The following is a 55219-nucleotide window of genomic DNA, read 5'->3' on the forward strand; positions in this document are numbered from 1 at the left end:
GCGTTTTTTATTAAATGTGCAGAAAAGGTTCCTTGTCCCTGTTGTAATCATCAGGACTTCAAGGTCATTGGTTCAAGGGAGAGAAAGTTAAAAGATGAGAGAGGCATGGCCAGAACGTTTATCATCAGGAGGCTGCGTTGCCAGCAGTGCAACAAGATTCACCACGAGCTTCCTGACTTAATGATCCCATATAAACGATACGCTGCAGATGTCATCGAGGAAACCATTTTCCAAACAGCCCACCTGACGGTGGCAGCAGATGAATCTACGATTTACAGGTGGAGGAAATGGTTTTCTACTTTGATTGATTACTGGTTGTTTATTCTTCAATCCTTACTAATTCAAATTGATCAGAATGAGACCCCAACGGTCGACCTGTCCAGTCGCCTTTTGCCTGTACATAAACGAATTGGACAATGGTTTGGCACAGCAAGTGGATGGCTGGGGRAAATTGTCCATCCAGTTGCAAATCATCATTTTTGGATACATACCCGTTCTGCGTTTTTGTCCGCTTATCCATGATTTACACTTCAATTATCAAGAAAAAAGGAGTGTTAACAATGGATAGAACTAAAGCAGATGAAAAGGCGACGAATCGCTTTCAAATGATTGCGCCGTTATTAGATGAAGAATTGGATAAGCAGGAGCGAGGAAGACTCATCAAGCAAATCTGTCTGAGGCACGGACTTTCAGAACGCACCATTCGACGCTATATCTCGCAGTTTAAAGAAAAAGGCTTTGAGGGTCTAAAACAAAAACCTTATCGTTCAGTTCCAGAAGAATTACAGGATCAAGTGCTTGAACAGGCTATTTTACTGAGACGTGAAGTGCCAAGTAGGAGTATTGCCTCCATTATTCAAATCCTCGAGTGGGATGGCCTTGTAGAAAAAGGTGTACTGAAACGATCAACACTGCAGGAGCGTCTCGCAAAACGTGGTTATAGTTCACGGCAAATGAAGATGTATCATGAAACATCTGGAGCAGTCCGACGTTTTCAGAAGCGTTGTCGTAATGCCTTATGGCACTCTGATATTAAATATGGACCTTATTTACCGATTGGACCGAACGGTACGAAAAAACAGGTATATATGGTAGYTTTTTTAGACGACGCGACTCGATTTCCTCTTCACGTGGCATTCTATCCTATGCTTGATGCTCGTTGTGTTGAAGATGCTTTTCGTGAAGCTGTCAGAAAGCATGGGGTTCCTGAAAGTGTTTACTTTGATAACGGTAAGCAGTACCGGACGAAATGGATGGCCAGAACCTGTTCCAAGTTAGGTACACGGCTTCTATATGCCCGTCCTTACTCGCCTGAATCGACTGGTAAAGTAGAACGTTTTAATCGAACATTCGAAGAGTTTTTAAACGAGGTGAAACTAGAAAACCCTCAAACAATTGAAGCGTTAAATCAATGGTTAGGTGTATGGCTTGATGAGCGTTATCTTCATAAGCCGCACTCAGCTTTAGAGAAAAACATCACACCATTAGAAGCTTATCGCAGTGAAGGTACGCCCATTCGCCACGTTTCTGCAGAAGAGCTCGCTCACGCATTCCTGCATTCAGAAACAAGGAAAGTCGATAAAGCCGGCTGCATCAGTTTTCAGGATGAAAAATATGAAGTGGGTATCAATTTCGTTGGATGTAAAGTTGAAATTACCTATGACCCTAAAGACACTACTGAATTAACCGTAGATTATCCGGGTTTTGATAGTTGGAAAGCAAAAAGAATGGTGATTTCAGAGAGAACAGGAAAAAGACCATCTCTTCCGGAGAAGATGATAAAGGAACCTGCCGGTTCTTCAAGACTTCTTCAGGGAGCTAAAAAACCTAACCAGGCAAGAAAGGCTGCCGCCATTACACCTTCTGTCCCAGCCGTGAGTTTCCGTCATATCAACAAAGGGGGAACGAGTCATGTTTGAGTCCTTCTTTGAGATGCGCCATACGCCATTTTCTCGCAGCATTCCAACGACTGAACTATATGAATCTACTCAGCTCGAAGAGATTATTGGACGACTGAACTATGCCGCAGAACGTCAGCTTTTCGCTATCATGACTGGTGAGTGTGGGCTTGGAAAAACGACAGCTATTCGCAGATTTACAGATCAACTAGATCCATCTCATTTCAAGCTGATCTATTTATCAGATTCTAAGTTGACACCACGTCACTTCTATAAAGGAATGTTAGAACAGTTGGGCCTCGAAGCAAAGTTCTACAGAGGTGATGCCAAGCGCCAATTACATCGTGAAATCGAATTGATGAAAGGCATTCACAAGATAACGCCTGTGGTTGTGGTCGATGAAGCCCATCTGCTTGATCGTGAAATGTTAGAGGAAGTACGTTTCCTTTTAAATTTCCGTATGGATGCGCAAAGTCCCATGGCATTGATTATGGTGGGACAGACTGAGCTTTGGGATCGCCTTCAGCTTCAGTCCTTCGCAGCAATCCGTCAGCGCATTGATATCCAGTTTAARCTTGATCATCTTGACAGAGCAGAAACAGAGCAATATATGAATAAGCATTTAAGCTATGCAGGTGTTGAACGAGATATTTTTAGTGATCTAGCCCTGGATGAGATTTTCAGCTATTCAAGTGGTGCATCACGACTGATCAATAAACTGGCGACACATTGTCTTCTGTTCGCAGCACAAAACGGCTCAAGAATCATTGATGACCGTATGGTCAAGAAGGTGATTGAAGGAGAACTTGCATGAAGAAAAGCCGTTGGAAGAGTATGTACTTTGATGAGACACTTGATTGTTGGATTGTTAATTGGGGAGATCAAAAAGGTTACAAACTGAGGTGTGGCGAATGGTTCGAGCTGAACCTTGGTTATGGAAAGGTGTTGTCATGCAGGCTTGAGCTCGGCAGAGATTGGTACATTATCACCGGCAGTCACGAAGTCCGTTTTTATTTGAAGCAAAATGAAACCTATGAGGTAGATTTATAGATGTTTTGGGGAGGCCTCACAAGCCTCCCTTCTGTATCTTTAATAGGCAATAAATCCGTCAAGTTCAGGACAAAATGAGCCGTCAGTTTAAGGACATTATGGAGCGTCATTAACATCTTCAATTAAAGGGGGCGCGCGACAAGTTCTGCTATAAGCGCTATCAAGCGTGAAAAGCAGGGAATTTTCAATTGAAATTCTAACTTTACAACCGAGGATGGGAATGACGGTTCCATGTTACCCGAAACCATCCCGTCAATACTCCTGCATGCGTTATAACTGGCAGGTTATAGGGTTTGGAGCACAGGTAGATTCGGCAGAACGAAGGCTGAAGCCAAAAAGGTATGCCAACGGATATGCCGCACGGCTGAAAAACTAGAAATGGTGAGAATAGTTCTATTAGCTAAAGAACTGACGAACTTCCGAAGGTAAGGGTCTAGAGTTAAGAACATAGGGAAACTTATGTCCCATCTTCCGATGGGGTGAGTGGTGTGGAGTAAAATTGCCCCCTCTGAAAGACGCTATACCGGACTACGGCGGTATCAAGCTCACAGGCTTAAAGGAAGCACCTAACTCTAGAATGAAAAGCTACGTTGTAAGGTACTTGGAAAGCAAGGAACGTTGAACCAAGAGCTGTCACTCGAAGCGTTTGCTATAAGGTTTACGAAAGGCATTTATCCTTGTGAGGGTAGGGGGACGACTGAAGAAGCTTTTGTAATGAAAGTGGAGGAACAGCCCCAAGTCTACTGAATGAAACGATTATTTTCCTATACGTGAATGGTGCCGGTCGGGTAAGAATGTGGGGACATCACTTCTACAAGGAGGGATGCCACAGTGCCAACACTGCGATACTGGGATTACTACAATATGACGGAGACATTCACGGAACTATATGAGAAAGCCCAGGAAGGAAACAGCTTTTCCTTTCTTTATAATGTCATCACTTCAAGAGAAAACATCTTACTCGCTTATCGTACCATCAAATCCAATAAGGGTTCAAACACACCTGGGACCGATGGAAAAACGATATCGGATATCAAGGAATTATCCGAAGATGAACTGGTCTTGAAGGTGCGTACAATACTGAAAAGCTATCAACCTAAGAAAGTCAGAAGAAAATGGATTGAAAAGGACAATGGGAAAAGAAGACCGCTAGGTATTCCCTGTATTCTGGACAGAATTATCCAACAAAGTTTTAAGCAGGTTCTCGAACCCATTGCGGAGGCTCATTTTTATAAGCACAGTTATGGTTTTAGACCTCTACGGTCTGCCCATCATGCGATGGCAAGGATTCAATCCCTAATTAATCAAGCCTCTCTTCATTTTGTTGTTGATATTGATATCAAGAGTTTCTTTGATAATGTAAACCACACACGGTTAATGAAACAGCTTTGGAATTTAGGAATACAGGATAGGAAAGTATTAGCTTGTATTTCTAAAATGATAAAAGCAGAAATTGATGGAGAAGGAATTCCCGACAAAGGGACACCTCAAGGTGGAATTTTATCTCCCCTTCTCTCTAATATCGTGTTGAATGATTTAGATCAGTGGATTGCTGATCAATGGGAGTTCTTTCCCCTGCATAAATCATACAAATCAAAAGTTGGTGAACGATACGCAAAGAAACGGACTAATCTGAAGGAAGGATACCTCGTCCGCTATGCGGACGACTTCAAAATTCTTTGCCGGGATGGAAAGACTGCTCAAAAGTGGTATCATGCAGTCCGTCGATATTTGAAGGAACGGCTCAATCTTGATATCTCCCCAGAGAAATCAAAAATCCTTAACCTGCGCAAAAGGGAGTCTGAATTTCTAGGATTTACGATACGAGCGAACAAAAAAGGGAAGAAACGAGTAGCGCATACCGGCGTTATTCAAAAGAAGAAGAAACAAATCAAACAGGAAGCTAAAAGGCTAATCCGTCGGATTAAAACTTCACCAACTTCCCAAAACGTTCTGCGATTTAACAGTTTTGTATTGGGCATCCATAATTATTTTAAGCGAGCGACACATGTGAATCCGGTGTTCACACGTCTTGCCTACGATTTAAAGCCGTTCATATACAATCGACTTAAACCGGTTGGGAAGCATCAACATCCAAGTAACCCACCGCCTCTGTTTAAAAGATTTTACAGTGTGACCATGAAAACCTTTAAAGTCGCTGAAGTCTACCTTTTCCAACTAGGAATTGTTAAAACGGTTAACTCGTTAAACTTTAGTCCAAAGGTAACACCCTATACAGAGGAAGGTCGAGACATGCTATACAAAAAGCTTCGTCCTGATATCCAAAAGGAAATCAGTAATTTGATGAACTCCAACCTTCCTAATCGGTCAGTTGAATATGCGGATAATAGAATAAGCCGATACAGTATGAAAATGGGGAAATGTGAAATTACAGGCTGGGACTTACAGGCATTTGAAGTGCATTGTCATCACTATCTCCCAAGGTCACAAGGAGGAACCGATAAGTTTCATAACCTGCGAATTCTTCACCAGGATATTCACCGGTTAATCCACCTAACAGACATGGAGAAGATAGAGTCAATTCTCAAAAAGCTCAACATCTCAGAACCCATTTTGAATAAAATTAATCAATACCGGAAGGTATGCGAACAGGCAAATATCGTATTATCCTAATCGTCAATGTAACGAGGAACTTATAATCTATTACATATCAGTAGATGGAGCGCCGGATGCTGGGAAACTAGCACGTCCAGGTGTGGAGCAGGGGAAAAGCCGGAGATAACTTCAAACGCTTACCTATTGCTAACTTATCCAGAACAGGGTAGGCTTCTTTTTCATTGAAACTTTTCCTTGAGTAAGCAGCTGGTTTTAAAAAATCAATAATCACTCTAATTTAAAAGAAGTTTCTGTAATGATTTATAAAGAATTTGTAGTAAGAACAGGAAGTGGTATGGAATATGAAGATGTTGTTAGACACTTTTCAAATACCAGGGACTCTACATTTCCGATAACACTTGTGGCTATAGAGAACGGAGAATGCTTAGGAACAGTATCTATAATTGAAAATGATTTAAAGGTAAGAGATATGTACAAACCTTGGCTTGCATCTCTATATATGAAGCCAGATTCTCGCAGTAGAGGTATAGGGCAAAAGTTAGTAGCGATAACAATAGGTGTAGTCAAAGAATTAGGATTTAATGAACTTTATTTAAGAACAGAAGATACATCAGAATATTATAGAAATAGAGGTTGGATTTATGTTGAAACTGTTTCAGATGATAAATACGAAAAAATTGATGTATTTAAAATAAAGTGTATTTGATTTTGTTAAAGGAAACTTCTTTATCCTTTAACAAACTATATTGGGAAGTATTGTACTTAAACGGGGGCTTATCGGGAATAGGATAAACTCCTTTTTGATATAAGTTTTTCTTGAGTAAACTACTAGATTTTGAAATAAATGTTATTATATTAAAGGGAGAATAGTTGAACAAGGAACGTATAGAGAGGAAATGACAAAGTTGTGAGCAGAGGAGGCAGAGAAGTGAAGTTTGACGACTATACACTAAAATTGGTAGGCGTTCTTGCATTGGTTGGTATAGCAATAAGTACTGGTTATTCGGCACTCTGGTTAGCCGATTTTGCAGATTTATTAGTTGTAATAGCTAACAAATAAACTATGTCATTATTGGACTAATCTGCAGCCATTAGACCAGATTTATTTCACCGTTTACAACCTTATTTAATAGAACAAACCGATTTCGAGTATTTTGATAAAGAAGGGAACGAATTACCTTATTGAAGTAACGGAGTGCCTTTACATAAAAAGAGTTTTAATGTAGAAAAGCAATGGAGGAGTATTAAAAAAGATGGATTATGTCAAAGATTTACGAAAATTAGTAGGCAATAGACCTCTCATACTTACAGGTTCTGTTGTGTTGGTTTTAAATGAGAAGGATGAGTTATTATTACAACATCGAACAGACGGCGGCTGGGGGTTACCAGGAGGTCTTATGGAATTAGGAGAAAGTTTAGAAGATGCTGCAAGAAGAGAAGTAAAAGAAGAAACAGGTCTAGATATAGGGAAATTGAAGTTATTAGATGTTTTTTCTGGTCCCGAATATTATTTTAAAGTATCTAATGGTGATGAACTCTATTCAGTAACTGCTGTATATGTGTCAAATGAAGTAAATGGGAATATTGAAATTGATGAAAAAGAATCTTATGATGTCCAGTATTTTTAACTTACTGAATTGCCAGAGGGTTTAACAAATGAATATCGAAATTATATTAACCCGTACATAAAAAAAATTATCTGATTAATCTTTTTCTTCAACAAATAGGGGCAAATAACTAAAGATCAGTTAATTGATCTGAGGATATTGCCCTCCTTATATTATTGGATAACAATGAAAATATTTTAAAGAACGTTAATTTCGGTGGAGGCTTTTATGACCAGTGCAGTAATAAGTGTTTTTCTTTATTTAATAATTCTTTTTGGTCTTTCAATATTATTGTTTTAGCGTTAGTTTCAATTTGGAATACAAATGAACCTGTCATTGCTTACCTATTGTCGTTAATTAGTTCTCATTTGATATTAAATTCATTTGGAGAAATAGGTAAAAAGGAGAGGTAATATCATTACTATAATACAGAGTGGTATACGACCTCTAAATTTCCCTTATTCCGTTATTGGGCAGGTTAGTTTAATAAGATATTAAAAATGGGGAGGATTGATAAGAAATGAAAAGACGGGGAGTTGGTGTTTCATTTATAGCTATATCTGCTTTTTTAATTTCAACTAAATACATGAGTGCAGCTATTTTTGGTTCTGGTGTTGTTAGTTGGAATGAGCAGTTATTTAATGGAATGTTAGATTATGTTGGAGGTCTACTTAGTACCTTCAGTCTATTTTCTTTGATAATCGGAATAGGATATATCATTTGGGGAGAGTACGACGAATTTTTAGAAAAAAAGAAAAAATCCAAAGGATAATTCTATTAAAATAAACCAGCTACTAGAAAATTATTTCTCATTGCATTAACGGGGGCGATAAATGAAGATCATCCTATCCAAGCCATTTTAGTCTACCCCGAGTAATAGACTCTTAGAGATAACATGGATATTTATGGTATAATAACATCATTAAAATATAGATAAGGGGGATTATGATGAATAATAAGTTAACGGGACTTACCTTGGTTTTAACAGGTTTAGTACTTTTAATGTTATCTATTACTTTGCAGTCTCAAACTTCTATTTGGGTAGTTTTACTGGGAGCAAGCATTGTTTTAAATATTTCAGGCGCATCACTTCTATTCAAATTTTTAAAGGAATCTGTTAAGACAACTAACTAAGTACAAAGTGACCAACAAAAAGGTCACTTTATTTTTTTCAGCTTGAGGGATTTAGGCACCACTTATCCTCCAAGGGGCAGTTTTGCTGCTGGCCTAAAGTAAAAAATACATTGTCCCTAAATGGCGGTAGCAGAGTTTAAGATTGTACTCTGGTTTTTTACTTTATTCAGTTATAGGGGCAGGTTAACAGAAGAGTACGTCGTAACTAATAATTTTTGTAATACATTTGTTCTGAGGAGAAAACCATTGAAAAAAATATTTATACATATATTCATATTCCAATTATCTTTAATCCTATTTGCTTGTTCTTATTCCAGTGCAGAAAAAGTAAGAGAATTACAGGATGAAGAGCTACTTGTAAAGCATTGGCAGGAGTTGCCTGACGAGAGAAAATATACGTTAATTCAAGAGGTTCAAAGTGAGGGGGCGTACCGCGTGAAAGAATCTCGTGAGGTTCAGGAACATTTGATTATGCTATTCGATGCAGGCATGAGAAATACGCCTTACCATGATAATAACCTGATGAAAGCTATAGAAGAATTTAATGAAGACAGAGAAATCACAGAAAATAGTAAATGATAAAAAGGTTATAGTTAATAACTGAAGATCAGCTCATTGATCCGGCTATTGCCCTTCTTCAATTATTGGGGCAGGTTTATTTAATAAGGTTGAAACTTTATTATGTCTGGACCGTTAAAACTACAAAGGAGGGAATATAATGAAAAACGATTTAATTTCACTGTCCATATTTTCATTAGCCATTGCTATCGTGATAGGTAGTTGGTTCATTTCAAATGGGTTAAGTAATAGCGGAGTACATACAGACGCAGAAGAAGTGCAACAAGAACAGTTATTAACTCAATCTGAATTAGGAGAATACTTAGGTCTAACAGAAGAGGAAATTAAAATGTTCATCAGTGAAGATATTTCAAAAAGTATGATTCCGTATATAAAAGTTGGAAATGAGTTCTATTTCTCTGTTAAAGCCATTGATAAATGGTTAGTTGAAACGGGTTCATTAAAGGTTGGACAATGACAAGAGTATTCAACAAACGGGGGCATTAACTGAAGATCAGCTAATTGATCCGGCTATTGCCCTTCTTCAATTATTGGATCAGAGTTTGAGATATTAAAAATGATTGAGAGGGGGAGAAGAAGAAATGAAAAAGGGGTATATTATTGGTACCATAATTCTGGTAACTTTGTTGATTCTGGTTCAAGTTTTCCGTGTATTTGTAAACCCGGCTAATGTCATTATTAGTATAGTTGAATGGACTACTAAATTTATTCTTCCTTGGTTCTTCCTATATTGGTTAATAAGACTCACGAAAATTTTAGGGAAATGTGAATAAGTTTTTAATAAAGCTAAAGAGCGCATAACTGAAGGTTAGCAAATTGCTCATCTTCAATTATTGGAGCAGGTTAATGGAATAAGAAGGAAATCAGGCTATATCATCCGAATAAAATAAATTAGGAATTTTTAGGGGGAGATTTTTTGTCTATTAAAGCATTTTTTTTAGACTTTTATGGAACTGTTGTACACGAAGATGGGGAGATAATTTCAAAAATCTGTAATCAAATAAAAGATAATTCAAAGACGGAAGCCACTCTAACAGAAATAGGAGGATTTTGGTGGAAGGAATTTTCTAATTTATTTCAAGAGAGTTATGGTGAAACTTTTAGAACACAAAGAGTATTAGAAACTATCTCATTAAAAAATACACTTTCTAATTTTGGTTCAACGTTAGATGAAAATATATTAAGCGAATTAATGTATAATCATTGGATGCAACCTTCTATTTTTGATGATTCTTTGGAATTCTTCAAACAAAATAATGTTCCAGTATATATACTCTCGAATATTGACAATTTTGATGTAAATACTGCAATTGCATATCACAAATTAAAGGTTAAAGAGGTAATTACAAGCGAAGATGTGCAATCATATAAACCACGTCCAGAAATGTTTGAAAAAGCACTAAAATTGTGTAATCTATCCAAGGATGAAGTTCTGCATGTTGGTGATTCTCTTTCAAGTGATGTGAGTGGAGCAATGAATGTAGGTATAAAAAGTGTCTGGATAAATCGTAATAACAAAGAGTTTAAAGGTAAGGATGAACCAAATTATACTATAAATAAGTTAGATGAATTACTTAAATTTGAGATGCTTGTAAAAAATTAAAGAGAAGTTTCTAATTCAAGTAAAGGGGGCGTTTGCTGAACAGGCAGCCGTCCTTTGTTCAAGGGTAGGTTAATGGAAGATTAAAAAAACTTAAAGCGTTAGTATTCGTTTTTGGTAATATAGATATAAGGTTACAAAAGAAAGGGATGATAAGATGGCAGCAATTTTTTCTATTATTGGTGATATTTTTAGTGCTATCGCAACTTCACTATTGGTCAAAAAGGATAAGAAGTAAATAAAGTTTTAGATAAGTATTACACTCAGTCGTTAACTAGGTATCTTCAATTATAGGGGGCGTTTATGCAATAACTGAAGACGCTTATTCTTCTATAAGGGTTGAGATAATAAAAATATGTTACGATTTCAAATGTTAAGTTAAGTAAGATTAAAGGACTGTTCTAAATGAAAAATCATATAAAGGTAAATGGAAAACTCCTTCAAACAAACAAACGATTTTCACAATTGAAAAATAGTCAAAAAGATTGGATTGCAACGGAACTTTATAAGCTATACCACGAAAAGATGATAGAAAGACATACAACTAGGAAGCTCCCTCCTTATCACCGTGATGCTGTAATATCGTCTCTATATGATCAAGTTCAAAGTAGAGATATATGGATTCCTTATGATGAAATAAGAAAATATACATTTAGCAAAACCACTAAGATAGTAAAATCATTTAAGAAACATTTTCCTGAGTTAAGTGAGAAAATCGAAGCAGCCAAGTACTCAAATAAATAATCAATGCATGGTCTATTAAGTTATCTGGGGCGCTATATAAGATTGATGGTCATTTAGCTGTGATTGTAGAAGCAGAAAAATTTTTTTATAGCTTAGAATAAACCATCTTCCGAATGGGCATACTAGAACCAAAGTTTACTTGGTTGGCAGCCTTGTAGGAGATGATAACGTGATGAGACTGTCTAAAGCCTGGGAAAAGTATCAGTTAGATAAGAAGATTGAAGGGTATTCTCCATTAACGTTGAAAGCTTATTGTTTTCAATATACTCTTCTGTTAAAACACTTTGCTGATATCAGCATAAAGGACTTCACAACAGACGAACTGAAGAGTTATCTGATCCATTCCGGAGACCATTTAAAACCGGCGAGCCTGGGGCACCGAGTCCGATGTATAAGATCCCTTTTTAAGTGGATACATGATGAGGGACATCTTCCCTACAATCCCGCTGCTAAGTTAAAGGAACCGAAGATAGGAAAAAGAATCCCAAAGTTCCTCACCGATCTTGAAATCGAACACTTAAGGGAAGCTTGCGAGAGCTCCTTGGAAAACGCCTTGTTTGAATTCTTTTATTCAACAGGTTGCCGGATAGGGGAAATAGTAAAGCTAAACCAGGAAGACATCAACTTCTCAGCGAACTCTGTTATAGTTCATGGGAATGGTGACAAAGAGAGGGGAGTGTATTTTAATACTCGCTGTTCCCTTTGGTTGAAACGGTACTTGGATGAACGGGATGATCAAGAGGATTGTCTATTCATAACAGAGAGAAAACCCAAACACCGGATGAGCATTGATATGATTCGATACATTATAAAACGGGTTTCTAAGCGAGCAGGTATAAAGAAGAGCATTCACCCCCATCAATTAAGACATTGTTATGCCACTCATCTAATTAATAACGGTGCGCCCCTTGAAGTGATTCAAAGCCTTTTGGGACATGAGAAAAGTGAGACGACAAAGATCTATGCTCAACTTAGTGGGAAGCTGCGTCAGGACTTCTATTGTAAATATTTTTAATATTTCAGAGCTTCAACCCTTAGTGGGTATGAGGCTCTTTCTTCTTGTTTCGGGCCATTTAATGGAAGAAGAAAAGTAGCTTCCTTCTTAAACAATTGCTCTAACTTAAGGAAGTAAGCAAATTTCCGAATTAGTATTAACAGGGCGAAGATAGACTATGGTTGATTGACGGTGAGAGCAGCTCCTCTAATAATTGAAGGCCTCAGCATAATGATTGTTATTGCAACCAGGAAAAAAGCTGAAGGAATCATGGACCATCCTATACCGATCCATTCGAAAGACAGCCCAAAAATAATCATTCCAAGCGGTGACATGGCTTGGGAGATTGTTTCCAAAATCCCGAACACTCTCCCCTTAAACTCCTCTTTAATTCCTTTTTGAAACATTACTCCTATTGGTGTGTTAATACAAGTCAGCGTAACCCCATAAAGAAAGGCAAGCGTTATATAATAAAGAAGATTTACATTATAAGTAAAGGTTAACAAGACAGGTATTGTAGCTGTTGCCAATAATAGAGCAATGAGGATAATCCCTTTTTTTACAACAATCAGCGGATTGTTTAATTCTTTTCTTATTGAAAAATACAGGGAGGCAGCCAACATACCTCCTGCAAAGAATCCTTCAATAACTCCAAAATGAAATGAATCAATTCCCAGCTCTTCAACCGTGATGTAGGGCATGCCCACTACCATAGAAACTGAAAAAAGGTTAATAAGGATGGCCATTCTCATTATTGTCCAAAGAATACCTTGGGTTTTTATATAACCAAACCCACTAGCAATGCTTTTGAAAAGCTTTTCTCTCTTGGTATTCGGATCGGCGATAGTGGAGTATAACTTAAATTTCATTGTCGATTCGAGCAATACAGCGACTGCATAGGAAACCATATGGGTAAGCAAAAAGGCATTCAAAGAAACAAAGCCGTACATCAATCCACCTAAAACTGGTCCGGCGATAGCAGACGAGGAGACAGAAGCCTGATTAATGGCCATTGCCCGTTGAATACAATCTTCATCAACGAGAGATGAGATTGAGGAAGTAAAGGTAATCCCCGTAAACATAGATGAAATAGATAGAAGAAAAGTAGTCATATAAATTACAACTATTTTTATAGAAAAAAGCAAATTGAAAACCAAGAGCCCTCCCACGACAAATGCAGCAAAAGATTGAGATAATAGGATGATGAATTTCTTAGAATAGCGATCCGCCAAGTATCCAAATACAGGAGCTAGAAGAATTCGTGGCAGTACGCTGCATATTAGGTTAATCGCAAATCCGAGTGCAGAACCAGTGAGTTCTATTACATACACACTTATTCCAAAGCTGTAAATACTGTTTCCAAAAGTAGAAATGAATTTACTGATTGAAAACACCCTTAAATGGTACGTTGCCTGCTTAATTTTATACTCTTCAGTCACTAGGATATCCTCCTCGTAAAAAAAAGTTTAATTTAATTAAACAAAATATAACATGGCAAAGGGTTTTCTTTCAAGTATAAGTTTAATATAATTAAACAAATAACAAGTACTTGGGGGTGTGCAGGTGGAGAAACTAGGTGGAAGAATTAAAACATTAAGAAAAAGAAAAAAGTTAACACTTGAAGGGCTGGCAGGTAAAGGGATGACAAAAGGAATGCTAAGCCTTATAGAAAACAATAAGGCAAAACCTTCTATGGAGAGCTTAATTTATATAGCGGGAAAGCTAGGAGTGTCTGTGAATGAGCTCCTCGAAAATATTAGTATTACTGAAATTCGTGGGCTACTACAGGAAACGGAAGATCCTTTTAACAAAAAGGAATATGAAAAGGTTGTGGAACTTTTATCATCATTACCCCTGGATTCGCTTCCTTTATCTTATGAGGCTGCGGCAATTCTAGAGAGATATAGCAGGGCATCCTACCATGCAGGAAGAGGAGAATGGGAGGAGATATATAAGCAGGCGGAAGAAATGTACATAGCTCTTAATCTTCATAATGAAGCAGCAAAATTCCTTTCTTTTCTTGTAAAGGCATATATGGAAAAGCGAAATTATTACACAGCTTTTGGAATGTTAATCGAGCGAAAGGAAAGGTGGGAGAATGAAAATGCGAATTTAAACATTCTTGGTAAGTTGGAGTTGGATTACAATGAAATCCTGCTTTTGTTCGCTATTGGAAAATATAATGATGCTAAAAAGAAATTAGAAAGTTCCATCTCCCTCTCATATAAAAGTGGTACTTTTTATCAAATAGAGGGTTTGTACCGTCTAGCCTGTTTTTATGCAATGATGAATGCAGAAGAACAAGACGTGGAGATTTACTTGAAAAAATTAACCTTGTTTGGAGAGTTTATAGACAGTGATGAGTCTAGGTCAGCTGTTTTGATTTTAAAAGCTCACTATCATAATAAGTATACAAGAAACTTTACAAAGGCCGAGCAGTTTATAGAAGAGTATTATTATATAAATGGTTTGGACCCATACTATGCAATGGAAAAAGGGAAGTCATTGTTTAGAGCAAAACAGTATGAGCAAGCATTAAAGAGTTTTCTGGAATTTAAAGAAATACCGGAATGGATCCACCCCTTTGACCTGTCGCTTATGTATGAGGTATACGCGTACATTGCACGATGTTATGATCAACTTGATGAAAAGCAAAAGGCTGTGCATTATTCAAAATATGCTCTAGATGGTATTGGAACGTTACCGGAAACACCGTATAAAGAATTTGTTAAAAATACAGCATTGCTTATAAATCGATGATCAAGTGATGTTGCTTAATTGAGTTAAAGAGGATTAGGAGGCTTATTCTGAACAGGATAAGCTTTTTGGGTTAAAGTTTTTCTTGAGTAAGCTGCTTGGTTTTGAAATAATTGGTATTAAGTTAAAGGGCAGTATAGTGAAACAATTCTTATCTGTTTAGACCACGTACTTATTTTAAATTTAGAGAGGGTGGAAAAATGAATAAAAGCTTAGCCCTTGTATTTGTGGCACTTGTGTTTTTACTTGTAGGATGTAATGAAAGTAGTCAAGAACCAGCTAAATCACCAGAAGACGCTTTAAGGATGATAGAGGTAGAAAACGAAGAAAGACAAATAAATATATATGGCACTCATAAGGTAAATGAAGATTTAGTCTTAATAGTTTTTAGAGGAGTAATGAATGGGGAGGATATTTGGCTTGCCGATGTTCATAAAGAAGACGGTCGATGGAAAGCTAAAGAAAGTGTCCAAATGAACGGACCATTTGAAGGAAATGGTGAAATTCAAACAATCAGTATTAACGAGGAATTTGGATATGAAGTTGGTTATATTAAAAGTAATGTTCCAACTCCTGAGAACTTAAATATTATTGAAATTGATAAAATTGAAGATTGGAAAATATGGTTTAAACAAACTAAATCAAACTGAAAAAGGTGTTTGTTGAACAAGTAGCCGCCCTTTGTTCAAGTAAAGGGGTTAATGGAAAAGGAGATAAGAGGAAGGAGAGGGAACTCATTAAAAATCTAAGAAGGGAATATAAAGAACTGAACCGATATTATGAAGAAAAAAACAGGAATGGCGACCATTTGCTGTTAGTTCTCGAAAAGAGCGGTCTTATGGCATTTATGTTATATCTTCCATTTTGGATAATTGCAGAAGTAGTGACATTATTTTTTAAACTTTCTAAAAACCTTTTTGTTCTATTAAAAGGCAAATGAACAAAGGAGTATTTATCCTTATTCTATAAACCGGGGCGTTTGCAGAACAAGCAGCCGCCTCGTTCGTTTACGTCAACAAATATAACTATCTTCGGCTAACGGGGCAGGATAATTAAATAAGAAAAAGATTTTGGAGGAAGTAAATGTATACAGCGTAAGATGTTGTTGTTATTGGATCTCTACTTTTATTGTTATATATCTCGGTGGATTTTTTTAAAAATAAATCCACGGATATAGCAAGACGATTGGTCTTTTATAGTTTTGTTTACTATCTACTAAATGTAATGCAACTTACTACTGGAGGTATCGTACTGCCACCATAAAAGGACTTTCTACCAACTACTCAATTAATTCCATTTTATTTTATTGGTGACCTTTTTAGTATGTATCGCACTAATGGTTTGGATTGGTTTTTTTGGAATTCTTTTAAGTTAACATTTCTCAACATGATTTTGTTAATGCCCCTTGGTATTTATTTATCTTTATTGTTTAAAGTGAAACGAACATCTAGAACATTTTTAATTATTTTTCTTGTAAGTCTTACTATTGAAACTATTCAATTCACTTTTGGACATATAGGCATTGTAATGGGGCGGGGATTTAATGTGGACGATTTAATTGTTAATACTCTAGGGGGCGTAATTGGGTTCGCACTTTTTGGGCTAATAAAGAAAGGCTTTTTTTCAATTATACCAAGCCTTAATACCGAAAAGGAGAAAAGTTATTAAGCAGCCAGGAGCATTTGGGTAACATGCAGTCGCCTATTTGATTGCTCAATTAAAGGAGCAGGTTAACTGAACATTAAATGAAAAATGGTAGGTCAAACTGACTTAATAGAAGGCTCTTTTCGTAAAGATTGTTGTTGCTTTTAATAAATCATAAGGAAAGATTTACTTTTTATGGTATTATATTAACAACTATTTCAGCTTAGTTGAATTTAGGCAATAAAAAGGGGAAGCTTCTAATGGGAAAATTGGACACAGAAAGATTGTTACTTAGACCATTAACTATTGATGATTCAGGAAGAATTGAAGAAATGGCTGGTGATATTGAAGTAGCCAAATCTACTTTAAATATTCCTCATCCCTACACTGAAGGTTCGGCAGTAGGTTTTATTGAAAGTGTTCTGAGTGCAGAAAAGAATAATAAAATTGTAGCCTTTGGAATTAAAGAGAAAGAATCAAATCTTCTAATTGGTCTTATAAATATTAATCTATCAGAACCGTTTAGTCGTGGAGAATTAGCATATTGGATCGGGAGAGAGTACTGGGGCAAAGGATACGGAACAGAAGCTACTAAAGCATTATTGGAATATGGATTCAATCAACTACACCTAAACAAAATTTTCGCAGCATCATTTACTTCTAATCCTGGTTCTTGGAGGATTATGGAGAGTGTAGGGCTGAAATACGAAGGAACGTTAAAACAGCACGTAGCTCGTTTTGGTCAATTCTACGATTTAGCTTATTATGGATTGTTAAAAGAAGAGTTTTTCGCAGAATCTCAGAAAGATAGTATAAAACAGAGCATAAAATAATTTAATCACAGCCTTCCTAAATGGAATGGTTGTTTTTTTATCCCTCACGTATGAAATTGACTGTAATGCTATTCGAATTTTGGCAAGCATTGAGGAGCATTTGGTTTATCTGCTCCTTTTCAGCAAACTTCTTACTTTGCTGAAGGAAGCTGAACCAGTAAAGTTTATTTTCCCAATACTTTGTAGCCACTCCTTGAAACCTATCCATTCAGTTGGGATAGGGACTAGTGAATAATAATGGAATGGAATGCTTTACGTTTAATCTTAAAGATCTTATTTTTTATTCGCATAATTAACGTTATATGTATTGATAGGTAAACTATAGAATGAAAAAAGTGCATTAATCCGAGATGGGATTATGCACTTTTTTGTATTGTTTTGAATGTATCTGCGCTAATATTCGCTAAAATTCACTAAACTAAATGAAATCAGTGAGTGGTTATCAAGCCTTTACCTTTTGACCATATTTATCCCTCGTGCGCTTAATATCTTCTATTGGCGGTAAACCAAACATCCTCGAATATTCACGGCTGAATTGGGAAGGACTTTCGTAGCCAACACGGAAGCCAACTTCCGCTGCATCTGCTGATTGAGATAATAACAGGCTTCTGGCTTCTTGAAGTCTCAGTTGTTTTTGGAATTGAATGGGGCTCATTGCTGTTACCTCTTTAAAGTGCCGATGTAGGGAAGAGACACTCATATTTGCTATTTCCGCAAGTTCCTCAATCTTGAAAGATTTAGCATAGTTGTTCATGATATGTTGGATTACATCACTGATTTGATATGTTGAACTTCCTTCTAGTGCTATTTGTTTCAGCAGGCCCCCATTTTCTCCTTGCAGAACCCTGTAGATAATTTCTTTTCTGATCAGAGGAGCTAGTACCTTGATGTCTTTCGGAGTGTCCAGCAAACGAGCTAATCTCGCTACCGCGTCTAACAAAGACGTCTCTAGATTGCTGACATACATACCTCTTTTAGCACTTTCCTTCTTTTCAACTCCCATTTGGTATTCACGTAATACCTCCAATATTTCACTCGGTGTGAATTCCAGTTTGAGGGCAAGATAAGGAACTTCGGGAGAGGCTTCTGTAACTTGTCCGACAATTGGCAAGTTAACGGATGCAACAAGGTAATTGGCAGGACCGTATAAATAGCTCTCCTGTGCCAGCAATACCTCTTTTCTGCCTTGAACGATAATACATAATGATGGTTTGTAAACCCCGTAAACTGGACCTGTTACCTCTGAAAAACGAATAAAAGATAAAGAAGGAATAGCAGTCGCAACAGCTCCATCCCTACCTGTGTAACTTTCAATATATTGGGTAATTTCAGCACGTTGTTTATCAATCTGTTCGGACATAAATACCTCCTTGATTCAATATTTCTAAGTCAATTTTAATACATATTATCACATAATGTAACTATCGTGAGAGGATTAGGCAATATTTTAGCAGGATTAATCTAAAGGTTTTAGATTTTTTATTGCATAATAAAGGAGTCAGTCGCAGTTTTTTATCCTTCTATCATATTAGGTTAAGGAGTTGAATCATACATGAAAAAACGCAAATTAGGAAACAGTGACATTGAGGTTTCCTCCATCGGACTTGGATGCATGGGAATGAGCTATGGTTACGGGCCTGCTGCGGACAAGAAAGAGATGATTTCGCTTATTCATGAGGCGATTGACCGTGGTGTTACTTTTTTCGATACTGCAGAGGTATATGGTCCATATATCAATGAAGAATTGGTAGGGGAAGCCCTTGCTCCATTCAAAGGTAAAGTTGCGATCGCTACAAAATTTGGAATTCAATTGGAAAATGGTAAGCAGGTTCTTGACAGTAAGCCGGAGCGTATCAGGCAATCCATTGAAGGATCGCTAAAACGGCTGAAGGTAGACACCATTGATCTTTACTATCAGCATCGGGTTGATCCAGGTGTTCCGATTGAAGAGGTAGCCGGAGTAATACATGACCTGATTAAGGAAGGTAAAATTAAGCATTGGGGACTTTCTGAAGCAGGGGTAGAAACGATTCGCCGTGCACACTCGGTTCATCCACTTACTGCCATTCAAAGTGAATATTCAATGATGTGGAGAAATCCTGAGGATGAGCTTTTACCTGCCCTTGAAGAGTTAGGAATTGGCTTTGTTCCTTTTAGTCCATTGGGCAAGGGATTCCTTACTGGAACAATTAAAAAAGATGCAATGTTCGTCAGCTCGGATTTTCGTAGTATAGTACCTCGTTTCAAACCTGAGAATATTGAAGCAAACCAGGTATTGGTCGACATAGTAAAAAAGATTGCTGTAGGTAAAGATGCAACGCCCGCTCAAATTGCACTTGCATGGGTACTTGCTCAGAGGCCTTGGATTGTTCCGATTCCAGGCACTAGGAAGTTGAACCGCCTCGAAGAAAATCTTGGGGCAAATGATATTGAACTGAGCTCTGAGGAACTTAATGAGTTGAATGATTCCTTAACAAAAATTGAAGTAGCGGGAGATCGCTATCCGGCAGAATACGCAAAAAGGGCAGGAAAATAATTTACAAGTGAAAACAGGAGGATTTTATATGCAAAAGGTAACTTTAAATAATGGTGTAGAAATGCCTATTCTAGGTTTTGGGGTTTTTCAGATACAAGATGAAAATGAATGTGAACAAGCTGTTTATGATGCGATTATGGCAGGATACCGTCTCATCGATACTGCTGCATCCTATCTAAATGAAGAAGCAGTGGGACGAGCAATCAAGCGGAGTGGTGTTCCTAGAGAAGAATTGTTTATTACCACGAAGCTATGGGTTCAGGATGCTGGTTACGAAGGCACAATGAAGGCAGTTGCAAATTCAATGGAAAGACTGCAATTAGATTACTTGGATTTGTATTTGATTCATCAGCCTTATGGAGATGTACACGGATCTTGGCGAGCAATGGAAGAACTATATCGTGAAGGAAAAATCAAAGCTATTGGAGTGAGTAACTTCCATCCAGACCGTCTGATTGATTTAATGCTTCATAATGAAGTTGTTCCTGCGGTTAACCAGGTTGAAACACATGTTTTCAACCAACAAATAGAAAGTGCACAATTCATGTTAGAGAACAATGTTCAGATTGAGTCTTGGGGACCATTTGCTGAAGGGAAAAATAACATGTTCCATAACGAAATTTTCGTGTCGATAGCGGAAAAGTATAATAAATCTGTCGCTCAGGTGGTGTTGCGTTGGCTGACACAAAGAGGAGTTATTGCGATTCCAAAGTCTGTTCATAAGGAAAGAATTATCGAAAACATTAATATCTTTGACTTTAAATTAAGACAAGAGGATATGGATCAAATCGCCACGTTAGATACTAAGGAGAGTTTATTCTTTTCACATAGGGATCCTGAAATGGTGAAGTGGATCGGTACACGTAAGCTTGATATTTAATACTCGTTTTCATATAAAAAGAAAAAGTCGATTTCCTTCTTGGAACATCGACTTTTTCTTGAAATTAAAGATACCTAGAGTTTCAACTCTTATCTCTCGTATATGCATGTTGAAAATGCGCCTAATCAACCAGTTTACTTTTCGGTAAGATATTTTGAGAAGATTAGGCAATTATTTAATACGATTATGATACCAGGCGTGATTTCTCCTGTTACATAATGAGTATAGGATTTAATAACAATGATCATCTAAAGCTTTTACCCAATCATTATATAGAAACTTGGAGGAGGAACAGTGTGAAAAAAATATTATATAAGCTCTTTATATTACTTGGGATGTCCATTACTCTTATAGCTTGCAGTAACAATAACGATACCCAACAAGAATCGATGGATGATGTTCCAAAAAATGATAGAGCCCAACAAGAGACAACGGAGGATGTTTCGCAAGGGGATCCTACGGAAGACGGGTCTAGTCTTATTCAATTCCCTGAAGATTATAAAGAGGGAGTTCTTTACACAACAGTTACACGAGGAAACGCTTATGAGGAACTTTTCACAAGTAGGGAAGCAATTGAAGCGGTTCAGAATGGGGAGCCGATTCCAAGTGGTACTGTAATTACCCTTGATATTTATGAGGATGGTGAACTTGACCGTATTTTTGTGATGGAAAAGCGCTCAGATCTTGACCCGGAACTGTTAGATGAACAACATAATGGAGAATGGGCTTTTCAGTCATTCGCTCCCAATGGAACTGTAAATGAAGAGGAAGATCTTGGTCGCTGTATGTCTTGCCATGCTAATCAAGAGAGAGACAATTTTCTTTATAAGCTGGAAGAAATGGAGAATTACGACCTTGAAGAGCTCGCTGGATTAACTGAAAAAACTACAGAGTCTCCAATTTCAGGTGTTTCTACAGATGAATGGGAGATAAGAGAGGTAGCAGCTCACTTAGATAAATCAACTTCCAATGTTGAAAGAAGTAATGAGAATATTGAATTAGAAGGTCAGGAAAAAGTTGAAATAATACAAAATACTCTTTTGACAATTTTTCTTAAGCAGTTGGAAAACTGATTCGATTAGAAGAATTAATTAATAATAAGCAGAGGATGAAATATTTGAACCGGAATATAGCAATTAGATTGGTAATTGATTTAACCATGACCATTCTGATGTTAGTGGCAATGGCTTATCATATTACTGGGAATACAATTCATGAAGTAGTCGGGGTTTGCCTATTTCTTTTATTTATTGTCCATAATATTTTGAATAGAAAATGGTATAAGGCCATAGCTAAAGGGAAATATAATATCCGGCGTATATTAAGCATAACAGTCAATTTGCTTTTTCTTATGTCTATAGTAACCATAGTGATAAGCTCTTTACCAATTTCCAGTGATTTACTCCCTTTTGTTTCTGTTAATAACGACATGATATGGAGAGAAATACATGTATTGACTTCCTATTGGGCATTTATCTTGATGGCAGTACATATAGGAATGTCGTGGAGGACAATTATTAATGCAGTAGGAAAGATGAGTGGGATTACACAGACTAGTCGCATACGCACCATTATTTTGCGTTTTATAGCAGTAATGATTGTTGTTTACGGCGTGCAGACTTCTTTTGATAGAGAGATGAGTTCCAAGTTAACCATATATAATCCGTTTGGCTGGGGTACTGATGATTCCTTTTTAAGATTTTTAATAGATCATCTAGCCATTATGGGAATTTATATAAGCGGTACTCATTATGTGCTTAAATTTGTACAAAGGAAGAAAGTGGAGAAGACTGGCAAGAAGTAATCTAAAGGTAAGATAATCAGGTTTAACAAAAAAGGAAGTGAGTATGATAAAGCGGGCAATATTAACAGTGGGTGTAGTTTTTAGTTTCATTCTAGTTGGCTGCCAAAATAGTGAACCTAAAGAAACACCCAGTTTACCGAATAACAATTCGGAAACTGGGTTACCCTCAGGAACACAAAATTCTACATTGCCAATTATAGAAACTGAGTATGGTCGTGGAGCACAATCAGATGGAGAGGACACGAATGCACAGGAAGAGCCTACACGCATTATTTCAGATGAAGCTGATAGCATAATAATCTATTTTCAAGATCAGGTAACACCCAAAATCTTGCGAGAATGATCTACAATGAATCCGGTGCAGATATGTTGGAATTAACGGTTACAGATCCATATCCTTCAGATTATAGTGAAGCAGTAGAACGAGCTAACGAAGAAAGAGATAATCAAGAATATCCTGACATTAATACAGACATTCCTGATTTATCCCAATACGATACAGTCTATTTAGGGTATCAAACCTGGACAATGACTCTATCTAATCCTATGATTTCTTTCCTACTGGATCATGGTTCTGATTTGTCAGGAAAAACAATTTATCCCTTCTCAACCAATGCCGGGTATGGTGAGGGTAATACGATAGAACGTATTGAGGAACTCGCACCGGATGCGAGTGTGGTCAAAAGTTTCAGTATTCAAGATGAAGATTTATTAGATAACCAGGAACAAGTATCTAAATGGTTAAATGAGAATTAATCATAAAAGGCAGAATAAGTTTTTTGGAAGAAGCCTCATAAGCAACAAGTATAATCTTGATTGCTGTTAGAAAATGATTTGAACAAATCTATCATATGTTTCCCTCGTTAGGAGTGTTGAATAATGTAGTACTTATTTGACCAACGAGACAGGTAGTTTGCAAAATAGGAGCAATGCTAACATGAATAAAACAAAACAAAGAATACTAGAGCCATTATATATGGAAAAATTCGCATGTATTGGCTCAGAATGTGAAGATACTTGCTGTGTAGGATGGAAGATTTCAATTGACCAATCCACATATAAAGAGTATGAAAAAGTTAATAATCAAGAACTAAGAAAATCACTTGATGAAAATATAACCAAAAATCAATCGGACCCAACCGAACAAAATTATGCAGAATTAAAAATGAACAAATCAGGCGCTTGTTCTTTTTTAACAAATGATAAACTATGCGGCATTCAACTTCAATTAGGTGAGGACTTTTTATCTAATACTTGTGCGAATTATCCAAGAGTATTTAATTTGGTTAATGATACTATTGAACGTTCAGCAACCATATCATGTCCAGAGGCTGCACGAATAGCATTATTAAATCCAGAAAAGCTAGAATTTGTTGAAAAAGAAGAGGTAGTTGTTAAGAAAAGGATTATTGGTCAAAAGCTGACTCCAGACACGCAGACAGATATAAATATAGAAATGTATTTCTGGGAGTTGCGTATTTTTATCATAGAAGTTTTACAAAATCGAAATTACTTTTTGACGGATCGATTAATTATGATAGGTATGTTTTTTGAAAAGATTCAAAAAGTTATTGATAATGGTGATATTGAAGATGTTCCTTTATTAATAAATGAATACAGGAAGTTAATAGAAATAGGAACCTATAAAAACGAGATAAAACAAATACCCACTAACTATTCAATGCAAATGGAATTAGCGAAAGAACTTGTTGACAAGTGTTTTACTCTGGGGATAGGGAGTGAGCGTTGCGCTCAATGTATTGTAGAGTTTATGGATGGAATAAAATTTTCAAAATTGGAATGTCAGGGCACCATAAAGGATTGAATAAAGAACTAGCCATAAAGCTTATCCAATCCTTCGGAAAAACAATAGAACATAATAATATTTTTCTAAACTCAATTAGTAAGTCACTTAATAAACAAGGTTTTACAACTTCAGCCAATATCTCAATCTTAATTAATATCTAAACTACTCTTTATAAGTGATCGAGAAAATTCCTACCTTAGATACAAAAGAAAGTTTGTTCTTTCTTACAGAAATCCTGAAATGGTGAAATGGATTGGGACACATAAACTTGATAATTAATATTTTTTCCGCCTAAATACTGTAGTTTATTAAGGTGTTGAATCCATAGAAAAGCGTGTGAATTAATAACACACGCTTTTTCTATATACAGTCATGAGGAAACAATTATGGGATTGGCTTTAGGAGAACATTGAAAGAGGTGGTAGTGTGCAAAATCAAAATAGTAAGTACAAAATGGTATTAGCCCTCTTTTTGATATTCATTGTACTTCTTACTGGATGCGATAAAAACACGACAGATGAGCAGATTTCTTCATCGAGAGAAGAAACAACCAGTGAAACTATCAACGAAAAACAGGATACGGTGAAAGAATCCGGTACAGAAGCAATAGAGGATACCGAGGGATCCACAAAGGACAATATAGAGATAAGCTACACAGTGGACACAAAAATATGGGATGTCATTGATGAACCTGCCTTTGAAGAATACGGGAGACTGATTTTTCCCGCCGATAGGAGGATTGACACAAGTATGACTCTGGGTGAGGTCGGTAGCATCCTTACCTGGTACAACTATGTCAATCCAGATCGGACAGTCGAAATAGTAAATTATATGAAAACCAAAGCAGAGGCAGGAGAACAGATTTTTTATGACATCTACACGGATGAAGAAAAAGAAGCTGATCCTGAAAAGGAAAATACCGGACTTTTCTTTTTTCGAGGGAATTCGGACGAGAAATTTGCCATTGTGAATGCCGGTGGCGGCTTTGTATATGTAGGAGGCATGCATGACAGCTTTCCGCATGCATTGGAATTATCGAAAAAGGGATATAATGCATTCGCATTGATTTACCGTCCGGGAGCGGAGACAGCCCGAGAGGATCTTGCACGAGCGATTGCTCTTATTCATGAACATGAGGATGAACTAGAGGTGGACACGGTGGACTATTCCCTGTGGGGAGGCTCTGCTGGAGCGCGGATGGCCGCTTGGCTTGGATCATACGGAACAGCAGCCTTTGGAGAAGCAGAATACCCGAGACCTGGAGCGGTCATCATGCAATATACGGGACTTTCCGAGGTGAATGGAAATGAGCCGCCGACGTATGCAAATGTGGGGACAAGCGACGGCATTGCAAGCTATCACACAATGGAGAGTCGTATTAATCAAATCAGTGCAAATGGAACTGACACAGAGATTGAAATATTTGATGGACTTCCGCACGGGTTCGGACTTGGCGATGGGACAATTGCAGAAGGGTGGATAGATCATGCCGTCAAATTCTGGGAGAACCAGATGGACTGAGGAGGAATGGAGAATGAGAGGGAAAAGATTACTCGGAATTATGTTAGTACCGCTGTTTCTTATCGGGGTACTTGCCGCATGTAACAACCGGCAAGCTTCGGATGGTACCTCTGTCTCTGAAGTAAAGGATAATACAGCGATTGAAATAGTACAGCAGGCAGATGTTGACATGAACAAAGGAAGCGGTGAGCATCCAGTTCCGCAGGAACTGGATGCTATTCCGGGAGAGTATTACCAAGCGGCAAATCAGAAGGGAAACTTGTTGGAGCTTACCTACAGTACCTATGAATCGAAAACATATGAACAGAAAAGTAAGGAGTTAACAAAAAGGGCAATCGTATATCTGCCATATGGGTACTCTGAAGAAAATAAGTACAATATTCTTTATCTTATGCATGGCGGCTGGAGTAATGAAACAACGACCCTTGGCACTCCGGATAATCCGAATTCCTTTAAGAATGTCATTGATCATGCCATAGAAAATGGAGAGGTAGAACCGCTTATCATTGTATGCCCTACATACAATAATGAAAGTCCTGAGGACAGTGCAGACTACACGTTGGCGTTTTATACTCTGACGGTCAATTATCATAATGAACTGATAATTGACCTGATTCCTGCTGTGGAAGGAACTTACTCGACTTATGCGGAAAGCACATCCCCTGAGGATATTAAGAATTCCAGAGACCACCGTGCATTTGGTGGATTTTCGATGGGATCTGTTACCACATGGTACACCTTAGTGAATGGTCTGGACGAATTTAGATATTTCCTGCCTATGAGCGGTGCGATGGATTATGAGGACAATGATGTAGATGCGGCAGTGACTGCCTCCGGTCACAGCCCGGATGATTACTTCATCTACGCGATTACTGGTACAGAGGACTTTGAATACGGAAATTTCACAAGTCAGATTGAAGGCATGCTTGGTATGTCGAGTGGGAATTTCATATTGGCCGATAATGAAGAATACGGAAATATTGCACTTCGTATTAAGGATGGATACTCACACGACGGACTTGCAGCAAAGGAATATACCTATAATGGCTTAATGTGGTTTTGGAACTAAGGAGAAGATGCGCAAAGTGAAATATCAGCTTTAGAAAGTGATTTGAAGGTCAGTGCAGTAGGTCGTATGATTCTCTATGATTTTTAGAAAATTAGAATCTTTGATTGTTTAAGTATGGAGGTGCCTTTTCTATTATTTTTATCAAAGTAAATAGACCTCTTTATAATCTTCAGGGAATTGTTTAAGACTAGAAACGTCTCCAGGAACAAGTAACTACATAGTTAATGAGAATGTCATCACACAGTAGTTTCTGTAGCGTTCGAAGTTCAACCTTATCTTTATTGATATAGTTTACATTCCCTTGCTCATCGACTGTCTCAGCTTTTCCTTGTTGCAGTAGCAAAGATGCAATTGTGTGGCGCAAATGGTGCAACTTAAAGCGGTTTGGAGGTAGGCCAGCTTTTACAAGAACCTCTTTAAATATGACATTCATTCCTCGAGGGTTGATGGCTTGTCCGCGTGAATTAAGGAATACGGCTCGAGCGGATGATTCTGATGCTCCAGTAAAGAAGCTTTATACTTCTTTTATAGTGGAATCATCATGGAGTGAAGGGGAAGGAGGTGTTCCTTTTCCCAATCAGTTCCTGCCGTCTCATTCCCGTGGTCCCCAGCAGTATTAACATCGCTTAATTTCGAAGCGAGAGGGGGCGCTCATCTTGTTCCAGGGAGCGTAAGAGCTTTTGAACTTCTTCCAGGTTCCTGTAAACCGGAAGCTTGCTATCCATCTTAGGTGATTGAATGCTGACATGAAGTCAGATGACATTATTTTTTCTTTTAAGCAGAACTTCGAGAACGATTTCAAACTCGAGATCGGCGGATAGACCGACCGATGTTTACCATGATGTTGAAGGGTCTGCTGCTGGATAAAGCGGCGCAGAAGGGAGGGATTCGAATCCTACAATAGCGTTGACCGCTTATGATCCTTCAGGAAGCTGTGAAAAAAGGTTAAATTGCTTTCATAACTGGAAAGGGTATTACTGGAGTAATTTTGTTCAACCTAGAGGTAGAGCAAAAATTCATGCAACTCATGCTGAATTCTATGAATTAAACGTCCAAATAATAATTATCTGGATGTACCAACAAATTCTATCTCATGAGAATTATCGGAACAACACCAGAATGTTATCCGGAAAAATTATTGGGAACATGCTCGAAAATTTCTTCTTAATAACGTATATTATAGGAAGTTTGATCTCTGCCAAAATATTTATTTCGTCTCAATATTAATAGTATTCTTTGGTTATGAGACAAAATAACTTCATTTTACCTTGCTTCCTATAATATATGTTATGTAAACTAAGAAGAAATTCAGAGAGACCATAAATGATTACCCCTGGTTGCCATAACCTCTTCACTCTTTTTAAATTTCTCTATCACAGATCCGGCTCTGCCATATAAATTCATTGGTGCCTGCCAGATAAAAGTGTGTCTCATTATCTTTTAATACTTCTAGCTATAATTTCCTTAATAAATTCACGATATTTACTTTTTAACTATTAGGTTTAATTTCATAAAGCCATATAGAAATATTTCATTTTATCGGCTCCTATTAATTAGAAAAAATGAACACTAAGTTTGCAGATCTGCTTTTCAACAAAAGAATTATTTACGAACAAGTGTTCTATGGTACGAAAAAAGGCACTTTAATGTATCAGAAAGCCTTGCTGTAAGATATTATTTCTATCTTGCTTTTCGGTTTAGTAATTCAGTAGAACCTGTCTCTACCGTCTCTTTGAGACCAATTCAGCTCTGAATTTAGGGCGAACTGGTCTCTACAGCGCTCCTTGAAACCGACTAAGATCTGATAAAAAGTTTAACTGGTTGAGTAATTTCATAGTCCATTCCATATTCATTTCATGCCAGTTGGAATAATATTGTGTATTCAAAGCTGCCAAAACAGGTCCTTAGAAGCAGCTTAATAGTTATTTGATAATAAATGCTGATATTTCTGTACTGTCATCCACTGCATATCCTTTGAAGCCATAGGCACAAACCCACCGTCGGAAGCTGTGATCAATTTGTTATACATCTTTTGAAAATGAATGTCCTGGTAAGACATTTGAAGATGAATGTTTTTTACATTTTCATCTTTCATCATAGCTGCCGAATTAAAGTTGTTGGTTCCCATTGATTTTGCTGTAAAACTTCCTTCCAATGCGATGTTTTTTTCCCAAGGCTGTAATTCGCCTAGTGTTTCAGTAAAAAGGATTTCACTTATTTCAGGCAGCTGCACTTTATGGATTCGATTGGGATCTATCAGGGAAATCATGACAGCAACATGGACTTGTAAAGTGTCTATATGGCTTTTCAGCACTCTTTTCAATAATGGGTTTTGAACATTTTGATAATAAGTCTGCAGTTTGAAAATGACTCCCTCATGGGCAGTCAGATGTTCAGCCATCAGGCCGAGATCGATAGCAGGCAGTTTCATTTCTGCACCCCCTCATTATATAAAGGTATGCAGTAAATACGAGAAAGAAGCTTTTCTTCTAGTTTTTCAAAAGCTTTTTATTCTGAATCTGTCTCAAAGCCCAAGGTATCTTACCGAATAACGGCCGGTTTCTGAATACAGCAACTCCCTGTTTATTTCCTAATTCTAAAAGAATTGGTATATGCAGCTCCTCAACCAACTCCCCTTCACCTGTATCCAGAAACCCTCTAATATTGGTAAATAATACATCTCCTTGTTTTCTGGAAGTATAGAGCGAATGGGTAAAAGGTTGATGTTCTTTTATAACTGCGCCCTCACCTGCACCGAAGATGAATGGATACTCCTTTATCTGGAGGGTTTTCTCGATAGATAAATAACCGTTTTCATCGACAGGAAGCTTTGAAAGCTTAAAAAGATCCGGTGCTTTTGGTTTCTGTAACCAAAGCAGCTTATCAAAAGAGATTTCTTCTGAATTTAGAAAGATTTTATTTTCTTCCATTTTCTTAATGGTTTCCCCTTCAAACAGAATAATCCCGCTTTCCCTGAGCCTATTGGCTATAGCTTCGGAAATGTTCTCTTTCATTTCAGGGAGCAGCCTGTTTTGGGCAATGACCGTGATGGGGTTGGGTAGATGCTGTTTTGTACGCCAGGCTTGCACAGATGATGCTATTTCAACAGCAGCAGCATTTTCCCCGATGATGACGGGATTGTTAACTCCGCGGAAGGTTTTAACAGCAGTTGTGAATTGATAATTAGGTTTAATCGTATAAATATTTTCAGAAAGGGAAATTTTATCAGTTCCACTGGTCATTGAACCGATATTCAACGAGATGATGTCAAATTCCAGAATCTCTCCTTCTGCTGTCAATGCCAGCTTCTGTCCCGGATCTATTGAAAGTACAGCTCCCTCTTTCCATTTGACTCCTGCATCTTCTGCAAGTTTTTCCAAATCTGCTCTAATCCTCTTCTCTGCGTATCTATCTTCAGCATATCCTGGAAACAGTTCAGGAAAGTACTGATAGTTGGATGGTGATATCAGAGTTATGTCAACTTCCTTTAAGGGTTCTTCTTTTAATCTCTTTAGTACCTGTATATGAGAATGGCCCCCTCCGGCCAGTAAAAGCTTTTTCATTATGTACCAACCTTTCTTGTTATGTCGCACTGATAAGTTTACAGGTATTTCTGCTTAATAAACAACCGTTAATATCTGAGGTGATCAATTGAAAAAAAACAGCAGCCCTCTTCAGGCTGCTGTTTTTGTATTATTTCTTCTTATTCATCATCTTCTGTATTTCATTCATATCCTTAGGTACTTTCCCGCTTGTGATCGCCTTAACGAGCATCTCTTCTTTTTCTCTTGAAACCGGCTTGCCTGCCAGAGATGAGACTTTTTTAATCATGGTTCTGACTTGTTTTTCATCTTTGAAGTTCGTGTTTTGGAATGACTGAGCAAGCTTCATAATGTCGTCCATTTTGACACCTGTCTTCTTTTCAAAGTTTCCGAACATAATGGTCCTCCTCTCAAAGAGTTTCTCAATGCATCTTATGTATAAGGAGTATGCCTTGTATCAACGGACGTCCCGGGTGTTGGAAATTTGAGATTTTTATAGGCTGCCGAACAAGCCGTGAAGGGATTGTCTGCATAGTCTGTAGCATAAGAAGAAAAGGAGGAAATGAGATGTATCCGCCTGAAAGAATCCGCAGGAAACCCAAGGGGTTCTGTGTTTTTCCTGGTTACCGTTATTGCGGTCCAGGGTGCAGCGGACCTGGTGCTCCTGTCAATGCGGTTGATGCCGCCTGCAAGGCTCACGATGAATGTTATAGAAGATATGGTCCCTCCTGCCGCTGTGATCAGTTATTTATGGAGAGGCTGCAGGCCAGAATGCATGCGAATACTCCAGAGGCACGGCATGCAAGAATTATGCACGGTTATATGAAGCTTAAAACAATGTTTTCTTGCTGAAAAAAAAGAACCGGTTCCCCATAGTGGAGTTCCGGTTTCTTCTTTGTTAGTTAGTCTGTGAAAGGCTCTCTTGCTGCCAGGCACTTTCTAATTGCTTGTGATAATCAAACTGTTTGTTCTTCCCTTGTATTCTTCCTAAAAGGAAGATGACCACTCCGACTGCAGACCAGATCAGTAAAAGCTTGAAGACGGAGAAAATCAGGGTGTAGCTGAAGAATACCAGTACACTTAAAGAAAAGACTCCGCAGCAGATAATCAAAGGCAGCTTTGGTTTGATCAATGCACTTTGGAATAATGCCGGCCTGACGAACGGCAGTGCAATCATTGCAATGGCATGGCCGATGTACATCAGGAACATCCCTTGCAAAGATACGTTTAAAAGGTAATCCAGCGTTCTTGTCCATATAAGGCCCAGGACAATAACTGTATTGATTGTGATCGCTATATGAGGTGTGTTAAAGCGTTTATTCACTTTGGCAATTCCAACCGGGATTACCCGGTCTTCCGCAAAGGCGAATAGAATCCTTGAAACGACCATCACCAAGGAATTCAGCGTTGTCGCAAAGGCCATTATGATGCCGACCATGACAATCCATTCCCCTCCTGCAGGCAGGTATACTGAAGCCACATCAAACATGGCGCTTTGAGATTGAGCGAGCTGATCGTATGGAATAACACCAAATGCTACGATGGAAATCAAGAAATAAATGATAACTGTTGCGAATGATCCTATCAGCATCGTTCTTGGCATGGCTTTCTGCGGATTCTTCATTTCCCCGCCGGCCTGAGCCAGCTGCTCGAACCCAAAGTAAGCAAAGAAAAGGGATGGGAGGATGGCTATAAACCCACTCACTCCATTTGGCAGCATAGGTGAAAAGTTTTCTGTTTCAATGAAGAATACTCCAGGTACTACCAGGACAAGGATGGCGATGAAAAGCACGGCTGACATGACAAGCTGTACAACACCGAACCATTTAACCCCTACAATATTCAAAAGGTAAAATACAAGCAGCAGAACAGTTGCTAAGATGGCAGTGTTACCAGCTCCTATTACACTTGAAAGGTAGTCGCCGAATGAAATCGCCATGATGGCCATTACGCCAAGTAGAGCAATGTACTGAAACCACATGAACAGGAATCCGGCAAAGTAGTTATTGAAGGTCCGGCTGATATGAACGTATGCACCGCCAGGACTGTTCCCAAGCGGAGTGCTCATAAAAATCAAGTAAGCGAGTGCTGAACACAATAGTACTGGTAAGAGTACTACATAGCCAAAAGGCACTGAAGGACCAGCTTGTGCTCCCGCTTCACCTGTTACTACAAATATTCCGGAGCCGACCATGCCGCCGATCATCAAAGCGTAACCGTGCCATTTTCCTAATTCTCGTTTTAATCCATTTTTCATGATGGTTCACCTTCGCTTTCTGTAAAAGTTGTTAAAATGTCTCTCAGTGGTTTCTTGTTTATATTCGGCACCTGACACTGGTCAGCTGGATATCCGACTGGAATCACTACAATGGGCACTTCGTTTTTTGGCCTATGGAGAAGGTCCCGCAGGAACATCATCGGACTCGGTGTATGGGTCAGCATACACAGGTTGGCATGATGGAGGGCACTCATTAGGATGCCGGTATTGACACCTGATGAAACAATCGGACGGTTTTTATCCCAGTATGATAAATCATGATCTATATCGTTATTGACTTTAAACCCGATGATAAGGTATGGCGCATCTGTAAGATGGGCTTTTTCCCAGTTTGTGCCGAGCGGCTTTAGTACATCTCTCCACTCATTAGTTATTTTCTCTTCATAAAATTTCTTTTCCTCTTCTTCCGCCTTTTCCCTTATCAGTGCTTTCGTTTCCTCATTGGATATAACAGCAAACCTATAGGAATCAGAGAATGGACTGGAGTACAGGGCCCCGAATGATTTTGTAAAAAGAGGAGCGGGAATCTCTTCTTGAGAAAAGTCCCTTATATTCCTCCGCTTTTTAATGCTGTTATAGTAATCTGCTGAGGAAAGAGCTGGACCAGATTTATGGGATGGCACTGCTGATATCTCGAACTCTCTGGATTCTTCTTTAAAATCAAAGGACACAAAATCTTGCAGATTATGATGCTTTTTATCTTCCCATTCGTCTGCTATCCCTATGGAAAAAACCATAAAGGGTTCTTCTTTTTCAGAACGCTGGAGAATGGATGACAATAATTTGACGGGTTTGTGCAAGTTATAATGAAGCCCCGCTTGATTTAATGCTGTTATGAAGAAACCTCCGCAAATCCCAACAGATTCATTTGGGTAATAGTGCTTTACCTTAACCGTCTTCCCAGAAACATCCTTCTCCTGTCCATACTTCTGTTTCAGTAACACAACAATATAGGGTGCTTGTACCAGCGTTGGGGTTTCACTCCTGACTTCGTTTATTATCTGAGTTTTTACTTTTGGGTCGGAAACCAATACAAACGACCAGGGCTGCTGATTGGCGCCTGATGGAGAGGTGCCTGCTGCCTTTATAGCATTTTTGATAATCTCTATAGGTATTTCTGATTTTGAGAATGACTTTACTTCTCTTCTAAAGTGAAGCCGGCTTAAGAAGTTATCTAAGCATGCGTGTTGTTCTGCTCTGCTCATTCTATGAAATTCTAATGGGATTTTCTCTTTTACTACTGCCATTTTCCTGCCCCCTTTTAAAAAAGAATACAAAAAAGCCCTTCACCCATAAGGGACGAAGGAGCTCCGCGTTACCACCCTTGTTGTAGGAAAAGACTATCTATCTTTTCCTACCACTTCATTGAGTGACAGTAAAACGTCCGGTGTAATTCACCTGTAAGCTGCCTGAACTCTCACCAACCATTCAGTCTCTGCTGCTGCTCACTTACCTGCTACTGCTTCCGCACACTGCCATTTATGTAATTGTTTTGTGAATTGCTTTTCCGCTTTAACGCTTTTATGCTTTTATGTGATAAAGTATATATAGACTATACAATGTCTCCAAGTGGAACGTCAAGTATAAATTTGAAAAAAATTGCTGGATCAGAAATTTTTTCGTTTGTTCACCAAATGCTTTTCATCATCTAAAGCTTTTATAAAACTTTTTATGCTTTTATGATAGATTTCCGTGGTTGCTCCTAGGTGTAATCATTGTATGTGCTGCATTCTGCTCTAACAGGCGCGTGTCAACCCTGAAAATAGAAACCACCAGCACATGGCTGGTGGTTTCTTCAATACTATATTTTTTTAGACATAATGACATTGGTGACTTCGTAGTCTAACATTTCGTACAGATTCCTAGCTTTGTGATTGTGGCCGAAAACATGAAGGTCGATTTTACTGAAGCCTAAATCTTTTGCCACTGTCTCTATCTCCAGCATCGCCTGCTTGCCATAGCCTTTACCCTGTTGATCCGGATTAATGTAGATGTCATAAATATATCCAGTATCTTCTGCAATTTTGGCAATCCAGATCGAACCTACAGATTTCTCATCTTTCCAGATAGTAAACAGGCGGTTATCGATTGAATTCTCCCTCTCAGGTAGAAGCCGCTGAAAATCACTTTTGGAATTTTCCAGTGCTTCTTCCTCTGTCCAATTGCCCGCTTCTGTTTTTTGTTCTGCATAGTTTTTAACAGATCTCTCCAAGAACGGTTCGAATTCCTCAGAAGTCATTGGTACTAGTTTGATCATTGTTTTCCTCCTGCTGGCTTATTTCACGATTCCAAAGACAAGTCCATCGTATCCTTTACTGCCGACTGTTTGGATACCTGTACTGTCTATTCGGGTATCTTCTGACAATAGGTCGAACATTTCCCTTGTACCGGTTATGTTCGGGTCCTCACTTTCCTCCTCGACAATGTTCCCTTTGCGTACGACATTGTCTACAATAATCACTGTCCCGGGGCCGGAAAGCTTCATAGCCCATTGAAAATAATGAGGATTATTGGATTTATCGGCGTCAATGAAGATAAAATCAAAATAATCATATCCTTTATCCTTCAGTGTCGGCAGAGTATCCAATGCAGGTCCTGTCAATATATTTACTTTGTTTTCCAATCCCGCCAATCGGATGTTATCGTTGGCGACAGCAGCGTGTTTCTCGCTGAATTCCAATGAAAGCAGCTCGCCGTCTTCAGGAAGTGCCCTCGCCATCCAGACACTGCTGTAGCCGCCTAAGGTACCAATCTCCAGAATCCTTTTTGCGCCTTTAAGTTTTACAAGTAAATGCAGAAATTTTCCCTGATTGGGTGAAACATCAATCGAAGGCAGGCCTTCTTCACGATTTCTTTGCAAAATTGATGCCATCAAGGTGTCTGTGCCATGCAGTTTTTCGCTGAAGTATCCATCGACTGCACTCCATCTTTCTGTTAATTGCATAAGAATCCCTCCCATATGTAAATTCTCCAAAAACGGGAAGATACCTTTTACTTTTTGGTATTGTTTTCTATTCACAAGAAGAGCCATCTTTCTTAGAGAAAGACGGCTGGCTGTTCATAGGCTTTTTTCAAGAATCTCTTTATTGATGGAAGATAAAAATTCATCTAAGGAGACTTCGTTTGTTTCATCACTTTTGTATCTCCGCACATTCACAGTTTCTTTTTGAGCTTCTTTATCGCCGATGACCAGAATGCAAGGAATCTTTTTCATTTGAGCCTCTCTCATTTTGTAACCGATCTTTTCTTCCCGGTAATCCAGTTCAACTCGAACTCCTTCTTGTTTTAACCTGCTGAATACCTTTGCAGCATACTCATGATGATGTTTGTTGGAAACCGGTATTACCTTGACTTGGACTGGTGCCAGCCAAACTGGGAACGCTCCGGCGAAGTGTTCAATAAGAATGCCGAGGAAGCGGTCTAAGGAACCGAAGACCGCGCGATGGATGACAACCGGTCTGACTTTTTCATTATGTTCATCGATATAGTGCAAATCAAATTTCTCAGGCATTTGGAAATCCAACTGAACAGTGGCACACTGATGGCTTCTTTTTAGGGCATCCTTGATATGGATGTCGATCTTAGGTCCGTAGAAGGCACCGTCCCCTTCATTGATAGAAAAATCATATCCCAGGTCTTTCAGGACATTTTTGAGAGAACCTTCAGCTTTATCCCAAAGAGCTTCTTCCCCCATATAATCTTCTGGCCGAGTGGAAAGTTCAATACTGTATTCAAAACCGAATGTCTTGTATACATAGTCTATCAGTTTCAAGGCTGAAGTAATTTCTTCTTCAATTTGCTGAGGTGTCACAAATATGTGAGCATCATCCTGGCAGAATGTCCTTACCCGCAGCATTCCGTTCAATGCACCGCTGAATTCATGGCGGTGTACTTGCCCGAACTCTGCCATCCGGATTGGAAGGTCCCGGTAGGAATGCAATTTATCTTTATAGATCAGCATATGGCCTGGACAGTTCATTGGTTTGAGTGCGAAATTCTGTTCATCAACTTTTGAGAAATACATGTTGTCCTTGTAATGATCTCAGTGTCCTGATTGTTCCCAGAGCTTTCGGTTCATCATAATCGGTGTCTGGACTTCCTCATAGTCAAAAGAATGTTGAAGCTGCCTTAGAAAGAACTGGAGTTCATTTCGGATTTTTTGTCCATTATTCAAGTAAAACGGCATACCCGGTGCCTCCTCAGAGAACATGAAGAGCTCCAGCTCACTGCCGAGCTTTCGGTGATTCCGTTTTTGGGCTTCCTTTTGAAAATGAACGTATTCTTCCATCTCTTCCCTCGACCCGAATGCGACTCCATAAATTCGCTGCAGTACTTTGTTATTGCTGTCTCCGCGCCAGTATGCACCCGAAACATGAGTCAATTTAAAATGTTTTATTACACCAGTCGAAGGCAAATGAGGCCCCCTGCATAGATCAAGAAATTCACCTTGCTTGTAGACAGTGATTTCTTCTCCAGAAGGAATCTCTTTTAGCAGTTCTAATTTTAATGGGTCTTCAGAAAACAAGTCCCTCGCATCTTCTCTTGAAACTTTCTGCCGAAGAATGCGGTGGTTTTCTGCAATGATTTTATTCATTTCCTTCTCGATTTTTTCTAAATCCGATTGAGAAATAGTGTGATCCAGTTCTACATCATAATAGAAGCCATTTTCAATGACTGGACCAACCCCTAAATGTAAATGTCCATAAAGTCTTTTGAGTGCTTGAGCCATTAAGTGAGCTGTGCTGTGTCTGATCAATTTGATTCCATCAGGTGAAACTAAACTCAGCAACTCTATCCGAGCATCTACATTAATGGGACGATTTAAATCATACAGGTCACCATTCACCTTCCCTGCTGCCGATTTTTTCTTCAAGCTGGGGCTGATTGATTGTGCTATATCGGATAATGATATTCCCGCGGGGAAACTTTTTTTCTGTCCATCTGGAAACTTGATGAGTATTTTACTTTCACTCATATCTTCTCCACTCCTTTTTTATAAAAAATAAAAACACACACCCATCCCTCAAAAAGGGACGAGTGTGTGTTGACCCGCGGTTCCACCCAGCTTCCCGCCAGAAAAAACTGACGGCTTCATTCATGCTTTATCGCAGCATCTGCGGCATTGATTACTTACATGTTCACCAATGCGGCTCAAAGGCGGTAAGTGTTTTCATCTGCGTTAGGAAGTTTTCAGCCATGCCTTCCCTCTCTGTGAACCGTTTTTGAAAAACTCGTGTCCTTATCGCTATGCTTATTTATTTTTATATACAGACCTAAAAAGGGACGAGTGTGCTTTGGACCCGTGGTTCCACCCAACTTCCCGCCAGAAAAATTGGCGGCTTATGGTGCTTTATCGCAGCAATACGGTATTGAATACTTAAGTTCCTCAATACAACTCCAAGGCGGTAAGTTTCTCCTTCAGCATTAGGAAGTTTTCAGCCATGCCTTCCCTCTCTGTGAACCGGTCAAGAAAAACTCGTGTCCTTATCAACGTTTCATATAAATTTAAATAAATATATCGCAACGTTTGCGTGAAGTCAATATGAATTCGCAAAAAAAATCTGATTTATTTTTTGAGCAAATCGTCTTTTGTATCTTCTATATTAAAGCATATCTAAATCCTGCTGGTGACAGTTGATAATTCATCGGAGGTTACAGCCACTTGTTGAACCGCACCGCTAATGTCCTGAAAAATTTCCGTCAAGTCTGATATTTCCCTGGCGATCTGCAGGTTTTGTTGTTTGACGTGTACCATGGAAGAGAGAATACTGTCAAAGAACGCATTGGTTTCTTGTGTTTCAAGAGCACCGGATTGTATTCCATCCTTAATTTCAGTAAGTGTCAAGGACATAGTGTTTGATGAAGTATTAATTTCACTGATCAGATTTCCTACTTGTGAAACAGCTTCTTTCGTATTTTCGGCTAGTTTTCTAACCTCTCCAGCTACCACGGCAAAACCTTTTCCATTTTCTCCGGCTCTGGCTGCTTCAATGGCAGCGTTCAATGCAAGAAGATTGGTTTGGTCGGCAATAGATGTCACCATTACAGCAATCTGTTCTATCTTCTTTGAAGAAGTTATCAGCTGCGCCATATCATTAGAGATTTTGTTCATATTACCATCTGCATTTGTCATGACGGCTTCAAGGTTTTTTAATTTATTCTTACCCTCATTCGATTGTTCCTCGGTTTCTATGGCAATTTTGGAACCAAGTTGTGTCACACTCTCAATGTCCCTGGATTTATGAACAATTTCCTGGATGGCTGAACTCGTTTCCTCACTGATTGCCGCTAGTTCTTCAGCATTGCGGTTCACGTTTTGAATCATAGTACTCTTAACATTCTCTGCCTCTAAACGAATTCGATCGTTTTCCTTCTCGTACGCTTCAAGGACAATTTGCTGTTCAAGGTTTAATATTCTTGATACAGCCAGGTTATAAATCTTGAATTCCTCAAAGCTGTAGTCTTGCTTATCGATGATTTCAAGAAGAGATTGGTACAAGCCTTGAAAGGCGCACATATACCATTTTGGTTCTAGACCGATTTTGACATGAACATTGGCAATGACAAACCTCTTTTCAATGAAGTCGTTGTCAATCACCCCATTAAACATTTCATCGATATGGCGGTGGAGTGTTTTCTTCAGCCTGTCAATTGAACTATTATCATTAATGATGTTGAGAAGACTTTCTTCAATGCTGAGGTTTTTATAAAATTGATCAACAATGTCATCTAAATTTTCTCTGACAGAAGGCTGGAGACTTTTTATATAAAATAAATCTTCTTCAGACATTCCGATCATATTAAGTTGTTTGATATAGCCGGAAGAGTCCAGCTCAATCCGGACTTGGTCTTTTATGTTTTCTGCTGTCACGCTTGTATTTTCAGTTTTCTTTGATCGTTTAAGTAACCCCAGTTTCATACATGCAACCCCTGTTCATTCTACTTAATTTAACTATCATATTATCTATCTAACTATAGTATCGGTCATATTAAAGAATACTGAATAGGTTCTTTAAAGAAATGAAAAACGGTGAACTAAGAGGGAGCTGAGAATACGGTTGATTTAGGGGAAGCTCAATTAAGAACAGTAATAAGAATTCAAAAAAATAGGCCCAGTGAGGGTCACTGGACGTATTCGGTACTGAAGAAGCTTTGAACTTAAGGGCCATCAACTAGGGGTATCTTAGTTATTTCTTTTGTTTCAATGGCTCCCCTGACACAATATGCCAGTGGAGATGCTTTGAATCCTGATACTTCCCGAGATTTGTTATCACCTTGCAGGATTCATGCTGGTCCAAAACCTTGGCGGATATGTCTTTTATGATAAGCATCAGGTCCATCAGTATAAAGTGGTCATTTTCTTCAATTGTTGTCAATGATGTTATATGTTTTTTAGGGATGGCAACTATATGTACCGGATAAAATGGCTTGGTATGATGATAAGCCAGCACATGTTCCGTTTCTGCCACTATCTCTACTTGGGTTTTGCCGCTTAATACTTCCTCACAATAAAAATCAGTTGTCACTTGTATCACCTTTGCTTCTTTAATGGTAAAGTTTTTGATCTGACCAGAAGGAGTCCTGTCCCGCTTAGCACCATTATGATCATTAGAATCAGGATATCCAAGCTGTAAAAAGATACAAGCTCGTGGGATGAAAGGGTGACATCTAAAAGTCTAATAGTTACTCCTATAAGGGTGGAAACCAGCATTAAAAGAAATACAGTTCTTTTTTGATCGGCAGTCATAGTCATTCCCTCCTTAAATTCCTTACTTGTTAGACGAGGGAGAGCAGACAATGGTTTCCGAATGCTGAAATTTTATTGAATTATTTTCCTGCCTCTTGTATTACCGTTTTTAAATTTCTGACTGAAGATTTCGGATCCCTGCTGCTGCTTATACAGGATATGACTGCGACCCCCTCCGCACCTGCATGAAGGACTTCAGTAGCATTATTGGCGTTTATCCCTCCGATGCCTACGATTGGAAGGTGAATTCCATTTGTCTTCAGCTCTTCTATAAGGATTGGACCGCTGACCGGCCTGGTATCATTCTTTGTAATTGTCGGATACATTGGGCCGACACCTAAATAATCGGCACCTGCCTTGATTGCTGCATTTGCTTCAGTAAGAGAATGCGCAGAAATGCCGAGTATCCTGCTGCCCATCCGTTTTCGTATCTCCACAGCATCACCGTCTTCCTGCCCGATATGAACTCCGTCCGCTTCTATTTCGAGAGCTAGATCAATATTGTCATTAACGATAAATGGGACTCTATATTTCTTGCAGATGGCATGCAAATCAGCTGCGAGATTAACTGCCTCTATTCCCGTTAGGCAGCTTTCGCCTTTCTCCCGGAACTGAAACATCGTTACTCCAGCCGAAAGTGCATCTCTAAGAACTTTTCTGGGGTCATCTGTACAATTGGTACTTCCCATCACAAAATAACATGACAACGAATCTCTAAGCGTCAAGAGCAGCCACCTCCTTGCTGTTATAGGCCCAATGATTGGTGGGTCCATGCCCCTCACCTATATGAAGATCCTGCTCGATGGCAGCCTGTATGAACCCTTTCGCTGTTTGAATAGAATCGGCAAGTGATTTACCTTTTGAAAGCTCAGCCGTGATTGCCGCTGAAAACGTACAGCCTGTTCCGTGGGTATTTTTTGTTCTTATTCTTGGGCCGGAATAGAGGGAGAATCGGGTTCCATCATAGAAAAGGTCGGACGCAGTTTCAGTTTCATCATGGCCTCCTTTGATGACTACAGACGCCGCACCCAAGTTCAAGATTGCTTCAGCAGCCTCTTTGCGTTTTTTCATACTGTCAATTTGCATGCCGGTTATAACTTCTGCTTCTGGTATATTGGGGGTGACGACTGTACTGAGCGGAATCAGTTGTTTTCTTAGAGCTTCCACCGCCTCTTCTTGTAAAAGAGGTGAGCCTCCTTTGGCCACCATGACTGGATCGACTACGAGATTGCCCCATTGATACAGTTTAATAGATTCGGCAACAAGCTGGATCACATCACTATTGAACAGCATGCCGGTTTTGACAGCTTGCGGAGAAAGATCTTCAGCTATGGATGCAAGCTGCTGCTGGATCCCTTTCAGAGTTATTGGGAATACCCCTTGTACACCAAGCGTATTTTGTGCTGTTACAGCAGTAATGGCTGACATGCCATATACCTTCAACTCCTGAAAGGTTTTGATGTCTGCCTGGATTCCGGCTCCTCCGCCGCTGTCGGAACCAGCGATTGTTAATGCTTTAACAGTCTCCATGAACATCCTCCTATCCTAAATAACGGTGATAAATCTTCTTTGCTTCGCTTATATCACTTATTCCGTGAATAAGCACTCGCCCATCTTGGAAAAGGACTAAGCGGTTACCGAAAATTTCGAATGATAATAGAAAAGGGTTCCTCTCTATTTTTCCTCCTGTTTTAGCCAGTCTGTTTGCTGCCTTATCCAAGTCCCTCCTAACTTTGCCAGCAGGCCGGATCTGCACAGAATTCCTTCCGCAAAGCACCGCTGTTTTAGTTTGGTTTTCATAGTTGAGAAATGGATAACTCGGTTTGCTTCCGCAGGAGAGGCATTCTTTTTTCTTTAACCCTTGAGGAGATATGGCCGAGTGCTGATTACTCCAAAGATCAAAGGTGACAAGCTTGGTTCTTAAGGATCCAAGGTCACCCACCAGCAGCTTCAGTGCTTCAGCGGTTTGGTAACTGACGACCATCCCGACTGCCGGACCAATAATTCCTGCTGTATCACATGTAGCTCCTCCCAGAGGGACACTTTCCATAAGACAATGAAGGCATGGTGTTTTTCCAGGGATGATGGTGTAACTGATTCCATAGCTTCCGACACAAGCACCGTACACCCATGGAATTCCATACTTTTGCGAAATATCATTGATGATCATTCTTGTTTCAAAGTTATCAGTGGCATCTATAATAAGATCCACGTCTTTCTGGAGTTTCTCGAGTTCCTCAACCCCTGCATCCTCTATAATTGCCTCTATTGTGACTGAGGAATTAATTTTTTTCAGTCTTCTTTGAGCTGCTGCAGCTTTAGGGATTCTTTCTTCGGCATCCTGTTCTGTATACAGCTGCTGACGCTGCAGGTTGCTCCACTCGACGTAATCTCTGTCCACTATAGTCACTTTGCCTATCCCAGCCCTCACAAGAGCTTCGGCACTGCCGCTTCCAAGTGCACCTGCTCCTATAATCAGCACATGTTTTTTGAATAGTGTTCCCTGGCCGGAGGGCCCGATTCCGCTGAATAGTTCTTGTCTGGAATAACGGTTGTTCAAATGGTGCTCATTCCTTCCAAAGGACTGCTGGCGGAGGCATATCTTTTCTTGGGTATCCTGCCTGCTTCGTAACCGAGCCTGCCTGCTTCAATCGCGAGTTTCATTGCTCTAGCCATTTTAACAGGATCCTTTGCAGCTGAGACAGCTGTATTCAATAAGACTCCATCTGCTCCAAGTTCCATTGCATAAGCGGCGTCAGCAGGTGAGCCGATGCCGGCATCCACTATAACGGGCACAGCTGCCTGTTCAATGATGAAGCTCAGATTAAGGGGGTTGATAATGCCCTGCCCCGAGCCTATAGGAGAAGCTCCAGGCATAATGGCGTGAACACCCATCTCTTGAAGCCTCTTAGCAAGCAGGACATCATCCGAGGTGTAAGGAAGAACGGTAAAGCCCTCATCCAGAAGTTGTTCTGATGCTTTCAGCGTTTCAATCGGATCAGGCAAAAGGGTTTGGAAATCACCGATCACCTCAACTTTAATCATGTCACACAACCCGGAAGCTCTTGCAAGCCTGGCTGTTCGGACTGCTTCTTCAGCTGTTTTTGCTCCTGCTGTGTTGGGAAGCAGCGTATACTTTTTCACATCAAGCTTCTCCAGGAAATTCGGCTGCCCTTTTTCAAAAATATTCATGCGGCGTACCGAAAAGGTAAGGACCTCCGTCCCGGAAACATTCACGGCCTTCTTTTGTATATCAAAATCAGGATACTTTCCTGTACCTAATAACAATCTTGATGAGAACTCATAAGAACCTATCTTCAACATTTCATCCGCCTCCTACAAAGTGTACGATTTCTACTACATCACCGTTGGCTAGTCTTGCGTCTGCATGCTTGCTTTTTTCAAGAATCACCCGGTTCAATTCTACAATGGCGACTTTCTGATCTAACTCGAAATATGAAAGAAGGTCCGCCACAGTACTTACTGCATCATCCACCAGAACTTCATCACTGTTTATAATTAAGTTCAACTCTATTCCCCCTAACCTAAATTTATTGGGATGCTATTGCGATCCACTTTAAACGATTGGTAAAGAGCTTCCTCTTTCTCTGGAACTTTTCGTTCAATCATATCTGAAATCATTTTCCCGGTTATAGGACTCAAAAGAATACCGTTGCGGTAGTGTCCGGCTGCAATATAAAGTCCTTCATAGGCAGGGTGCGGTCCAATGTAGGGAAGTCCGTCTCCTGTCTGGGGGCGGATGCCTGCCCAGGCTTTTTCCCACTTCGCGTATTTAATGTCAGGAAGCAGGTCGATGGATTTTTGTGATAAAGAGGACACACCTTTTAATGAAACATCCTTATCCCAGCGATTGACGAGGGTGGTTGCGCCGACAATCAGCCTGCCATCTTTTTTGGGAACGATATAACAGCCGCTTTCCGAAAAAACGGTTGACTGAATGATCGGATGTGAGGGAACAACTGAGAAACATTCCCCTTTTACTGGACTCACAGGCAGAGTTAACCCTGTCTTTTTCAATAACTCCCCAGCCCAGGCGCCTGTTGTAATAACCAGATGGTCTGATAAAACCCGGCCCTGGGAGGTCTCGCATCCTTTCACACGCTGGCCCTTAAACATGATGTTTTCAACTTTGCAAAACTCGATAATGTCTGCTCCATGAGCCGCTGCACCTTTCGCAAACGCTTTCGAAAGTTGTGGTGCCATGACCTGCCCGTCATTCGGAATGAGCATGCCTCCCTCCAATTTGGTGGAAAGAGCGGGTTCGTGCTGCAGCAGTTCCTTGCCATTCAGCCATTTGACTTCCGGGTCCCACCCAGCGTGATAGTGGACCTGCTTTTGAAGATGAGCGGCCTCACCTGATGATTGAGCTATTTTTATCATTCCTTTATTCACAAGGCCGGCATTGATTCCTGTCCAGTCCTCCAGTTCCTGAAGCAGCTGGGGAAACATACTCCGGCTTTTCAGGGCCAGCTGAAGCATAGCAGCATTTTCATGAATTTCTGCCTGCGCACCCAACATACCAGCTGCCGCACTTGAAGCTTCAGCTCCAAGGCTATACCGCTCGATGATAAGTACTTTCTTGTCGAGCTTAGCCTGTTGGTAAGCGATCGAACTTCCGATAATTCCTCCCCCGGCCACTATTACGTCATATACTTTATTCATGCAGCATCCTCTCCAATTGGTTTTTATATTCATAGGCCGCTTTACTCGGCTTTACAGCATTGAAAATTCCTGACATGACCGTGACTCCATAGCACCCTGTCTGTACCACCTCCTTTACATTAGATGGCTTAATTCCTCCTATCGCAAAAACTAGGATAGAAACCGCATCGGCGATATCCCTCAATTCCTCCAGTCCCCTTGGCTGTAAGCCCTCTTTGGAAAGAGTGGGATAAACATGACCATATAATAGTGAATCTGCTCCTTCCTCTTCTGCTGCGAGTGCTTCTTTCAGGGAGTGAACAGATTTGCCAATAGATAATTCTGGATAGGCATTCTTAATAGCTGATACAGGAAGGCTGTGAAAGCCCAGTTGGACTCTTGGAATACCAAGCGCAGCAGCTGCATCGACCCTGTTGTTCACAACGAGCTTGCTCACCGGTATGCCAGACTCTATCAATTCCTTTCCTATCTCATAAATTTCTCTTGCTGTCTTCCTGTGCTCTCTGATATGCAGGCTGTCGACATAAGGATTGATATCCTGGCAGATGGATACTACCTCATTTACAGGTCTATTTCCGGAAGTGACAGCATGCAGTAGACATTTATCCATAGAAACCTCCGCCTTTTCTTCTTTTGAGAACATTTTCATGTCGGAGCATAACAGTGCGTTTCCACTGTTTAAACAGGTGCAGCCATTGAGGCCGGGTGGCTGGAGCGGAAAGCCACTGCTTTTCCATAACCACAATCTTTGCGGAAACAGCCTAAAAATAGACAACAAAAAGCCGCCTCCCTGAAAAAGGAAGGCGGCTTGAATAATAAACTAAATGGTAGATTATTAGTGTCAATGACGCTCACTTCCCTCCGCTAGTATGAACTAGATCAGGTTCAAAGGGTCTTAAAGTACACTTTAATCTCAGCCTTTAAAAGGCTCCCCCAGTGGTTCGGATATTTATTTATATGCATTTTAACACAGTTTTTATTATTATCAAACTATTTTAAGGGAAATTCTACTAAGGTCACAGACTTCAGCAAAGAGTATGGCTAATTCCCCTAATGTACAGAACTCTTCAGGTCAGCGGTGAATCAGAACAAAAATTCGCTTCTCGGCCAGTGTGTTGAAAGAAAGCAATTTAATTGCTATCCATTCAAGAGAAGGTATAATAAATACATTACTAAATAACTAGTTAAATATTACTATACAGGAGGGTTAATATGAGTATTTATACCCACAAAGCTATATCCATGAATGGACAGGAAAAGTCTCTTGAAGAATACAAAGGGAAGGTTGTTTTGATCGTCAATACAGCAGGAAGATGCGGTTTCACTTATCAGTATGAGGATTTGCAAAAGCTTTATGACCGATACAAAGACAAAGGATTTGTGATATTAGGTTTCCCTTGCAACCAGTTTGATAATCAGGAACCGGATTCAAACGAACAAATCCAAAACAGCTGTCTTCTGAATTATGGGGTGAATTTCCCGTTATTCCAGAAGGTTGATGTGCGAGATGAAAACATGCATCCCCTGTTTGACTATCTTACACATAAAAAGTCGTTTGAAGGATTTAATAAATTTCACCCAGTTGCCAAAATACTCATCCCGCTATTAAATGCGAAACATCCTGAGTATTTGACTGACGACTATTCGATCAAGTGGAATTTCACAAAGTTCCTTATTGATTCTAACGGAGAAGTGATCAAGCGTTTCGAGTGTACAACAGATCCAATTGATATGGAGCAGGATATTGAGAATTTGCTGGCATCTGCCACAGTATGATGAAAACCGGACGAGGTCATTCCTTGTCCGGTTTTTTAATTTTTTCTATAAATCTCCATATAACTCGCTTCACTATTCCACGTATTCAAAACCTCATTTACAGACAGGACCTGCCAGGGGTTGAACATGGTCTGTCCATGCTTATTGAAACTGTACTCGTTGTTCAAGAGGAAGCAAGCATGCATAATTTCATTCTGGTAGTCTCTCCACACCATAACATCACCTTTTTCAGGAGTGACGTTATCAATCGGTCTATATCCATAATGATTCAAGAGAGCCTGGAATCTATCGGGCTTCATCCACTCTTTAATGATCTCCTTATCCCCTGTGAATCCTGCTGCCGCCGCTGAGAGGCAGTTAGGGCCATTTTTAGAAGAAAAAGTATCAAAAAATACCGAGAGATCTGAATATTCTTCTGTTAATTGCTGTTGATCCGGCTCCTTTAAATTAGCAAATGCAGCGTAATCATCTATCCACAATTCTGCATAGTTTAACAGGAACTGAGTCTGCACTCGTGAAGATAACGAATTCCAAAGAAATTGCTGCAGCATAAATATCTTCTTTTTAGTATTCGCATCAACAAAAGAGGATGACTCAAGAACCTTCAGATTTTCATCGGAATGAGCGGCTACCCTCAGTAATTGAATAATTTCCTCTTCAGTAAAAACCAGTCCTCTTTGAAGCAGCCACTGTTCTCTTATAACTTTCTTTCGTTGGCCTTCATTTAACTCTAGAAAAGTGTCCTTTTCAATCTTGGCAATATATCTTCCTTGTTTGCTAACAGACCAGGTGGCAAATGCAGTTCTCTCATCCAGGGTAAAGGATGGGGAAGTTCCGGGTAAGTATTCTTCAGAAGGTATGAAACCTGGAGCTTCCCTGAAAAATAAAATTTGGTTTTCCGGAACAAATCTTTCTTTCCACGAATCCAAAACTGTTTGTTTTAACGTGTAACCATTTACTGTTTTCATCTGGACTCCTTACTGTCAAAGTATGTATTTCCGATAAACATTCATATTCTCTAACATTTTAAAGCCTGCCGAATAGTATAATTTTTCGGCTGCTTTATTGTTTTCCATATAGCAGATGTGAATTTCTTTGTGTCCTTCCTGCAGCATCCTGTTCATAGCAAAGTGAAGAGCATCTCTCCCTAATCCTCTTTTTTGATAGTGAGGGGAAACCATTAAATTATCCACTTCCCCTTTTCCAATCGACACAGAAGCCATTACGTTTTCGCCATCCATAGCAACATAAACATTCCCCGGATTTCTCAATTGATAGGTCTTTACACTTTCAGGAGAAGCAAGATAAGGCTTCAGGTCGATTTCTTTGTGTAAGGGATAGTAGCAATCCTGGACGATTTTGACAAACTGTTGAAAAAGCTTATCATCATAGAGATCAAAAGTGGTCTTTGGTTCTGGAAAAGGAGGTCCTTTATAGACAAGTGAGGGTGAACCCCACCATTTATCCATTCCGTTTTTCTTACAGAAACCTGCTGGGTCCAGCTTATCTACACGAATAGAAGCAGTTAACACTTCCTGTTTCTCGGCTTCTGCATAGGATGAAAGCTCATGAAATAATTGTGTTCCTATTCCATTATTTCTGGACGAAGGCTCAACATAAATTTTTACATCGGCCTGTTTTTCGCCTGCACCATTAACAGACAATACTGCATAGGCGGCTCCTTTCACTCCATCTTCTTCGTAAAGGATGAATTTGCCCGCACTTTTTTCGATTTCTTCTGCTTTTTCTACTACATATCCGGTGTCTATGGTGTTAAACAATTCATTGACTCTCTCCGAATCTGCAGGTGAATAATTACGAATCATAATCTACACTCCATTTTTAGGTGATGTATATTACTTCTTTATACACCACTCTAATACCTTTAAACTAAACGCACCCGTTACGTCAATCGCGAGTCTTTTTGTTATGAAAATTAAATTGCTTCGGCATCCAGCTTCCTTTAATTAATCTGTTGATGGAATACTCTCTGGTTCTAATTTCTCGAATTTATATAGGTGAGATATTAAAATGTGGCTCCTTGAATATATGTTTACTTTTGATTATCTGGTTTGATATATTTCTTTAAAATACTTGGATTTACGAACCGAATTGAAGCTGCCTCCCCACAATCTAAACAAACAGTTAGTTCTTTTTCATACTCTGGTACTTTTACAAACGAATTTCCTCCACAGCTTTTACATTTATGCATCTCATATCCCCTGCCTTTCTAAAAATTAGTTATCTATCAGCACCCAATAAATTCCACATAAATGAGGGTAAATCCTTCTTTATGTATACCGCCCTTTGTTGGAATATGAGCTTGCTATGTATCCTAATTTTACCCTAGGTTAGACTCGCGCTTATACAGTTTATGATGTGTTCTTTGTGAGAAACTGAACAGGCTTAGAGATAATTGCATCTCTAAGCCTGTTTCAATGTGAACTATATTGGGTGATTATATGTTTTCCGTTATGCACTTCTCATGCAAAACTATAGAATGAACAGCCGCTTTTGTTGTATTGATTAGGGTTTCAGAATGACTTTGATGCAGTCGTCTTCCCTCTTGTTAAAGATGTTGTATCCATGGGCTGCATCGTCCAGCGGGAGTTTGTGGGTAATGATGGCCGTCGGATCAATTTCCCCTTTGACTACCATGTCATACATGGTCCCCATATAGCTTCTTGCATGAGCTTGACCGGTTTTAATGGTAATATTCCTAGTGAAAAAAGGTCCAAGCGGGAACATATTATAAAGTCCGCCGTAAACACCAGTCAATTGAACGGTTCCGCACTTTCTCACTGCTTTGGTAGCGATCTGGATGGGTCCGAGTGTTCCACCCTGTAATTTCATTTTTTGTTCAACGAACTCCAGCGGTGACTTCTTTCCATCCATCCCTACACAATCGATAACGACATCTGCCCCTCCATTTGTTAATTCCTTAAGGGTCTCTCCCATATCGTCATATTTCGTAAAGTCAAAAGTTTCCGTTTTGTTCATTTTCTTCGACTTATTCAACCTGTAGTCAAAGTAATCCACAGCAATGACTCTTTCTGCTCCTTTTTTCCAGGCGAATTGCTGGGCCATCAATCCAACAGGTCCGCAGCCAAGTACGATGACGGTATCTCCTTTTTTGACCCCTGCGTTTTCTACGCTCCAATAAGCCGTCGGCAGGACATCCGAGAGAAACAGCAGGTGTTCGTCATCCAGTTCACAGCTCTCTGGAATTAAAAAAGGAGTGTAATTTCCATAGGGTACTCTGAGGTATTCTGCCTGACCCCCGGGGTGATCACCGAACTTCTCGGAATACCCGAAATAACCGCCGGAGTCATAATGAGGGTTGGCATTGTCGCATTGACTTTCCTGATGGTGATTACAGTAATGACAGGTCCCGCATGCTACAGTAAAAGGAATAACGACCCGGTCTCCTTTTTTCACCTTGGTGACTTCAGGGCCGATTTCTTCCACGATTCCCATGGGTTCATGTCCAATAACATACCCAATCGGCAAAGGAAAGTTCCCTTGGTACAGATGAAGATCCGACCCGCAAATGGCTGTGGAGGTGATTTTGACGATAACATCCTGAGGATCCTGGATTTTTGGTGCCTCCACTTTTTTTACTGCTATTGAATACTTTCCCTGGTAGGTTACAGCCTTCATTTCATCACTCCATTTAAATAATTCACTCTTAGTGTGTGGATTTCCAAATTTAGTATTTGAAAGACGCCTCGCTCCTATTCATTTTCAACACAGGTTTGAAAGCTTTGTTGAAGAGGTATCGGTTGATATTACCATCTCTCTCTCCTCTATTTTTCTGGTAAACTTTTAAAAGCAGAAACTGACAGGAGGCATTTCATCTATGAACAAGCGAGGCATTCTCCTATTAGCGGCGGCTGTTTTAACATTTTCAGCAGGTTTTTACGCCGGGATCTCCTATATAAAAGCTGAGACCCTTACAATTGAAGCAGTTTATCATCATCTTCGTTCAGAGGAAGTGGAGTCACTTTTTAAAAAAGCAGAAGGAAAATATGAGTCTCAGTCCAAAGTGGTGATGGGGTATATACAGGATCATCACGATCCAGAGACAATCAATTACCCTTATTTATCTCACGTGATTTTTTCATTTGCCCACCCCACAAAGAAAGGTGATCTTCTATTCAGCGGTGCCCATGCGAAGGATAATTTACGCAAAGCTGTGAGACTGGCACACGAACATGACACAAAAGTGCTTCTCGCTGTGGGTGGCTGGTTCCATATAGAAGGCGGCGAAACCTATCCTTACTTTAAAGAAGCAATTTACAATGACGAGTCCCGGACGAAACTTGTTAATGAATTGATAAAAGTGGTGAAAGAAGAGAATCTGGATGGCGTGGATATCGACTTTGAACACCCACGGACTGTAAAGGATGCTGAACATTTGGCTGCATTTGTTAATGAATTGAACTACAAGCTAAATGTGAATGATAAAGAGCTCTCTATCGCTGTCTATTCTAAAGTCAGCAGTGTGACCGGCCGGAAGAATGAATCTGTTGTCTTTATTCCTTCGATGTTCAATGACGTAGACTATGTAAATATCATGGCCTATGATGGCCAGTGGGACGGCGGTTATAACGCAGCTAACCTGTCTCCATTTCCTTTTGCTGAGAATATCGCAGACTACTGGAGCTCCTTTTTTGAAGAAAACGGCCTATCTAAAGATAAGTTGGTTCTGGGAGTCCCATTTTATGCACAGCCTGAAGATCCGTCAAAATCTCCTCTTTCCTTTTCTAAAGTAATAGAACATGGGGCCGATAATGCAGACAAGGATGCTGCCACCATAAATGGCGTGAAATATCACTATAACGGAATATCCACTATTCAGAGGAAAACGGATCTGGCTCTGCAGAATGATTTCGGGGGAATGATGATATGGGAAGCCGGACATGACGCAAAGGGCGAACACAGCTTGGCGAGGGTCATTTATGATTTTTTAGACAAGCATGCTGAGAGAGAGAAGAAGCTATTCTGGTCTAAAACGGATGAATAATAACTGAAGGGCGCCGCATTTATCTAATAGCAGCAAAAGAGAGCAGGTTCACTTTGGAACTTGCTCTTTTTTGTATCTTAAAAGGCATAGTATTAAATCAGCCATTTAATACTTTACCCTATTTGTCCTGCCGCATTTTATGTTATTGCAGTGGTCAATCAAATACTTGGTGAATTTCACAGTTTCCAGCACACGTTCCTTATCAAATTGAAACAGCTTCACATATTTATTGCTTCGAATATTCAACGCTTCATGAATGATGGGGTGCCATCTTTCTGGTAGATTTAACAATCCATACTCTCCCGCTTCCGCTTTCGAAGTTATATCTGATTCCTTCAAGGTGAAGTATTGACGCAATAATCCTAGTACTGTCCATTCAACCTCTTCAGAAATCTCCTTGGAAGAATGATTCATATCTCGATTTAATGAATTCTCCAGCCTTTCGACCCTCATTGTCCAATAGGAATTCATGTTTTCCCTTACATAAGAAGTCAGGAGGTCCTTGCTGGCATCAAAAGGGAATTTGGTTATATCAGGACCTAAGACACTGATTCCCTTTTCTTTCAAAAGCACCCAAGTTACTGGGTTAAACTTGGTGTCCCATTTCAATTTACCATCATTATAGTAAGGAAAGGCTGCATTGTCATCCGGTCTGATTTTCCCCAGATCCTCCGATACAATAAACACTCCGTCCATCTCAGGTGATTGAAACTATCCCGCAATCTCTTCATGAATCTTTTTAAGGGTATGTATTTCTGCTTCAGCTAATCGGTTTCTTGTGACCGCCGCGAAGTCTATATCACTGCAATCTTTAACATAGGCATCCAGTACTATCGAACCGTGTAAATACAGCCCTTCCAATTTATCCGCAGCCTCGTGTTCCAAAGACTGATATACTTTTGGAGCACCTCTTGAATAGAAGTATGTAATAGTATGACCGTAAACTCCCGACTTCAATTATTGTGGACAGATACGAATTTTCGAACTGCACCATCAATTGGAATCTTACCATAAATGATCAAGAAGGAGCTTTCTGATAGAGGATATACATTCTCACATATTGTATTAATCATGGACAGGATTAGAAGCGTTAATAATGATCTCCTTATAAGTAACAATAGAAAAGCAGGCCGCTTTCATAGTTGAAGCACCCTGCTTTTGAAAATATCCCTTATTTACACCTTTTCTAAGCTTTCTCTTTCACGTGCCAAATGAATCCATCTCTGTGGCCTTCCTTATCAATGATTTTACGTACATAATAAGGATCGTGCAGCAGTCCATCACGTTTGGAGGAATTCAAAAAAGCTTCTCTTTTCGGATCTGCTCGTAATTCTTGGTACCATTTTTGTTCTTCAAGTTCTCTCCATAATTCTTCAATATCAGGTTCCTTTACCCGCAGGATATATTTTTGAAAGAAACTCACAATAAGTGCTCCAGTCAAAAGTGTCAAAAATAGAAAGATCATGATATAGCTCCTTCATTAACCAAGCTGTTCATAGTTTAAGCGGAAAATTCTTTCTGATTCTTCCTTTTCTTCAACAGCAGCTTAAATGTACCGGTTCCCAGAAGAACCCCAAAGACGATAAAACAAAAGCCTGCTAAGTGTTTGGAAAGGATTTCCTCTCCTAGAAAAATGGAAGAACCCACTAATGAGAAGAACGGAGTCAGGTTAATAAAAATAGAAGTTGATCCTGCACCCAGCCGGTGAATGCTATAGTTGTAAAGCATATGGCCAAGACCGGTTGCAAGGATAGCAGAGCCTATCAGTGCCCACCAGACAAAAGCCGGTTTCTCTGTGAAAAGAACGGTTTTTGTTTCAGAGAAAAAGAAACTTGCGATGATGAGCAGAATCGAGCCCATGAAGAGCATTAAGCCTGTCATCTGCCGGGAATCAATGCTCACACTAAGCTTTTTGATCAGAATAAAGCTCACAGCCTGAGTCAATACAGCACCGAGGATATACAAATCTCCTATTGAGAGCCCTGAAAGTGTTCCTTTTTCATTCATTACAATGAGGTATACCCCAAATAACGCAGCCAAAATCCCCATGGTTTTCAGAATTGTAAGTCTCTCATTCAAGAAAATCATGGCCATGATGGAAGTGGATAAAGGGACCAGCCCGAGGATTAAACCTGCATTCGTCGCACTGGTTTCAGTCAGTCCAATCGCAAGAAAAAGATGATGCCCCAGCACTCCGAACAGCGAGGCTGTTAAAATGCCGGCTAAGGTTTTTCTTGATACTTTCTGAAAATTTCTCTTCAATATCAGAAAAAGAATGACAGCAAATCCTGCCAGCATGACGCGAAGACCTTGAATCAACACTGGAGGAAAATAGGTTACTAGAATTTTAATAGCTGAAACATTGAACCCCCAAACAACCATCAGCAAAAATAACAAAATATAAAGGCCCCATTTGGACACGATTTCCACACTTCTTTCGAAAACAGTAATATTTCTAATTTATCAGGGGAGGTTCTGCCTGTAAAGGGAAGTGAATTAAATGGAGGTATCGTATAAGGAATTCATTTATAAAAGCAATCTAAGAAATTAAACAAATAAGTGCTTCCTGAATTTTAGAGGGCACTAAGAATCCATTATTATCAAAGAAAAAGTCAACTATCCTTTTTAAAACAAGATGTAAATTGTCAACTCAAGTCGAACACGGCAAGAAATTCATGAATACCTCAAAGCGTATTATAATTGAGCACTTTCCGGGGGACCTGGTTGAACGTCAAGAGAAAATCCATGATGTCCTTCTGGGTCATTCGGTTGAAATCGGTTCCTTTTGGATACGTGCGCCTAATGCGGCCGTTGCTATTTTCGTTGGTGCCACGCTGACCTGGTTTGCCAGGAGCCGAGAAGTAAAAGGGAACTTCCAGCCCTTTCTCTACTTCTTCCCAAAGATGAAATTCCTTGCCACGGTCTGCGGTGATGGACTTTACCACTTTTTTAGGCAAGTTTTTCAACACGTGGATGATGGACTGTGCGGTTTCACTCGCCGTTTTCGCCGACAGCTTATAGATAATCTCAAACCGGCTGGTACGCTCGGTCAACGTGAGAATCTGACTTTTGTGTGACTTGCCGATGACTGTATCGACTTCCCAATGCCCGACTTGGCTTCGGGGCGCACTAC

Annotated in this window: 57 protein-coding genes, 5 pseudogenes, 1 riboswitch and 1 other annotated feature; of the genes and pseudogenes, 31 read left to right on the forward strand and 31 right to left on the reverse strand. The window is 39.5% G+C overall.

Annotated elements, in window-relative coordinates; translation table 11 throughout:
* The 15 genes from FZC78_RS21260 to FZC78_RS21325 all read left to right on the forward strand — a co-directional run.
* A partial coding sequence (locus FZC78_RS21260) for a DUF6431 domain-containing protein (protein WP_252183701.1) occupies nucleotides 1-522 on the forward strand: 522 nt, incomplete at its 5' end.
* Nucleotides 523-560: 38 nt separating this feature from the next.
* A complete protein-coding gene (locus tag FZC78_RS21265) occupies nucleotides 561-1919 on the forward strand; it encodes a DDE-type integrase/transposase/recombinase (protein WP_148942089.1) in 1359 nt (452 codons plus the stop codon).
* Entirely contained in the window at nucleotides 1912-2712 is an 801-nt protein-coding gene (locus FZC78_RS21270) for an ExeA family protein (RefSeq protein WP_148942090.1), read from the forward strand. The genes FZC78_RS21265 and FZC78_RS21270 overlap by 8 nt, the downstream gene beginning before the upstream one ends.
* Complete coding sequence (locus tag FZC78_RS21275) at nucleotides 2709-2948, forward strand: DUF5348 domain-containing protein (RefSeq protein ID WP_113928799.1); 240 nt, start codon at nucleotides 2709-2711, stop codon at nucleotides 2946-2948. The genes FZC78_RS21270 and FZC78_RS21275 overlap by 4 nt, the downstream gene beginning before the upstream one ends.
* 831 nt (nucleotides 2949-3779) lie before the next feature.
* Entirely contained in the window at nucleotides 3780-5582 is a 1803-nt protein-coding gene (ltrA, locus tag FZC78_RS21280; RefSeq protein ID WP_187445046.1) for a group II intron reverse transcriptase/maturase, read from the forward strand.
* Between the two features lie 238 nt (nucleotides 5583-5820).
* A complete protein-coding gene (locus FZC78_RS21285; protein ID WP_148942091.1) occupies nucleotides 5821-6231 on the forward strand; it encodes a GNAT family N-acetyltransferase in 411 nt (136 codons plus the stop codon).
* A gap of 222 nt (nucleotides 6232-6453) precedes the next feature.
* Nucleotides 6454-6585, forward strand: a complete 132-nt coding sequence (locus tag FZC78_RS24650; protein ID WP_286365513.1) for a hypothetical protein — start codon at nucleotides 6454-6456, stop codon at nucleotides 6583-6585.
* A 193-nt stretch (nucleotides 6586-6778) separates the two neighbouring features.
* Nucleotides 6779-7153 carry an NUDIX hydrolase gene (locus FZC78_RS21290; protein ID WP_353733591.1) on the forward strand — a complete coding sequence of 125 codons (375 nt, stop codon included), beginning with the start codon at nucleotides 6779-6781 and terminating at the stop codon, nucleotides 7151-7153.
* A gap of 499 nt (nucleotides 7154-7652) precedes the next feature.
* The gene (locus FZC78_RS21295; RefSeq protein ID WP_148942092.1) at nucleotides 7653-7904 is read left to right on the forward strand and encodes a hypothetical protein; all 252 of its coding nucleotides are present in this window, start codon (nucleotides 7653-7655) and stop codon (nucleotides 7902-7904) included.
* A gap of 173 nt (nucleotides 7905-8077) precedes the next feature.
* Complete coding sequence (locus FZC78_RS21300) at nucleotides 8078-8266, forward strand: hypothetical protein (RefSeq protein ID WP_252183702.1); 189 nt, start codon at nucleotides 8078-8080, stop codon at nucleotides 8264-8266.
* 246 nt (nucleotides 8267-8512) lie between these two features.
* Complete coding sequence (locus FZC78_RS21305) at nucleotides 8513-8845, forward strand: hypothetical protein (protein WP_148942093.1); 333 nt, start codon at nucleotides 8513-8515, stop codon at nucleotides 8843-8845.
* A gap of 139 nt (nucleotides 8846-8984) precedes the next feature.
* A complete protein-coding gene (locus FZC78_RS21310) occupies nucleotides 8985-9302 on the forward strand; it encodes a hypothetical protein (protein ID WP_148942094.1) in 318 nt (105 codons plus the stop codon).
* A 459-nt stretch (nucleotides 9303-9761) separates the two neighbouring features.
* Nucleotides 9762-10448: an HAD family hydrolase gene (locus FZC78_RS21315; RefSeq protein WP_148942095.1), complete on the forward strand. Its 687-nt coding sequence runs from the start codon at nucleotides 9762-9764 to the stop codon at nucleotides 10446-10448.
* A gap of 402 nt (nucleotides 10449-10850) precedes the next feature.
* Nucleotides 10851-11189 (forward strand): hypothetical protein, encoded by a 339-nt coding sequence (locus tag FZC78_RS21320; protein WP_148942096.1) that lies wholly within the window; start codon nucleotides 10851-10853, stop codon nucleotides 11187-11189.
* 172 nt (nucleotides 11190-11361) lie between these two features.
* Nucleotides 11362-12204: a tyrosine-type recombinase/integrase gene (locus tag FZC78_RS21325; protein WP_148942139.1), complete on the forward strand. Its 843-nt coding sequence runs from the start codon at nucleotides 11362-11364 to the stop codon at nucleotides 12202-12204.
* A gap of 155 nt (nucleotides 12205-12359) precedes the next feature.
* Here FZC78_RS21325 and FZC78_RS21330 read toward each other — a convergent pair whose 3' ends face one another.
* A complete protein-coding gene (locus tag FZC78_RS21330; RefSeq protein WP_187445047.1) occupies nucleotides 12360-13622 on the reverse strand; it encodes an MFS transporter in 1263 nt (420 codons plus the stop codon).
* A 124-nt stretch (nucleotides 13623-13746) separates the two neighbouring features.
* Here FZC78_RS21330 and FZC78_RS21335 point away from each other — a divergent pair, with 124 nt between their 5' ends.
* The 4 genes from FZC78_RS21335 to FZC78_RS21350 all read left to right on the forward strand — a co-directional run bounded on the left by FZC78_RS21335 (nucleotide 13747) and on the right by FZC78_RS21350 (nucleotide 17417).
* Complete coding sequence (locus FZC78_RS21335; RefSeq protein WP_187445048.1) at nucleotides 13747-14943, forward strand: helix-turn-helix domain-containing protein; 1197 nt, start codon at nucleotides 13747-13749, stop codon at nucleotides 14941-14943.
* A 197-nt stretch (nucleotides 14944-15140) separates the two neighbouring features.
* Nucleotides 15141-15590: a hypothetical protein gene (locus FZC78_RS21340; RefSeq protein WP_148942099.1), complete on the forward strand. Its 450-nt coding sequence runs from the start codon at nucleotides 15141-15143 to the stop codon at nucleotides 15588-15590.
* 640 nt (nucleotides 15591-16230) lie between these two features.
* A complete protein-coding gene (locus tag FZC78_RS21345) occupies nucleotides 16231-16608 on the forward strand; it encodes a VanZ family protein (protein WP_286365515.1) in 378 nt (125 codons plus the stop codon).
* A gap of 236 nt (nucleotides 16609-16844) precedes the next feature.
* Nucleotides 16845-17417 (forward strand): GNAT family N-acetyltransferase, encoded by a 573-nt coding sequence (locus tag FZC78_RS21350; protein WP_148942101.1) that lies wholly within the window; start codon nucleotides 16845-16847, stop codon nucleotides 17415-17417.
* Nucleotides 17418-17454: 37 nt separating this feature from the next.
* On the opposite strand, the pseudogene FZC78_RS21355 reads toward FZC78_RS21350, so the two are convergent.
* Together FZC78_RS21355 and FZC78_RS21360 are read right to left on the reverse strand one after the other, a co-directional pair.
* Nucleotides 17455-17625 (reverse strand): annotated as a pseudogene (locus FZC78_RS21355) (IS1595 family transposase); the annotation flags it as partial.
* Between the two features lie 234 nt (nucleotides 17626-17859).
* Nucleotides 17860-18777, reverse strand: a complete 918-nt coding sequence (locus FZC78_RS21360) for an AraC family transcriptional regulator (RefSeq protein WP_148942102.1) — start codon at nucleotides 18775-18777, stop codon at nucleotides 17860-17862.
* A 192-nt stretch (nucleotides 18778-18969) separates the two neighbouring features.
* On the opposite strand from FZC78_RS21360, the gene FZC78_RS21365 reads away from it, so the two are divergent.
* The 9 genes from FZC78_RS21365 to FZC78_RS21400 all read left to right on the forward strand — a co-directional run bounded on the left by FZC78_RS21365 (nucleotide 18970) and on the right by FZC78_RS21400 (nucleotide 27034).
* Nucleotides 18970-19953: an aldo/keto reductase gene (locus FZC78_RS21365; protein ID WP_148942103.1), complete on the forward strand. Its 984-nt coding sequence runs from the start codon at nucleotides 18970-18972 to the stop codon at nucleotides 19951-19953.
* A 28-nt stretch (nucleotides 19954-19981) separates the two neighbouring features.
* Nucleotides 19982-20833, forward strand: a complete 852-nt coding sequence (locus FZC78_RS21370) for an aldo/keto reductase (protein WP_148942104.1) — start codon at nucleotides 19982-19984, stop codon at nucleotides 20831-20833.
* Between the two features lie 296 nt (nucleotides 20834-21129).
* Nucleotides 21130-21906, forward strand: a complete 777-nt coding sequence (locus FZC78_RS21375) for a cytochrome P460 family protein (protein WP_187445049.1) — start codon at nucleotides 21130-21132, stop codon at nucleotides 21904-21906.
* A gap of 44 nt (nucleotides 21907-21950) precedes the next feature.
* Nucleotides 21951-22637 carry a DUF4405 domain-containing protein gene (locus FZC78_RS21380; RefSeq protein WP_148942106.1) on the forward strand — a complete coding sequence of 229 codons (687 nt, stop codon included), beginning with the start codon at nucleotides 21951-21953 and terminating at the stop codon, nucleotides 22635-22637.
* Nucleotides 22638-22680: 43 nt separating this feature from the next.
* Entirely contained in the window at nucleotides 22681-22980 is a 300-nt protein-coding gene (locus FZC78_RS24045) for a hypothetical protein (RefSeq protein ID WP_215727416.1), read from the forward strand.
* Complete coding sequence (locus FZC78_RS24050) at nucleotides 22977-23393, forward strand: flavodoxin (RefSeq protein WP_215727417.1); 417 nt, start codon at nucleotides 22977-22979, stop codon at nucleotides 23391-23393. The genes FZC78_RS24045 and FZC78_RS24050 overlap by 4 nt, the downstream gene beginning before the upstream one ends.
* A 181-nt stretch (nucleotides 23394-23574) precedes the next feature.
* The gene (gene fliB / locus FZC78_RS21390; RefSeq protein ID WP_148942107.1) at nucleotides 23575-24462 is read left to right on the forward strand and encodes a flagellin lysine-N-methylase; all 888 of its coding nucleotides are present in this window, start codon (nucleotides 23575-23577) and stop codon (nucleotides 24460-24462) included.
* Between the two features lie 408 nt (nucleotides 24463-24870).
* Nucleotides 24871-25965: an alpha/beta hydrolase gene (locus tag FZC78_RS21395; RefSeq protein WP_187445050.1), complete on the forward strand. Its 1095-nt coding sequence runs from the start codon at nucleotides 24871-24873 to the stop codon at nucleotides 25963-25965.
* Between the two features lie 13 nt (nucleotides 25966-25978).
* On the forward strand, nucleotides 25979-27034 hold the full coding sequence (locus FZC78_RS21400) for an alpha/beta hydrolase (protein WP_187445051.1): 1056 nt from the start codon (nucleotides 25979-25981) through the stop codon (nucleotides 27032-27034).
* 187 nt (nucleotides 27035-27221) lie between these two features.
* Here FZC78_RS21400 and FZC78_RS24795 read toward each other — a convergent pair.
* The 4 genes and pseudogenes from FZC78_RS24795 to FZC78_RS21420 all read right to left on the reverse strand — a co-directional run.
* Nucleotides 27222-27515, reverse strand: a pseudogene (locus tag FZC78_RS24795) (tyrosine-type recombinase/integrase); the annotation flags it as partial.
* A gap of 1434 nt (nucleotides 27516-28949) precedes the next feature.
* A complete protein-coding gene (locus FZC78_RS21410; RefSeq protein ID WP_148942109.1) occupies nucleotides 28950-29465 on the reverse strand; it encodes a hypothetical protein in 516 nt (171 codons plus the stop codon).
* A 58-nt stretch (nucleotides 29466-29523) separates the two neighbouring features.
* Entirely contained in the window at nucleotides 29524-30597 is a 1074-nt protein-coding gene (locus FZC78_RS21415) for an NAD(P)/FAD-dependent oxidoreductase (RefSeq protein WP_148942110.1), read from the reverse strand.
* A 130-nt stretch (nucleotides 30598-30727) separates the two neighbouring features.
* On the reverse strand, nucleotides 30728-30973 hold the full coding sequence (locus FZC78_RS21420; protein WP_148942111.1) for a stage VI sporulation protein F: 246 nt from the start codon (nucleotides 30971-30973) through the stop codon (nucleotides 30728-30730).
* Nucleotides 30974-31143: 170 nt separating this feature from the next.
* On the opposite strand from FZC78_RS21420, the gene FZC78_RS21425 reads away from it, so the two are divergent.
* Entirely contained in the window at nucleotides 31144-31428 is a 285-nt protein-coding gene (locus FZC78_RS21425) for a phospholipase (protein WP_148942112.1), read from the forward strand.
* Between the two features lie 46 nt (nucleotides 31429-31474).
* On the opposite strand, the gene FZC78_RS21430 is transcribed toward FZC78_RS21425, so the two are convergent.
* The 16 genes and pseudogenes from FZC78_RS21430 to tenI form a co-directional block, all read right to left on the reverse strand.
* A complete protein-coding gene (locus tag FZC78_RS21430) occupies nucleotides 31475-32833 on the reverse strand; it encodes an APC family permease (protein WP_148942113.1) in 1359 nt (452 codons plus the stop codon).
* The gene (locus tag FZC78_RS21435; protein WP_148942114.1) at nucleotides 32830-34101 is read right to left on the reverse strand and encodes a nitroreductase family protein; all 1272 of its coding nucleotides are present in this window, start codon (nucleotides 34099-34101) and stop codon (nucleotides 32830-32832) included. The genes FZC78_RS21430 and FZC78_RS21435 overlap by 4 nt, the downstream gene beginning before the upstream one ends.
* 554 nt (nucleotides 34102-34655) lie before the next feature.
* The gene (locus tag FZC78_RS21440) at nucleotides 34656-35111 is read right to left on the reverse strand and encodes a GNAT family N-acetyltransferase (RefSeq protein ID WP_148942115.1); all 456 of its coding nucleotides are present in this window, start codon (nucleotides 35109-35111) and stop codon (nucleotides 34656-34658) included.
* A gap of 18 nt (nucleotides 35112-35129) precedes the next feature.
* On the reverse strand, nucleotides 35130-35798 hold the full coding sequence (locus FZC78_RS21445; RefSeq protein WP_148942116.1) for an O-methyltransferase: 669 nt from the start codon (nucleotides 35796-35798) through the stop codon (nucleotides 35130-35132).
* Nucleotides 35799-35912: 114 nt separating this feature from the next.
* Nucleotides 35913-37829 (reverse strand): annotated as a pseudogene (gene thrS / locus FZC78_RS21450) (threonine--tRNA ligase).
* A gap of 301 nt (nucleotides 37830-38130) precedes the next feature.
* Nucleotides 38131-38354, reverse strand: a binding site (T-box leader).
* Nucleotides 38355-38468: 114 nt separating this feature from the next.
* The gene (locus FZC78_RS24925; RefSeq protein ID WP_435874207.1) at nucleotides 38469-39179 is read right to left on the reverse strand and encodes a methyl-accepting chemotaxis protein; all 711 of its coding nucleotides are present in this window, start codon (nucleotides 39177-39179) and stop codon (nucleotides 38469-38471) included.
* Between the two features lie 48 nt (nucleotides 39180-39227).
* A pseudogene (locus FZC78_RS24930) lies at nucleotides 39228-39773 on the reverse strand (protoglobin domain-containing protein); the annotation flags it as partial.
* A 268-nt stretch (nucleotides 39774-40041) separates the two neighbouring features.
* Nucleotides 40042-40380, reverse strand: a complete 339-nt coding sequence (locus FZC78_RS21460) for an HIT domain-containing protein (RefSeq protein WP_148942118.1) — start codon at nucleotides 40378-40380, stop codon at nucleotides 40042-40044.
* Nucleotides 40381-40385: 5 nt separating this feature from the next.
* Nucleotides 40386-40601 (reverse strand): hypothetical protein, encoded by a 216-nt coding sequence (locus FZC78_RS21465; protein WP_148942119.1) that lies wholly within the window; start codon nucleotides 40599-40601, stop codon nucleotides 40386-40388.
* Nucleotides 40602-40681: 80 nt separating this feature from the next.
* Nucleotides 40682-41326: a thiamine phosphate synthase gene (thiE, locus tag FZC78_RS21470; RefSeq protein WP_286365514.1), complete on the reverse strand. Its 645-nt coding sequence runs from the start codon at nucleotides 41324-41326 to the stop codon at nucleotides 40682-40684.
* On the reverse strand, nucleotides 41316-42131 hold the full coding sequence (gene thiD, locus FZC78_RS21475; protein ID WP_148942121.1) for a bifunctional hydroxymethylpyrimidine kinase/phosphomethylpyrimidine kinase: 816 nt from the start codon (nucleotides 42129-42131) through the stop codon (nucleotides 41316-41318). The genes thiE and thiD overlap by 11 nt, the downstream gene beginning before the upstream one ends.
* Nucleotides 42132-42141: 10 nt before the next feature.
* On the reverse strand, nucleotides 42142-43161 hold the full coding sequence (locus tag FZC78_RS21480; RefSeq protein WP_148942122.1) for a thiazole biosynthesis adenylyltransferase ThiF: 1020 nt from the start codon (nucleotides 43159-43161) through the stop codon (nucleotides 42142-42144).
* The gene (locus FZC78_RS21485; RefSeq protein ID WP_148942123.1) at nucleotides 43158-43925 is read right to left on the reverse strand and encodes a thiazole synthase; all 768 of its coding nucleotides are present in this window, start codon (nucleotides 43923-43925) and stop codon (nucleotides 43158-43160) included. The genes FZC78_RS21480 and FZC78_RS21485 overlap by 4 nt, the downstream gene beginning before the upstream one ends.
* 1 nt (nucleotide 43926) lies before the next feature.
* Nucleotides 43927-44130: a sulfur carrier protein ThiS gene (thiS, locus tag FZC78_RS21490; protein ID WP_148942124.1), complete on the reverse strand. Its 204-nt coding sequence runs from the start codon at nucleotides 44128-44130 to the stop codon at nucleotides 43927-43929.
* An 11-nt stretch (nucleotides 44131-44141) separates the two neighbouring features.
* Nucleotides 44142-45284 carry a glycine oxidase ThiO gene (gene thiO, locus FZC78_RS21495; RefSeq protein ID WP_148942125.1) on the reverse strand — a complete coding sequence of 381 codons (1143 nt, stop codon included), beginning with the start codon at nucleotides 45282-45284 and terminating at the stop codon, nucleotides 44142-44144.
* A complete protein-coding gene (gene tenI / locus FZC78_RS21500; RefSeq protein ID WP_148942126.1) occupies nucleotides 45277-45894 on the reverse strand; it encodes a thiazole tautomerase TenI in 618 nt (205 codons plus the stop codon). Before tenI ends, thiO begins: the two co-directional genes overlap by 8 nt.
* Before the next feature lie 229 nt (nucleotides 45895-46123).
* A riboswitch (TPP riboswitch) is annotated at nucleotides 46124-46229 on the reverse strand.
* A 267-nt stretch (nucleotides 46230-46496) separates the two neighbouring features.
* On the opposite strand from tenI, the gene FZC78_RS21505 reads away from it, so the two are divergent.
* Complete coding sequence (locus tag FZC78_RS21505; protein ID WP_148942127.1) at nucleotides 46497-47060, forward strand: glutathione peroxidase; 564 nt, start codon at nucleotides 46497-46499, stop codon at nucleotides 47058-47060.
* Nucleotides 47061-47095: 35 nt separating this feature from the next.
* Here FZC78_RS21505 and FZC78_RS21510 read toward each other — a convergent pair whose 3' ends face one another.
* The 3 genes from FZC78_RS21510 to FZC78_RS21520 form a co-directional block, all read right to left on the reverse strand.
* Nucleotides 47096-48028, reverse strand: a complete 933-nt coding sequence (locus tag FZC78_RS21510) for a hypothetical protein (RefSeq protein WP_148942128.1) — start codon at nucleotides 48026-48028, stop codon at nucleotides 47096-47098.
* Between the two features lie 15 nt (nucleotides 48029-48043).
* Complete coding sequence (locus tag FZC78_RS21515; protein ID WP_148942129.1) at nucleotides 48044-48886, reverse strand: GNAT family N-acetyltransferase; 843 nt, start codon at nucleotides 48884-48886, stop codon at nucleotides 48044-48046.
* A gap of 700 nt (nucleotides 48887-49586) precedes the next feature.
* Nucleotides 49587-50720, reverse strand: a complete 1134-nt coding sequence (locus tag FZC78_RS21520) for a zinc-dependent alcohol dehydrogenase (protein WP_148942130.1) — start codon at nucleotides 50718-50720, stop codon at nucleotides 49587-49589.
* Nucleotides 50721-50919: 199 nt separating this feature from the next.
* Here FZC78_RS21520 and FZC78_RS21525 point away from each other — a divergent pair, with 199 nt between their 5' ends.
* Entirely contained in the window at nucleotides 50920-52086 is a 1167-nt protein-coding gene (locus tag FZC78_RS21525; protein WP_148942131.1) for a glycosyl hydrolase family 18 protein, read from the forward strand.
* Nucleotides 52087-52191: 105 nt separating this feature from the next.
* On the opposite strand, the gene FZC78_RS21530 is transcribed toward FZC78_RS21525, so the two are convergent.
* The 5 genes and pseudogenes from FZC78_RS21530 to FZC78_RS21550 all read right to left on the reverse strand — a co-directional run.
* Nucleotides 52192-52773 carry an aminoglycoside adenylyltransferase domain-containing protein gene (locus tag FZC78_RS21530; protein WP_187445052.1) on the reverse strand — a complete coding sequence of 194 codons (582 nt, stop codon included), beginning with the start codon at nucleotides 52771-52773 and terminating at the stop codon, nucleotides 52192-52194.
* 24 nt (nucleotides 52774-52797) lie between these two features.
* Complete coding sequence (locus FZC78_RS21535; RefSeq protein WP_148942133.1) at nucleotides 52798-53043, reverse strand: nucleotidyltransferase domain-containing protein; 246 nt, start codon at nucleotides 53041-53043, stop codon at nucleotides 52798-52800.
* Nucleotides 53044-53272: 229 nt separating this feature from the next.
* On the reverse strand, nucleotides 53273-53551 hold the full coding sequence (locus FZC78_RS21540; protein WP_148942134.1) for a hypothetical protein: 279 nt from the start codon (nucleotides 53549-53551) through the stop codon (nucleotides 53273-53275).
* 35 nt (nucleotides 53552-53586) lie between these two features.
* Entirely contained in the window at nucleotides 53587-54507 is a 921-nt protein-coding gene (locus FZC78_RS21545) for a DMT family transporter (protein ID WP_148942135.1), read from the reverse strand.
* Nucleotides 54508-54736: 229 nt separating this feature from the next.
* Nucleotides 54737-55219, reverse strand: a pseudogene (locus FZC78_RS21550) (IS30 family transposase); the annotation flags it as partial.

It is taken from the genome of Rossellomorea vietnamensis (assembly GCF_008180415.1).
GTDB lineage: Bacteria > Bacillota > Bacilli > Bacillales > Bacillaceae_B > Rossellomorea > Rossellomorea vietnamensis_C.

Excerpts from the sequence above, each read along its gene's own strand:
- FZC78_RS21275 (WP_113928799.1), top strand. The coding sequence starts at position 2,709 with ATGAAGAAAAGCCGTTGGAAGAGTATGTACTTTGATGAGACACTTGAT.
- FZC78_RS21285 (WP_148942091.1), top strand. The coding sequence starts at position 5,821 with ATGATTTATAAAGAATTTGTAGTAAGAACAGGAAGTGGTATGGAATAT.
- FZC78_RS21290 (WP_353733591.1), top strand. The coding sequence starts at position 6,779 with ATGGATTATGTCAAAGATTTACGAAAATTAGTAGGCAATAGACCTCTC.
- FZC78_RS21295 (WP_148942092.1), top strand. The coding sequence starts at position 7,653 with ATGAAAAGACGGGGAGTTGGTGTTTCATTTATAGCTATATCTGCTTTT.
- FZC78_RS21300 (WP_252183702.1), top strand. The coding sequence starts at position 8,078 with ATGATGAATAATAAGTTAACGGGACTTACCTTGGTTTTAACAGGTTTA.
- FZC78_RS21310 (WP_148942094.1), top strand. The coding sequence starts at position 8,985 with ATGAAAAACGATTTAATTTCACTGTCCATATTTTCATTAGCCATTGCT.
- FZC78_RS21320 (WP_148942096.1), top strand. The coding sequence starts at position 10,851 with ATGAAAAATCATATAAAGGTAAATGGAAAACTCCTTCAAACAAACAAA.
- FZC78_RS21325 (WP_148942139.1), top strand. The coding sequence starts at position 11,362 with ATGAGACTGTCTAAAGCCTGGGAAAAGTATCAGTTAGATAAGAAGATT.
- FZC78_RS21340 (WP_148942099.1), top strand. The coding sequence starts at position 15,141 with ATGAATAAAAGCTTAGCCCTTGTATTTGTGGCACTTGTGTTTTTACTT.
- FZC78_RS21350 (WP_148942101.1), top strand. The coding sequence starts at position 16,845 with ATGGGAAAATTGGACACAGAAAGATTGTTACTTAGACCATTAACTATT.
- FZC78_RS21360 (WP_148942102.1), bottom strand. The coding sequence starts at position 18,777 with ATGTCCGAACAGATTGATAAACAACGTGCTGAAATTACCCAATATATT.
- FZC78_RS21365 (WP_148942103.1), top strand. The coding sequence starts at position 18,970 with ATGAAAAAACGCAAATTAGGAAACAGTGACATTGAGGTTTCCTCCATC.
- FZC78_RS21370 (WP_148942104.1), top strand. The coding sequence starts at position 19,982 with ATGCAAAAGGTAACTTTAAATAATGGTGTAGAAATGCCTATTCTAGGT.
- FZC78_RS24045 (WP_215727416.1), top strand. The coding sequence starts at position 22,681 with ATGATAAAGCGGGCAATATTAACAGTGGGTGTAGTTTTTAGTTTCATT.
- FZC78_RS24050 (WP_215727417.1), top strand. The coding sequence starts at position 22,977 with ATGATCTACAATGAATCCGGTGCAGATATGTTGGAATTAACGGTTACA.
- fliB (WP_148942107.1), top strand. The coding sequence starts at position 23,575 with ATGAATAAAACAAAACAAAGAATACTAGAGCCATTATATATGGAAAAA.
- FZC78_RS21400 (WP_187445051.1), top strand. The coding sequence starts at position 25,979 with ATGAGAGGGAAAAGATTACTCGGAATTATGTTAGTACCGCTGTTTCTT.
- FZC78_RS21410 (WP_148942109.1), bottom strand. The coding sequence starts at position 29,465 with ATGAAACTGCCTGCTATCGATCTCGGCCTGATGGCTGAACATCTGACT.
- FZC78_RS21415 (WP_148942110.1), bottom strand. The coding sequence starts at position 30,597 with ATGAAAAAGCTTTTACTGGCCGGAGGGGGCCATTCTCATATACAGGTA.
- FZC78_RS21420 (WP_148942111.1), bottom strand. The coding sequence starts at position 30,973 with ATGTTCGGAAACTTTGAAAAGAAGACAGGTGTCAAAATGGACGACATT.
- FZC78_RS21425 (WP_148942112.1), top strand. The coding sequence starts at position 31,144 with ATGTATCCGCCTGAAAGAATCCGCAGGAAACCCAAGGGGTTCTGTGTT.
- FZC78_RS21430 (WP_148942113.1), bottom strand. The coding sequence starts at position 32,833 with ATGAAAAATGGATTAAAACGAGAATTAGGAAAATGGCACGGTTACGCT.
- FZC78_RS21435 (WP_148942114.1), bottom strand. The coding sequence starts at position 34,101 with ATGGCAGTAGTAAAAGAGAAAATCCCATTAGAATTTCATAGAATGAGC.
- FZC78_RS21440 (WP_148942115.1), bottom strand. The coding sequence starts at position 35,111 with ATGATCAAACTAGTACCAATGACTTCTGAGGAATTCGAACCGTTCTTG.
- FZC78_RS21445 (WP_148942116.1), bottom strand. The coding sequence starts at position 35,798 with ATGCAATTAACAGAAAGATGGAGTGCAGTCGATGGATACTTCAGCGAA.
- FZC78_RS24925 (WP_435874207.1), bottom strand. The coding sequence starts at position 39,179 with ATGATTCAAAACGTGAACCGCAATGCTGAAGAACTAGCGGCAATCAGT.
- FZC78_RS21465 (WP_148942119.1), bottom strand. The coding sequence starts at position 40,601 with ATGACTGCCGATCAAAAAAGAACTGTATTTCTTTTAATGCTGGTTTCC.
- thiD (WP_148942121.1), bottom strand. The coding sequence starts at position 42,131 with ATGGAGACTGTTAAAGCATTAACAATCGCTGGTTCCGACAGCGGCGGA.
- FZC78_RS21485 (WP_148942123.1), bottom strand. The coding sequence starts at position 43,925 with ATGTTGAAGATAGGTTCTTATGAGTTCTCATCAAGATTGTTATTAGGT.
- thiO (WP_148942125.1), bottom strand. The coding sequence starts at position 45,284 with ATGAATAAAGTATATGACGTAATAGTGGCCGGGGGAGGAATTATCGGA.
- tenI (WP_148942126.1), bottom strand. The coding sequence starts at position 45,894 with ATGGATAAATGTCTACTGCATGCTGTCACTTCCGGAAATAGACCTGTA.
- FZC78_RS21505 (WP_148942127.1), top strand. The coding sequence starts at position 46,497 with ATGAGTATTTATACCCACAAAGCTATATCCATGAATGGACAGGAAAAG.
- FZC78_RS21510 (WP_148942128.1), bottom strand. The coding sequence starts at position 48,028 with ATGAAAACAGTAAATGGTTACACGTTAAAACAAACAGTTTTGGATTCG.
- FZC78_RS21515 (WP_148942129.1), bottom strand. The coding sequence starts at position 48,886 with ATGATTCGTAATTATTCACCTGCAGATTCGGAGAGAGTCAATGAATTG.
- FZC78_RS21520 (WP_148942130.1), bottom strand. The coding sequence starts at position 50,720 with ATGAAGGCTGTAACCTACCAGGGAAAGTATTCAATAGCAGTAAAAAAA.
- FZC78_RS21525 (WP_148942131.1), top strand. The coding sequence starts at position 50,920 with ATGAACAAGCGAGGCATTCTCCTATTAGCGGCGGCTGTTTTAACATTT.
- FZC78_RS21540 (WP_148942134.1), bottom strand. The coding sequence starts at position 53,551 with ATGATCTTTCTATTTTTGACACTTTTGACTGGAGCACTTATTGTGAGT.